Origin of the sequence: Polyangium sp. 6x1 (assembly GCF_029946515.1) — a bacterium.
Taxonomy (GTDB): Bacteria; Myxococcota_A; Polyangia; order Polyangiales; family Polyangiaceae; genus Polyangium.
The window spans coordinates 115,344-172,562 of sequence record NZ_JARZHH010000020.1 but is presented as its reverse complement, the minus strand read 5'-3'; the positions used below and the strand labels follow the sequence as shown (position 1 = coordinate 172,562).

At 69.9% G+C, this 57,219-nt stretch carries 42 protein-coding genes (1 of these 42 cut by a window edge); 24 read left to right on the top strand and 18 right to left on the bottom strand.

The genetic code is table 11. From position 1 onward, the window contains the following. The 6 genes from QHF85_RS20525 to rpsS all read left to right on the top strand — a co-directional run. Positions 1-632, top strand: a 632-nt coding sequence (locus QHF85_RS20525) for an EF-Tu/IF-2/RF-3 family GTPase (RefSeq protein ID WP_281328936.1), incomplete at its 5' end; no start/stop codon positions are given. Between the two features lie 15 nt (positions 633-647). Further along, positions 648-959: a 30S ribosomal protein S10 gene (rpsJ, locus tag QHF85_RS20520; RefSeq protein WP_012233476.1), complete on the top strand. Its 312-nt coding sequence runs from the start codon at positions 648-650 to the stop codon at positions 957-959. Positions 960-968: 9 nt separating this feature from the next. After that, entirely contained in the window at positions 969-1,592 is a 624-nt protein-coding gene (gene rplD, locus QHF85_RS20515; RefSeq protein ID WP_271917833.1) for a 50S ribosomal protein L4, read from the top strand. Between the two features lie 11 nt (positions 1,593-1,603). Beyond that, on the top strand, positions 1,604-1,903 hold the full coding sequence (locus QHF85_RS20510; protein ID WP_281328935.1) for a 50S ribosomal protein L23: 300 nt from the start codon (positions 1,604-1,606) through the stop codon (positions 1,901-1,903). 3 nt (positions 1,904-1,906) lie between these two features. Further along, positions 1,907-2,737 (top strand): 50S ribosomal protein L2, encoded by an 831-nt coding sequence (gene rplB / locus QHF85_RS20505; protein ID WP_281328934.1) that lies wholly within the window; start codon positions 1,907-1,909, stop codon positions 2,735-2,737. A 7-nt stretch (positions 2,738-2,744) separates the two neighbouring features. Then, on the top strand, positions 2,745-3,044 hold the full coding sequence (gene rpsS, locus QHF85_RS20500) for a 30S ribosomal protein S19 (RefSeq protein WP_281328933.1): 300 nt from the start codon (positions 2,745-2,747) through the stop codon (positions 3,042-3,044). Positions 3,045-3,622: 578 nt separating this feature from the next. Here the strand turns inward: rpsS and QHF85_RS20495 are convergent. The 3 genes from QHF85_RS20495 to QHF85_RS20485 all read right to left on the bottom strand — a co-directional run bounded on the left by QHF85_RS20495 (position 3,623) and on the right by QHF85_RS20485 (position 9,040). Further along, a complete protein-coding gene (locus QHF85_RS20495) occupies positions 3,623-4,393 on the bottom strand; it encodes a hypothetical protein (RefSeq protein WP_281328932.1) in 771 nt (256 codons plus the stop codon). An 85-nt stretch (positions 4,394-4,478) separates the two neighbouring features. Further along, entirely contained in the window at positions 4,479-5,510 is a 1,032-nt protein-coding gene (locus tag QHF85_RS20490; protein ID WP_281328931.1) for a tetratricopeptide repeat protein, read from the bottom strand. A gap of 5 nt (positions 5,511-5,515) precedes the next feature. Then, positions 5,516-9,040: a serine/threonine-protein kinase gene (locus QHF85_RS20485; RefSeq protein ID WP_281328930.1), complete on the bottom strand. Its 3,525-nt coding sequence runs from the start codon at positions 9,038-9,040 to the stop codon at positions 5,516-5,518. A gap of 220 nt (positions 9,041-9,260) precedes the next feature. On the opposite strand from QHF85_RS20485, the gene QHF85_RS20480 reads away from it, so the two are divergent. After that, the gene (locus QHF85_RS20480; protein WP_281328929.1) at positions 9,261-10,616 is read left to right on the top strand and encodes a YkgJ family cysteine cluster protein; all 1,356 of its coding nucleotides are present in this window, start codon (positions 9,261-9,263) and stop codon (positions 10,614-10,616) included. 62 nt (positions 10,617-10,678) lie between these two features. After that, positions 10,679-11,419, top strand: a complete 741-nt coding sequence (locus tag QHF85_RS20475; protein WP_281328928.1) for an iron-containing redox enzyme family protein — start codon at positions 10,679-10,681, stop codon at positions 11,417-11,419. A 3-nt stretch (positions 11,420-11,422) separates the two neighbouring features. On the opposite strand, the gene QHF85_RS20470 is transcribed toward QHF85_RS20475, so the two are convergent. From QHF85_RS20470 to QHF85_RS20460, 3 genes are all read right to left on the bottom strand, one after another. Next, the gene (locus QHF85_RS20470; protein ID WP_281328927.1) at positions 11,423-12,580 is read right to left on the bottom strand and encodes a serine/threonine-protein kinase; all 1,158 of its coding nucleotides are present in this window, start codon (positions 12,578-12,580) and stop codon (positions 11,423-11,425) included. 72 nt (positions 12,581-12,652) lie between these two features. Next, the gene (locus QHF85_RS20465; RefSeq protein ID WP_281328926.1) at positions 12,653-14,014 is read right to left on the bottom strand and encodes a GDSL-type esterase/lipase family protein; all 1,362 of its coding nucleotides are present in this window, start codon (positions 14,012-14,014) and stop codon (positions 12,653-12,655) included. Then, positions 13,983-15,116, bottom strand: a complete 1,134-nt coding sequence (locus QHF85_RS20460) for an SDR family oxidoreductase (protein ID WP_281328925.1) — start codon at positions 15,114-15,116, stop codon at positions 13,983-13,985. The genes QHF85_RS20465 and QHF85_RS20460 overlap by 32 nt, the downstream gene beginning before the upstream one ends. A 78-nt stretch (positions 15,117-15,194) precedes the next feature. On the opposite strand from QHF85_RS20460, the gene QHF85_RS20455 reads away from it, so the two are divergent. Continuing rightward, on the top strand, positions 15,195-17,012 hold the full coding sequence (locus tag QHF85_RS20455) for a hypothetical protein (protein ID WP_281328924.1): 1,818 nt from the start codon (positions 15,195-15,197) through the stop codon (positions 17,010-17,012). Positions 17,013-17,510: 498 nt separating this feature from the next. Here the strand turns inward: QHF85_RS20455 and QHF85_RS20450 are convergent, their stop codons facing one another. The 3 genes from QHF85_RS20450 to QHF85_RS20440 all read right to left on the bottom strand — a co-directional run bounded on the left by QHF85_RS20450 (position 17,511) and on the right by QHF85_RS20440 (position 20,958). Beyond that, positions 17,511-18,620 (bottom strand): SUMF1/EgtB/PvdO family nonheme iron enzyme, encoded by a 1,110-nt coding sequence (locus tag QHF85_RS20450; RefSeq protein WP_281328923.1) that lies wholly within the window; start codon positions 18,618-18,620, stop codon positions 17,511-17,513. Positions 18,621-18,979: 359 nt separating this feature from the next. Further along, a complete protein-coding gene (nth, locus tag QHF85_RS20445; protein WP_281328922.1) occupies positions 18,980-19,618 on the bottom strand; it encodes an endonuclease III in 639 nt (212 codons plus the stop codon). Positions 19,619-19,707: 89 nt separating this feature from the next. Continuing rightward, the gene (locus QHF85_RS20440) at positions 19,708-20,958 is read right to left on the bottom strand and encodes an exonuclease domain-containing protein (protein ID WP_281328921.1); all 1,251 of its coding nucleotides are present in this window, start codon (positions 20,956-20,958) and stop codon (positions 19,708-19,710) included. A 113-nt stretch (positions 20,959-21,071) separates the two neighbouring features. On the opposite strand from QHF85_RS20440, the gene QHF85_RS20435 reads away from it, so the two are divergent. The 4 genes from QHF85_RS20435 to QHF85_RS20420 are packed head-to-tail and all read left to right on the top strand — an operon-like array spanning position 21,072 to position 25,274. Beyond that, positions 21,072-23,114, top strand: a complete 2,043-nt coding sequence (locus QHF85_RS20435) for a c-type cytochrome (protein ID WP_281328920.1) — start codon at positions 21,072-21,074, stop codon at positions 23,112-23,114. Continuing rightward, positions 23,111-23,692, top strand: a complete 582-nt coding sequence (locus QHF85_RS20430; protein ID WP_281328919.1) for a hypothetical protein — start codon at positions 23,111-23,113, stop codon at positions 23,690-23,692. Before QHF85_RS20435 ends, QHF85_RS20430 begins: the two co-directional genes overlap by 4 nt. A gap of 8 nt (positions 23,693-23,700) precedes the next feature. Continuing rightward, a complete protein-coding gene (locus QHF85_RS20425; RefSeq protein ID WP_281328918.1) occupies positions 23,701-24,939 on the top strand; it encodes a serine hydrolase in 1,239 nt (412 codons plus the stop codon). Next, a complete protein-coding gene (locus QHF85_RS20420) occupies positions 24,936-25,274 on the top strand; it encodes a hypothetical protein (RefSeq protein WP_281328917.1) in 339 nt (112 codons plus the stop codon). The genes QHF85_RS20425 and QHF85_RS20420 overlap by 4 nt, the downstream gene beginning before the upstream one ends. 4 nt (positions 25,275-25,278) lie before the next feature. On the opposite strand, the gene QHF85_RS20415 is transcribed toward QHF85_RS20420, so the two are convergent. The 3 genes from QHF85_RS20415 to QHF85_RS20405 are packed head-to-tail and all read right to left on the bottom strand — an operon-like array spanning position 25,279 to position 29,494. Further along, entirely contained in the window at positions 25,279-26,805 is a 1,527-nt protein-coding gene (locus tag QHF85_RS20415) for a transglutaminase domain-containing protein (protein WP_281328916.1), read from the bottom strand. Beyond that, positions 26,802-28,142, bottom strand: a complete 1,341-nt coding sequence (locus QHF85_RS20410; RefSeq protein WP_281328915.1) for a hypothetical protein — start codon at positions 28,140-28,142, stop codon at positions 26,802-26,804. The genes QHF85_RS20415 and QHF85_RS20410 overlap by 4 nt, the downstream gene beginning before the upstream one ends. After that, complete coding sequence (locus QHF85_RS20405) at positions 28,139-29,494, bottom strand: M1 family aminopeptidase (RefSeq protein WP_281328914.1); 1,356 nt, start codon at positions 29,492-29,494, stop codon at positions 28,139-28,141. The genes QHF85_RS20410 and QHF85_RS20405 overlap by 4 nt, the downstream gene beginning before the upstream one ends. A 171-nt stretch (positions 29,495-29,665) precedes the next feature. Here QHF85_RS20405 and tssI point away from each other — a divergent pair, with 171 nt between their 5' ends. The 7 genes from tssI to QHF85_RS20370 are packed head-to-tail and all read left to right on the top strand — an operon-like array spanning position 29,666 to position 40,056. Further along, entirely contained in the window at positions 29,666-32,032 is a 2,367-nt protein-coding gene (gene tssI, locus QHF85_RS20400) for a type VI secretion system tip protein TssI/VgrG (protein ID WP_281328913.1), read from the top strand. Positions 32,033-32,062: 30 nt separating this feature from the next. After that, on the top strand, positions 32,063-34,711 hold the full coding sequence (locus tag QHF85_RS20395) for a DUF2169 domain-containing protein (RefSeq protein WP_281328912.1): 2,649 nt from the start codon (positions 32,063-32,065) through the stop codon (positions 34,709-34,711). Continuing rightward, positions 34,708-35,760 carry a pentapeptide repeat-containing protein gene (locus QHF85_RS20390; RefSeq protein WP_281328911.1) on the top strand — a complete coding sequence of 351 codons (1,053 nt, stop codon included), beginning with the start codon at positions 34,708-34,710 and terminating at the stop codon, positions 35,758-35,760. Before QHF85_RS20395 ends, QHF85_RS20390 begins: the two co-directional genes overlap by 4 nt. A gap of 52 nt (positions 35,761-35,812) precedes the next feature. Continuing rightward, entirely contained in the window at positions 35,813-36,466 is a 654-nt protein-coding gene (locus QHF85_RS20385; protein ID WP_281328910.1) for a DUF3540 domain-containing protein, read from the top strand. Positions 36,467-36,496: 30 nt separating this feature from the next. After that, on the top strand, positions 36,497-36,889 hold the full coding sequence (locus tag QHF85_RS20380) for a DUF4150 domain-containing protein (RefSeq protein WP_136971234.1): 393 nt from the start codon (positions 36,497-36,499) through the stop codon (positions 36,887-36,889). Between the two features lie 30 nt (positions 36,890-36,919). Continuing rightward, complete coding sequence (locus QHF85_RS20375; RefSeq protein ID WP_281328909.1) at positions 36,920-39,175, top strand: DUF2169 domain-containing protein; 2,256 nt, start codon at positions 36,920-36,922, stop codon at positions 39,173-39,175. Beyond that, the gene (locus QHF85_RS20370) at positions 39,172-40,056 is read left to right on the top strand and encodes a hypothetical protein (protein WP_281328908.1); all 885 of its coding nucleotides are present in this window, start codon (positions 39,172-39,174) and stop codon (positions 40,054-40,056) included. The genes QHF85_RS20375 and QHF85_RS20370 overlap by 4 nt, the downstream gene beginning before the upstream one ends. Positions 40,057-40,063: 7 nt before the next feature. On the opposite strand, the gene QHF85_RS20365 is transcribed toward QHF85_RS20370, so the two are convergent. Together QHF85_RS20365 and QHF85_RS20360 are read right to left on the bottom strand one after the other, a co-directional pair. Beyond that, entirely contained in the window at positions 40,064-40,969 is a 906-nt protein-coding gene (locus QHF85_RS20365) for a hypothetical protein (protein WP_281328907.1), read from the bottom strand. Positions 40,970-41,244: 275 nt separating this feature from the next. Beyond that, a complete protein-coding gene (locus tag QHF85_RS20360) occupies positions 41,245-42,306 on the bottom strand; it encodes a hypothetical protein (protein WP_281328906.1) in 1,062 nt (353 codons plus the stop codon). A 114-nt stretch (positions 42,307-42,420) separates the two neighbouring features. Here QHF85_RS20360 and QHF85_RS20355 point away from each other — a divergent pair, with 114 nt between their 5' ends. Together QHF85_RS20355 and QHF85_RS20350 are read left to right on the top strand one after the other, a co-directional pair. After that, positions 42,421-43,476, top strand: coding sequence for a hypothetical protein (locus QHF85_RS20355; protein ID WP_281328905.1), 1,056 nt, complete (start codon positions 42,421-42,423; stop codon positions 43,474-43,476). Continuing rightward, the gene (locus tag QHF85_RS20350; protein ID WP_281328904.1) at positions 43,473-45,017 is read left to right on the top strand and encodes an FGGY family carbohydrate kinase; all 1,545 of its coding nucleotides are present in this window, start codon (positions 43,473-43,475) and stop codon (positions 45,015-45,017) included. The genes QHF85_RS20355 and QHF85_RS20350 overlap by 4 nt, the downstream gene beginning before the upstream one ends. 13 nt (positions 45,018-45,030) lie before the next feature. Here QHF85_RS20350 and QHF85_RS20345 read toward each other — a convergent pair whose 3' ends face one another. The 4 genes from QHF85_RS20345 to QHF85_RS20330 form a co-directional block, all read right to left on the bottom strand. Beyond that, complete coding sequence (locus QHF85_RS20345; RefSeq protein ID WP_281328903.1) at positions 45,031-46,311, bottom strand: SUMF1/EgtB/PvdO family nonheme iron enzyme; 1,281 nt, start codon at positions 46,309-46,311, stop codon at positions 45,031-45,033. Continuing rightward, positions 46,308-47,303 carry an L-histidine N(alpha)-methyltransferase gene (gene egtD, locus QHF85_RS20340; RefSeq protein ID WP_281328902.1) on the bottom strand — a complete coding sequence of 332 codons (996 nt, stop codon included), beginning with the start codon at positions 47,301-47,303 and terminating at the stop codon, positions 46,308-46,310. Before egtD ends, QHF85_RS20345 begins: the two co-directional genes overlap by 4 nt. Positions 47,304-47,368: 65 nt before the next feature. Next, positions 47,369-51,340: a serine/threonine-protein kinase gene (locus tag QHF85_RS20335; RefSeq protein WP_281328901.1), complete on the bottom strand. Its 3,972-nt coding sequence runs from the start codon at positions 51,338-51,340 to the stop codon at positions 47,369-47,371. Then, on the bottom strand, positions 51,313-53,751 hold the full coding sequence (locus tag QHF85_RS20330) for a serine/threonine-protein kinase (RefSeq protein ID WP_281328900.1): 2,439 nt from the start codon (positions 53,749-53,751) through the stop codon (positions 51,313-51,315). Before QHF85_RS20330 ends, QHF85_RS20335 begins: the two co-directional genes overlap by 28 nt. A gap of 324 nt (positions 53,752-54,075) precedes the next feature. Between QHF85_RS20330 and QHF85_RS20325 the strand changes: the two genes are divergently transcribed. Beyond that, positions 54,076-55,503 carry a hypothetical protein gene (locus tag QHF85_RS20325; RefSeq protein WP_281328899.1) on the top strand — a complete coding sequence of 476 codons (1,428 nt, stop codon included), beginning with the start codon at positions 54,076-54,078 and terminating at the stop codon, positions 55,501-55,503. Between the two features lie 11 nt (positions 55,504-55,514). Beyond that, on the top strand, positions 55,515-57,219 hold the 5' portion of the coding sequence (locus tag QHF85_RS20320) for a LodA/GoxA family CTQ-dependent oxidase (RefSeq protein WP_281328898.1). It continues 98 nt past the right edge of the window; only the first 1,705 of its 1,803 coding nucleotides appear in the window; the start codon lies at positions 55,515-55,517; its stop codon lies beyond the right edge, outside the window.

The following is a 57,219-nucleotide window of genomic DNA, read 5'->3' as shown; positions in this document are numbered from 1 at the left end:
GGGAGGCGAAGATCGGCGAGCTCCTCGCGGCGCTCGACAGCTACATCCCGGAGCCGGAGCGCGCGATCGACAAGCCGTTCCTCATGGCGATCGAGGACGTGTTCTCGATCAAGGGCCGCGGCACGGTGGCCACGGGTCGTATCGAGCGCGGCGTGATCAAGGTCGGCGAAGAGGTCGAGATCATCGGCTTCAAGGACACGCGCAAGACCGTCGTCACGGGCGTCGAGATGTTCCGGAAGCTGCTCGATCAGGGCATCGCCGGTGACAACGTCGGCTGCCTTCTGCGTGGCGTCGAGAAGGACGACATCGAGCGTGGTCAGGTCCTGGCGAAGCCGGGCTCGATCACCCCGCACACGCACTTCCTCGGTGAGGTGTACGTGCTCAAGAAGGAAGAGGGCGGCCGTCACACGCCGTTCTTCACGAACTACCGCCCGCAGTTCTACATCCGGACGACGGACGTGACGGGCACCGTCAACCTCCCCGAGGGGGTCAAGATGGTGATGCCGGGCGACAACATCACGATGAACATCGAGCTCATCGCGCCGGTCGCGCTCGAGGAGCAGATGCGGTTCGCGATCCGTGAGGGCGGCAAGACCGTCGGCGCGGGCATCGTGACGAAGATCGTCAAGTAAGGAAGAAGCAGCGTCATGGCCGACACCACGAAGATCCGGATCCGCCTCAAGGCGTTCGATCACCAGCTTCTCGACAAGTCCACGAGCGACATCGTCGAGACCGCGAAGCGAACGGGCGCGCACGTCGCGGGCCCCATCCCCCTGCCGACGGAGATCCGTCGCTACACGGTCCTCCGCGGGCCGCACGTCGACAAGAAGTCGCGCGAGCAGTTCGAGATCCGCACGCACAAGCGGCTCCTCGACATCATCGAGCCGACGCAGCAGACCCTCGACGCCCTGATGAAGCTCGATCTTTCGGCCGGCGTCGACGTCGAGATCAAGAGCTAGGAGCGCGCCATGAAAGTCAACGTCTACAACCTCAAGCGGGAGCAGGTCGGCGAGATCGACCTTTCGGACGAGGTCTTCGGCGCCGAGGTCAAGGAGCAGCTCTTCTACGAGGTCGTCAAGGCCCAGCTCGCCTCGCGGCGCGCCGGCACGAAGGCCACGAAGGAGCGCAGCGCCGTCGCGGGCTCGACGAAGAAGCTCTACCGCCAGAAGGGCACCGGCCGCGCTCGTCAGGGCTCGATCCGCGCCCCGCACCACGCGGGCGGCGGCGCCGCACACGCGCTCGAGCCGCAGGACTGGTCCTACCGTCCGCCGCGCAAGGTGCGCATCGGCGCGCTGAAGAGCGCGCTCTCCCTGTACGCCAAGGAGGGTCGCCTCATCGTCCTCGACAGCCTCGAGCTGCCCGAGATCAAGACGAAGGCGATCGTCGACGCGCTCGGGGCCCTGCAGGCGGGCAAGAAGTCGCTCGTCGTCGACAGCGCCTCGAACGAGAAGCTGGTGAAGTCGATCCGTAACCTCGACGCGCACCAGTTCTTGCCGCCGGAGGGCGTCAATGTGTACGACCTCCTCCGCCACGACCACCTCGTCGTCTCGAAAGAGGCGGCCAAAGCGCTCGAAGCGCGCTGCCTTCGGTAGAGGAACACGCCATGCAGCCCGAGCACATCATTCGTCGGCCGATCATCCTCACCGAGAAGTCGAGCCGGCTCCGCGAGCAGAGCAACAAGGTCATCTTCGAAGTCCACCGCGACGCGAACAAGATCCAGATCAAGGACGCGATCCAGGCGCTCTTCAAGGTCGGCGTGGTCGAAGTGAACACGCTCGTCATGCGCGGCAAAGACAAGCGCATGGGGCGCGGCTACGCCAAGCTTCACAACTGGAAGAAGGCGATCGTCACCCTCAAGGCGGGCGACCAGATCCAGTTCTTCGACGAGGAGAAGTCGGAGTAAGCCATGGGTATCAAGAACTTCAAGCCGACCTCTCCGGCGCGGCGCTACTACTCGGTCAGTGATTTCAAGGAAATCACCAAGGTCGAGCCCGAGCGCTCCCTCATCGAGAAGCAGACCTCGACGGGCGGGCGCAACAACTACGGCCGCATCACCTCGCGGTTCCGCGGCGGTGGCCACAAGCAGCGCTACCGGATCATCGACTTCCGGCGCGACAAGATCGGTATCCCCGCGACCGTCGCCGCCATCGAGTACGATCCGAACCGTACCGCGCGCATCGCCCTGCTCCACTACGTCGACGGCGAGAAGCGCTACATCCTCGCCCCCGATGGCCTGGTCGTGGGCGCGAAGCTCGTCGCGAGCCGCAACGCCGACATCAAGCCCGGCAACAGCCTCACGCTGCGCCACATCCCGCCCGGCACCTCGATCCACAACATCGAGGTCAAGAAGGGCAAGGGCGGCCAGCTCGTGCGCTCCGCCGGCGTCGCCGCGCAGCTCATGGCCAAGGACGGCGACTACGCGCAGGTGCGCCTGCCGAGCGGCGAAATCCGCAAGGTGCACCTCGATTGCCGCGCCACCATCGGCCAGGTCTCGAACCCCGACCACGCGAACATCACGCTCGGCAAGGCCGGTCGTTCGCGATGGCTCGGCCGTCGTCCGCACAACCGCGGCGTCACCATGAACCCCGTCGATCACCCGATGGGCGGCGGCGAGGGCCGCTCCTCCGGCGGTCGTCACCCCTGCTCGCCGTGGGGGCAGCTCGCCAAGGGCCTGAAGACTCGGAACAACAAGCGGACCGACGGGATGATCATCCGCCGGCGCGGAACCAAGGGTTGATTGAGCCATGCCGCGTAGCATCAAGAAGGGCCCCTTCGTCGACGGCCACCTGATGGAGAAGATCCAGACGGCGCAGGCCACGGGCGGCCCCAAGAAGGTCATCAAGACCTGGTCCCGCAGGTCCACCATCGTCCCCGACGCCGTGGGCCTCACGTTCGCCGTGCACAACGGCCGCAAGTTCGTCCCCGTGTTCGTCACGGAGAACATGGTCGGCCACAAGCTCGGCGAGTTCGCCCCGACCCGCACCTTCCACGGCCACTCCGGCGACAAGAAGGCAAAGGTCGGTAAGGCCCCCGGCGCTCGCTGAGGGGTTTTTCCAAGGGAGCCCGCCTCCTCGCTTCGGCGAGGAGCGGGCTTTTTTGCTTTCGAAGGCGCCTCGCTGGGGCTTTGCCCCAGGCCCGACCAGGGGCTCTCCGCCCCTGGACCTGGACCAGCGCCCGCGCTGGACTGAGGGTCGATGAACTGCGCGATGCGCAGTTCATCGAACAGCCGGGTCAAGACCAACGACGACGCTGCCAACCAAGACGGCAAAGGTGCCCTGTAACAGCGCGGAGCCGACCTCCACGGTCTTGCCACCGGCCTGTGGGAAGAACTGCGCATCGCGCCGTTCTTCCCGCTGAGGTCCAGGGCTGGCGCTGCAAGGAGGGGGCGGACAGCTTAAAAACTTTCCCCGCATCGACTGCGCATCGCGCAGTTGTTCCCCCTGAGGTCCAGGGCTGGCGCTGCAAAGAGGGTGCGGACAGCTTAAAAACTCTCCCCGCATCGACTGCGCTTCGCGCAGTTGTTCCCCCAGAGGTCCAGGGCTGGCCCTGGTTCGGGTCGAGGGGCGAACAGCCCCCGCGGGGTCCGGGGCAGCGCCCCGGCGCTACGCTGTGAAACCCCGTCTCAGCGCGACTTGAGCGCGTCCAGCGTCTCCTTGAGCTTTGGGTCCTTGGACATCTTGCACGTCCGGCCCATCAGCATCACCCAGCCGAGCGCGCGCCCGTCGCCCTCGTCGCGCGCTCGGTCGAGCAGCGCCGCCTTGTCGGGGCAGCTCTTCGCGGCCCAGAGATCGAACGCGATCCGCGTGGCGGGCGTCGCGCGGCTCCGCACCGCATCCTGCTTCAGCAGCTCGATCGCGCGATCGGCCGCCTTCGAGCCGCCCTTGCTCGTGACGAGCGCGTAGAGCACGTCGGGCCCGCGTGTGCCCATCTTCGAACCGAAGATCTCGAAGAGCTTGTCGGCCTCGGGGCCGCCCAGGTAGGCCGCCTTCGACGCGAGCTCGAGCAGGTCCGAGCGCACGTCTGCGTCCTCGGGGGAGCGCGGATCTGCGGCCACGAGCGACTCGAGCGTTGCCGTCGCGTCCTTCACCTTGCCCGCGCGCACCTCCTTCGACAGCCGCGCGCGCAGCTCGCGCGAGTTGCCTGCTGGTGCTTGCGCTCGCGGCTCGTCCTCGTCGTCGTCCGAAGGCGCGGAGGCCGTTGCGCCTGACTCCGCTGAGGCCTTCGTGTCTTGGCGCGCCTCGTCGAGGTCCGGGAAGGGCGACGTGCGGATCGCGATGGCCAGCACGATCACGGCGACGATGCTGGCGGCGCCCGCGATCCCGAGCACGACGGGGCGGGGCAGGGGCGCGGCGGGATCCGGGGCGCGACCGGGCGGCGAACCGACGATGGTCATGACGTGGGGATGAGGATAGCGGAGCTTGGGCACGCGCGGTGCGTGGTTGAATGGAGGGCCCGCGCCGGGCGTGCCCTCCTCTGGCTCAGAACGTCCCGCGGACGCCGAGGTGGGCGGGGCCGACGACGAGCTCGGTGTGAGCGGCTTCGGGCTTCTTGTCCTTCTTCAGGCTGAGCACGAAGAGCGTCGCGCCTGCGGCCACGCCGACGGCGCCCACGATGAGGCCCACGTTGGCGACCGTCTGCTGCATCTTACCCTTGTCGACGTCGCCTTGCCGGTCTGCGGGGCACGGGCCGCCGCAGGCCGCCTTGAGGTCGTCGTACGTCCCGTTCGACATCGAGCCGAAGACCGCGAACGTCACGAAGCCTGCGACGCCGAGGCCGCCGGCTGCGAACGCGCCGATCCGCATGCCCGACATGCCTTTGCTGCCGGTCTCGGTGCCGCCGCTGCCGTCGCCGCTGCCGTCGCCGCCGCTGCCGTCGCCGCTACCGCCGCCGGTGCTCCCGCTCGTGAAGCCGATCGACACGGTCTTCGACTCGCCGGCGGTCGCGGTGATCGATTGCGACGCGGCCGGCTTCGCGCCGGATTCGAGACGGACGTCTACGCTGCCGGGCATCGCGGGGAAGGGTTTGCCCCAGCGATCCTGGGGCACCTCGACGCCGCCGATGGTCAGATGCGCGCCGCTCTCGGGCGTCGTCACGTCCACGCTCACGAGCACGATCTTCGGGTTGAGCTCGTCGCGCTCGACCCTCGCGGTTTCGCCTGTCTGCGCGTACTTCTCGCCGGCGGTCTGGGCCTCGGCCGTGACCTTTTCGAACTCGAGGTAGGCGTCGACGAGCTTGCCCATCTCTCGCAGACAGCGTGCCACGTAGAGGTGCGAGTTCGGGCTCTGCACCTTCGCGTACGAGGCGCGGAAGTCCGCGAGGGCCTCGGCGTACTTGCCGGATTTGAAGAAGGTCGAGGCGCTCTCGAACTTCTTCTTTGCTTCGGCGACGTCCGCTGCGGAGGGCGTTGCCGCTGCGGCCGGGGCTTGCGCGTGGGCGACGCTCGGCCCGAGGACCGAGAGCGCGGGGAGGGCAACGAAGAGAGCTGCGATCGCGGTAGTTCTGGTTCGCACGGCGCTCAGATTCCGGTGGGATCGAACTTGGTTGTTTTCTTGGTGGTCTTGTTCGTCTTGCTCGTCCCCGTGGACGGCGGACGAACGGTCTTCGTCGTGTTGACGGCGGGCGCCTTCCACGTGGTCGGCGCCTTGTTTCCGCCGGCGGCTGCTTGCGTCGCCTCGGGCGCGGGCTCGGTGGGCTCCTCGGGCTTCGGCGCGTCGGCTTTCGGCTCCTCGGGCTTCGGCGGCTCGGGCGTCGTCGTGGGCGGCGGCTCGGGCTGCTTCGCTTCCGTCGGCTGCGGAGGCGGCGTTGCTTGCGTCGTGGGCGCTTGCTCCGTCGTCGTCGGCGTCGGCTTTTCGGAAGGTTTGTCGCCGCCCGAGAGCACCACGACCGCGCCGATTGCGATGGCCGCGATCGCGCCGACGCCCATGATGAGCCGCTTCTTCTTCTGCGACGCTTGTGCGGCGAGCAGCGGATCGTCGTCGTCTTGCGTGGCCGGCAGCGCGGTCGTCGTGGTCGGGACCGGCGAGCTCGGCAGCGTCTCGAGCCGCGGCACGGGCGGCGCGGCCGGTACGTCGAGGCCGGTCGCGACGGCGTCGGCGATCACCGGGACGTCTGCGGCCTCGCTGCTGGCCTTCGCTGCGGCTTCCGGTTTCGAGTCGACCTTCGGCTCGTTGTGCATCGGCGGCGGGATGCTCACGCGCTCCGCGGCGATGTTCGCGTCGGCTGCGGCGATCGCGGCGCGCAGCTCTGCGGCGCGCTTCGCGTTTGCCTCGCCGATCACCTTGCGCACGAAGTCGGCGACGTCCTCGTCCGTGATCGGCGCGCCGACCTGCGAGGCGACCTGATCGAGCGCGCGCTGCATCTCCCCGGCCGTCGAGTAGCGCTTCGTCCGGTCCTTCTCGAGCGCCTTCAGGATCACCTTCTCGAAGTCCGCGTGGACGCTCGGGACGAGCTCGCGCGGCGGGATCGGATCCTTCAGCGCGATGTTCTCGACGGTCTTGAACTCCGTCTCTCCGCGGAATGGGTGCAGGCCGGTGACCATCACGTAGAGCAACACGCCGAGCGAGAAGAGATCGCTGCGACGATCGAGCGGCAGGCCGCCGAGCTGCTCGGGCGATAGATACGGCGTCTTGCCTTTGACGAGGCCCTCGGTGCGCGTGACGTAGAGGCGCCCGCGCGACTTCGCCACGCCGAAGTCGGCGATCTTCGCGAAGCCCGACGTCGAGATCAGGATGTTGCCCGGCGAGATGTCGCGGTGGACGAGATCGACCAGCGCGCCGTTGTCGTCGCGCAGCTCGTGGGCGGCGTGCAGGCCCGCGCAGATCTGCGACGCGAGGCGCAGGATGATGTTCTGCGGGATCCCGCCGAGGGGCTTCGCCGCCTTCTGCACCGTGCTGAGCGTGTCGCCCTCGACCCACTCCATCACGATGTAGAGGATGTCGTCCTGCTCCCCGAGGTCGAAGATCTCGACCACGTTCGGGTGCCGGATCCGCGCCGCGACGCGCGCCTCGTCGAGGAACATCGTCTCGAAATCCGGATCGTCGGAGACGTCCGGCAGCATCGTCTTGATCGCGACGGTCTTCTGGAAGCCGCGCGAGCCTTGCAGACGCGCGGCCCAGACGGACGCCATGCCGCCCTGCGCGACGCGCAGCAGGATCTCGTAGCGCCCGAGCGTGCTGCCGGGCTTCAGCCGATCGAGCGCGGTCGCCTTCGTGCGCGAGACGGGCGCCTCGGAGCCGTCGCTCTCGGCTGGCGAAGGCCCGGTCGTCGGCGTCTTCGTGACGACCGTCGGCATCTCGGACTTCGTCGCCACGACGTGCTCGGGTTTGTCCTCGGCCTTGGGCTCCTCGGCCTTGGGCTCCTCGGGCTTCTTCGCCTCGGCCTTGGGCTCCTCGGGCTTCTTTTCGTCCTTCGCCGCGACCTTCGGCGCTTCGACCTTCGGCGCTTCGATCTTCGGCGCTTCGATCTTCGGCGCTTCGACCTTGAAGGCGTCGGCGTCGTCGTCGATCTCGATGTCCTCGCCGGGCAGCGACTCCGCGACGGGACGGACCGGCGGCGGCGGCTTCGGCACATCGGGCTTCGCGCCGACCACGGGCGGGGCCGGGGGCTTCGGGATGCCGGGTTTCGGCGGAGGCGGCGCGGCCTTCGGCGGCGGCGGCACCACCGGCTTCTTCGCCTCGGCGGCCGGCGCGACCTCGGGTTTGTCCGCGGCCTTCGCCTCCGCGGGCTCCTTCGCCTCTGCGGCCGGCTCGGCCTTCGCGGCGGGCTTCGGCACGGCGGAGGCTGCGGGCTTCGGGGGCTCGACGCCGCCCACGAGCGTCCGCTGACGAACCATCGGCTTCGGCGCACCGAGCTTCGGCACGCTCGGGCCCGCGGCCTTGTCGTCTGCGGCGTCCTTTTTCTCGGCGGCGGGCGTGGGCGCGGGGGCCGTCACGGCGGGGGCCGCCACGGCGGGCGCCTTCACGCCGAGCGGCGCCTTGCCGTTCGTCGCGGGCGCAGCGACGCCGGAGACCGTGGCCTGCGGCGGACGCGCCGCTGCGGCGGGAGCAGGCTTCGCCGCGGCGGGAGCAGCGGGCGCGGCCGGCGACACGGCGGGCGCGGCCGGCGCCTTCGAGGCGAGCTTCTCCACGAACGCGCTCACCTCCTCGGGCTTGGCGATCTTGTCCGCGGGGACGCTGCGGAGCGCCTGGAGCAGGCCGTCGAGGGATCCCGGGCGCTTCGCGGGATCGCGCTCGAGCGCCTTCGGCAGCGCCTCCTCGAGCTCGGACGGCATGCCGTCGATCGTCACGGACGACAGCTCCGCGATCGGCCCCGAGAGGACCTTCTGCACGACGGCTGCTTCCATCTTCGAGGCGAAGAGCCGCTGCTTCGAGAGGAGCTCCCACAGGATCACGCCTGCGGCGAACACGTCGCCCTTCGGATCGATCGTGCCCGTCGGCGCGCCGGGCGTCGCGGCGCTCATGGCCTTCACGCGCTCGGGCGGCGCGTAGGCGAGCCGATCTTGCTTCATGATCCCGTGCGGGCCGAGCTTCGCGAGGGCGCGCGCCCAGCCGAATCCGCCGACGCGTGTCACGCCATCCTTGCCCACGAGCACGTGGAACGGGCTCAGCTCTCCGTGTGCGCTAGGCTCGCTCTGCGCGTGCGCTGCCGCGAGACCTTCGAGCATTTCGAGGCCGATGCGCAGCGCGATCGGGAGCGGGATACCAGCCGTCTTCGCGTTCGTGACCAGGGCGGAGAGCGTCTCGCCTTCGAAGTGCTCCGAGACGACGAAGATCTCGCCGTCCCCGACACCCGTCTCCACCATCGGCACCACGTTCGCGTGCGTGAGGAGCTTGCCGTTCTTCGCGTCGCGCAGAAACGCCTCGGCGACCTCCGGCTTTTTCGTCACGTGCTTGTGAAGGCGGAGCACGACGTAGCTCTTCGTGCTTCCTTCGGTTTGGGCGAGCCAGGTGGACGCCACGCCACTGCCGGACATCTCCCGCGTCAACTCGTATTTCCCGAGCTTCGAAGCCGATCCAGTGGCAGTCTGAGTATCGAGCGCCATTGCCGTCGCATGCTATCAGGTTCGTAGAAGCCGGATCCAGCAAGCTTTTCAGGTTGCGCGGCCGACGCACCTCGCGAGGACTCTCGCAGCGAAGATCGAGGTGCGCTGTATCGAGTAGCGAGGCACACGTTCAGCACTGGGCTCGCAAGTGACCATGTCGCCAGCGCTGTTTCCCTCGCGACCGCGCCTCTCCGATCACGCCGTCGTCAGGCGCCATCGCGTGGGTGAAGAAGACTTCTGGGTGCTGCACGATCAGCGCTCGGGCCTCGCGTATCGCCTCGGCGCGCGCGAGTGGGGTTTGCTCGCGCAGGCCGACGGATCACGTGATCTCGAAGGCATCGTGGCCGCGGCTTGGCGCGTGGGCGCGTTCGCGAAGATCGAGACGCTGCGCGCGTTCCTCGGCGCTCTCCACGAGGCCGGCCTGCTCGCCGAAGGTGTCGCGCCGCTGCCCGAGCCGAAGGCCCGCGGCGCTTCTCGACCGCTCGATCCGCTGCCCGGCTTCTCGCTCGCCTGCGACGGCCGCGGGAGCTGTTGCCGTCTCTATGCCTCCGTGATCTTTCGGCCCGTCGAGGAGGCCTATGCCCGTGCGCTCCTGCCGCGCGTGCTCGACGCCGGGGATCACCCCGAACGCGCGTTCACGCCCCTGCACGGATCTTCCGTCTGCGGAGCGACCTCCGTGCCGGTCGTCGACGGCCGCTGTGCGTACCTCGACGACGTCGGCCTCTGCCGCCTGCATGCGGCGCAGGGCGCGCATGTAAAACCGCTCGGGTGCCAGACGTTCCCGGCTCTCTTCGTCGACGATGGGGAGGCCGTGCGCGTCGCGCCCGCCGTCGAGTGCGCATGCGTGCTCGCGAGCGCGCTCGATCCACGACCGAACGGAGCGTCGCTCGTCCCCGACGGCGCGCAAAGCTCTGCGGATCTCGACGAGGGCATCCTGATCGTCGAGCTCCCGGCGTCGCTGCTCCTCGCGCCCGGCAAGCAAGGGACCCGCGCCGATCTCGTCCGCTTCATGCGCGCCGTCGTCGAAGCCCCTCCGCCGATGGACGCCGCGTGCGCGCTCGCGGCCCTCGCGATCTCCGTCGAGACCTCGGGCCTCGATCCCGCCGCCGCGACGCGCGCCCTCGCCGAGCCCGCGCCCCTCGATGTCGCGCGCTTCCGCCCCTTCTTCGCTGCGCTCGCGCATCGCGCATCCCGCCGCGCCCGCATCGACGCGACCTTCCGCGCCGAGCGTGATCTCGCGCGTCGCGCTGTCTGCTGGATCGAAGCCACGTCCCGCGCGCTCGCCGACGATCCCACCCTCGACGCGCCTGCTCCGTCCACGCGCGCTCGCGCCGAGGCCTTTTACCTTCGCGCCGGCGCGCACGCCTACCAGCTCGTCTCCAGCGACCTTCCCCTCGCGCACGCGCTCCGCGATCGCGCTGCGCGCCTGCTCGTCGCGCGCGCCTTGCCGCTCGTGATCACGCCTGACGAAACGCGCGACGAGCCTGCGCTCGCGCATCCGCTCGCCCTCGTCGAAGCGACGCTCCGGGGCCATGGCCTCGACGCGTACGCCCACGACGTGCCGGGCGCTTCGTAGCGCATCGATCGCCGTGCACGCGAACGCTTCGACGTCATAACGATTCGAGGAGGATCGAGCCCATGACGATCGCGAGGGGGGACCGCGGGGTGCTCGTCGAGCGCCTGCTTTCCATCATGGATCAGAAGAACCACTGGGCCTGGCCGAAGCTCACGAAGCCGGGCCTCTCGCGCGCCGCGCTCGCCGCGCACTTCCGCCACGAATACCGGACCTACGTGCGCGACTTCCCGGTGCTGCTCGCGCGTATCCTCGGCCAGGGCCCGCCCGACGACGTGCGCGTCGCGCTCGCCGAGAACCTCTACGAAGAGCAGACCGGAAAGCTGAGCCTCGGCGACCCGCACCCGGCCATGTTCCTGGAGATGATCGACGGCCTCGGGATCGATCGCGTTTCGATCGAAGACCCCGCGATCCCCCTCGAACCCGAGGCCCTCACCTACCGCGCGATGCTCGACCGCGTCAGCGCGAGCCCGCCCTGGCAGATCGGCGCCGCGGTCCTCACCATCTTCGTCGAGGGCAGCGTGAACGAGCGCGCCGAGCTCGAAGGCACGCGCAAGCTCCTGCCAATCGACGAGGCCATCCGCACGCACCCCATGGTCCTCCACTACGGCTGTCCCCCCGAGCGCATGCGCCTTGCGCGCGCCCACCGCGCCGTCGAGGGAGGCCATCGTCGCGACGCGTGGAACATGCTCCTCGCGCACGTCCCGCCGCAGAGCGATCTCGCCGCGTCGATCGTCGACGCGATGTCCGAAGCCCTCACGCTCTGGCGATCGTATCGCTCGGCCGTGGCGCGGCACCTCGTCTGATCGTCAGCGCGGTTTCTGGGGGCTCGCCTCGTGCCGCGCGGCCTCACGCGCGCGACTCGCGGCCGCCTTCACCGCATCCCCGACGCTTGCTTGCAGCGAGAGCTCCGCCGCCTGCCGCGCCGCTCCCAGCGGCGGGAGATGCGCCACGACGAACAGCACGAGCGTCGCCGCGATCGTGATCGCGGCCGTGCGCTCCTGGCCTCCGCGCGCGGGCGGCCGCACCGACGAGCCTCGCGTCCGCGTGAACCCCGTCGCGGACGGGTGCGCTCCCATGAAATCGGCGAGCGCCTCCTCCAGCGCGAGCCTGAGCGATCGCGCGTCCGGATGCCGCCGCCGCCGATCCTTCTCCAGGCACTTCGCCACGATCCGCCGCGCGCCCTCTGGCACCCAGCCAGGCAGCGGACCCGGCTCTTCCGTGAGCACGGCGTCGATCACCACGTCCACGTCCGTCCCGTCGAAGGCCGCCCGCCCCGCGAGCGCCTCGTACAGGACCGCCCCGAGCGCCCAGAGATCCGCGCGCTCGTCCACGTCCTCCTCGTCGCTCGCTTGCTCCGGGCTCATGTACTGCGGGGTCCCGAGGCCCGGCGGCGTCCCCCCGTGCGCTGGCTCGTTCGCCTCGCTCGGCCGGAGGGGCGCCGGGACGAACGTGTTCGGCAGGGCGCGCGCGCCCATCGCCCGCGAGCTGCACCCGAAGTCGAGCAGCTTCGGCACGCGGCCTTCGCCCCGCACGTCCGCGAGGAAGATGTTCTCCGGCTTCACGTCCCGATGCACGATCCCGTGCGCGTGGATCGCCTCGAGCCCGCGACAAACCTCGATCGCGATCGACAGGGCCTCCGCCACGGGCAGCGGCTCGCGCGGGCGGAGCCTCTCGGCGAGCGTCTCGCCGCGGAGCAGCTCCATCACCAGGAAGCGTCGTCGGGGCGCGGCCTCGCCGGCGTCGAGCACACCCACGACGTTCGGATGGGAGACCTGCGCGGCGATGTGCGCCTCGCGCACGAAGCAGGGAGCGCTGGTGCCGTCGCTCTCGGGGGGTGAGAGCTTGATCGCCACGTCACGCCCGATCCGTTCGTCGCGGGCCCACCACACGGTCCCCATCCCGCCAGCGCCGATCGCCCGGATCAGCCGGTACCGATCCCCCAACAGCTCGCCCGCTCGGGCCATGCTCCCCCTCCGAAGGGGGCCGGTGTTTGCACGAAACGCGCCTCCCCGTTTTCCCGGGGACGAGCGCGCATGTCACGGGGGCAAACCGCGGAGGACGTGCGACGCGAGCGCCTCGCCGAGCTCCCGGTAGCCCCGCTGCGTCAGGTGCACGCCGTCGTTCGCCGCGCGCGCCGGCGACTCCGAGGCCCACGCCTTGATCGAGCCCTCGCCGCCCATGACGGCGTACGTGTCCCAGAAGCTGCACCCGGCCTGCCGCGCGCCGTCGCGGATCGCGTCGCGAACGAGCGGCGTCCGTACGCGGGCGTCCGCGCGATCCGTCGGCGCGAGCGCGAGGCAGTCCGTGTCGGGCGCGAAGCGGCGGATGCGCTCCACGAGCCGCACGAGCTTCTGCGTGTATTTCGCCGGATCCACGGCGACGTCGCCCGCCTCGTTCGTCCCGTACTCCAGCACCACGAGCGAGGGCTTGCGCCGGGCGAGCTCGGCCCCGAAGCTCGCTTCATCCCAGGCGAGCGGCGTCCCGAAGCGCGCTCCGTTGATCCCCAGCGTATCGAGCACCACGCCCGCCCGCTCGGCCGGATCCGTCTCGATCACCACCCCGCATAGCTCGGGATTGCCACGCGTGGGCGTCACGTGCAGCGTCTCGCGCCCTTCGCTCACGAGCGTCAAATGCCTGAGCGCGCCCGGCGGCTCGGTCGCGGTCGCGCGGATCTTCTGCTTCGGCCCTGTTCCGAGCGAGACCTCGAGCTCGTCGTCGGGCGAGCGCAGCCGGTAGCACACGTCCCACGACAGCCGGCTGTGGAGCCCTTCGTCCGTCACGTTCACGCGCGCCTTGCCGCTGCCGGCCGGGCCCGTCGTCACGAGGCCGCCGAGCCCGAACACGCCGTCGCCCGTTCGTGACGACGTCGCCGGCGCCTTCGGCCGGATCGACCACTTCTCGTCGGTCGAGAGCCGCACGCCGTCGTGCCTGTATTGCTTCCAGCCGACGTGCACGAACCCCGGCCCGGCCTTGCCGAACCGCTTCTGGAGCACGTCGCGCATCGCCCCGGTCCAGAAGTCCGCCTGCCCGTGCGAATCGCCGAGCCAGAGGATCCGCACGTGCGCCTTGCGACCGCCCCGCGCGAGCTCCTGCAGCGCCACCTGGAACCGCGACAGCTCGGGCTCACCCGCGGGGAGCGCGGCAGCCGGGGCCGCGGACGCGTCCGCTTCCACGATCGTCGTCTCGACCGGCGCGGCTGCGCTCGCCGAGACGGCAGGCGCGGGCGCGTAGGCCGACGCAGACGCAGACGCAGACGCAGACGCGACGGGACGCGACGACGGGACCGGCCCTGCGTCCGCCGGCAGCCGATGTTCCCCGCCGCAGCCTGCGACGGCGAGCGTGATCAGGGCGCCCGCCCAGAGACCCTCACGAGAACGGATCGTACACCTCCGCTTCACCCCCCGGAGACGACGACGGCGGCCGCGGCGCTCGTCGCGCGCTCACGTGCTCCGCTACCTCGCGCACGAGCTCCTCGGCGTAGGCCTCGAACGGCGCGCACGTGATCCCCGGCCCTGCGAGCGCGCTCGTCGCGCCGCGCGCGTCGTACCGCACGTTTCGCGCAAACTGCTCCAGGAACGCCTTGGGGCTGCGCACGAAGCGCTCGATCCCCGGCGTCCGCACGAGCATCGCCGCCGCGCTCGCCGGCACCTGCCGCAGCGTGCTCCCGCGCGCGGCGCGCCCGAGCACTTCGAAGAAACGCCGCACCGAGATCGGATGCGGATCCACGAGGTGGAACGTCTTGCCGCGCGCGGCCGGAATCCGCCCGAGCGCGCACGACGCGCGGGCCACGTACTCCATCGGCACCACGTGCACCGGCGCGTCGCCTCGATGCGGCAGCGGCAGCGGGATCTCCGCCGGCGTCGTCAACCAGAGCAGCGCCGCGAGGTGCAGCGCGTCGAGCCGATCCCCGGGCGCCGACGCCCCGACCACCGCCCCGGGCCGCACGATCACGATCGGCACGCCCTTGCTCGCGCGCCGGCAGAGCGCCTCGGCCCGCATCCGCGCCCGCGCGGCCTCGTCGTGGAACTGCTGCCCGGCTTCCAGATCGTCCTCGTACACCACGCCCGTCCGGTCCCCGGACACGGCCGCTGTCGAGTGCACGACCAGGCATTCGAGCGCGCTCGACGCCCGCGCGAGCTCCAGGATCTCCGCCGTCGTCGCCACGTTCGCGCGAGCGGCCGTGGCCTCGTCCATCCCGACCCACGCAGCGTGCGCCGCGTGATGGATCCGATCGAGCTCCGACGCGAGCTGCCTGTACTCCGCGCCCGAGAGCCCGAGATCCATCGCCGCCGGATCTCCTTCGAGCACGCTCGTTCGCGCCGCCGCCTGCTCCCCGAGCGCGACGAGCGCCCGATCGGCCTCGGCCTTCTCCTCGGCCCGCACGAGCGCGTACACGAACGCGCGTGGGTTCGTGGAGAGCACGTGCTCGGTGATCCGCTGCGCGTAGAGCGAAGGGAACCCGTTGATCAGCACGACCTCGTCGTGACCGGGGCGGGGCACGCGCCGAGCTTACCGCATGCGAACCTCGTCGACCGGGGTGAAACGGGCCCGCGATTCGTACTACCTTGGCGACGTACGATGAGCGCCCACGCCCTTCCCCTCCGAGGACGTCCCCGACGTGCCGCGACCCGCCTCGCCCGCGGGCTCCTCTTCGCCCTCGCCCTCGCGCTTCCCGCGACCCTCGTGGGTTGCAAGGACGAAGCGCCCCCGCCGCCGCAGAAGGTCGCGCCCCTCGAGCCGATCCCCGCGCCGGCCGGCCTGCTCGCCGACGTCTTCGTCCCGAACCCCGACGACGCGTGGGCCAAGGCGCGCGCGGCCATCGGCGGGCCTGCGCTCTTCCTCCCTTCGAACGCGGGCAACCTCGCCGTCACGCTCCTCGGCCTGCCGCTCGCCGCCTCGGCCGAGATCGACGGCAACCTCCCGCTCGTCGGCGCGCTCGTCGAGCGAACCGGCGGCGGCCGTCCGCGCGCCGCGATGGGCGTGCACGTGCGCGACGCGGGCAAGGTCGAGGCATTGCTCGTGAAGGGCGAGAACGCGCGCTTCCAGACCCGCGTCGACGAGAAGACCTCCATCACGCTCCTCGAACCGAAGGACGGCGGCGCTCGCTCCCTCGTGATCGGCCTGCTCGGCAACTACCTGCTCTTCGCGCAGGAGACCGCGGATCTGCTCGACGTCGGCCCGTACGTCGCGCGCACCCTGCCCACGGCGAAGATGCCGAAGGGCGACGTCTCCTTCGAGCTGCCGCGCGAGGCGCTCGGCGGCCCGATCGAAAAGGGCCTGCGATCGAGCTGGGAGAGCCTCCGTCCGCGCCCGCGCCCCGGCGCGACCGCAGCCGGCGACAAGGCGCCCACAGCCGTCCCGAGCCCCCTGAACGGGCTCATGGATGCCTTGCTCGGCATCCTCGTCGAGCTCGACCACGCGCGCATCACCCTCGACTTCGACGACCGCGCGGCGCACCTGCGCCTCGTCGGCACGCCGCGCGAAGGCTCTGCCGGCGCCGCGAACATCGCCGCGATGACCGTCGGCGATCCGCGCCGCCTGCTCGAGCTGCCGGCCGACGCCGACATCGCGATCTACATGCAAGACAGCGCGAAATCGCGCGCGACCGACGCCAAGAAATACGCCGACGCCCTCGCCGCCGCGATCGGCAAGGACGTCCCCGACGCGGATCGCGAAGCCCTCTCGGCCGCGCTCGTCGCCCTCGCCGAGGGCCGCGGCGACTCCTTCACGGCCGGCGCCTCGCTCCTCTCGACCGGCCCAGCCATTTACGCGCGCAGCGACATCGCCGACGAAGGCAAGCTCGACGAGGCGCTCGGCAACCTGCTCGGCCTCGCCAAGCGCAAGAGCTTCGCCGCATGGCTCGGCCAGAACGAGATCGACGTCACCACCGGCAAGACCGTCCTCGAGAACCTCCCGGGCGACATTCGCCGCATCCGCCTCACGCGCGCCGAAGGCAAGGACGACAAGGGCAAGAAGGACGCAAAGGCAGACAAGGACCGGAAGGACAAACCCGCCGCAGCGCCGGAGGGCGTGCCGAGCACGATCGACGTCCTCTACACGCTCGGCAAGGAGGGCCTCATCCTCGCAGCCGGCTACGACGCCAAGGCCTCATTCCGCGCCATCCTCGACGCGCCGGGCAAGGAGAACCTCTCCGGCCGCGCCGAGGCGAAAACCGCCCTCGCGGCCATCGGCGACAAGACGGCCTTCGTCGCCTTCGTGGACCCCTTGCGCCTCTTGAACCGCCGCGCAGGCAAGCCCGAGCTCGGTCCAAGCGCGCCCGTCGTCTTCGCCCTCGGAAAGGGCGGGGAAGGGATCGGGGCAAACGATCCATGGATGCGCCTCGACGTCGCGAACCTCGCCATTCAAGAGCTCGTCAAGCGCCGCGGGGCGCTCTAGTCCGGGGGGCGCCTCGCTGGGGCTTTGCCCCAGGCCCCACCGGGGCTATCCGCCCCTGGACCTGGACCAGCGCAAGCGCTGGACCCGGGGTCGATGAACTGCGCGATGCGCAGTTCATCGAACGGGCCGAGTCAAGACCAGCGACGACCTTGCCAGCCAAGACCGCCGCGCTGACGGTTCAGCTGGCAATGGGGTACCAACGGCCTGTTGGACGAACTCCGCATAGCGCAGTTCGTCCACGCAAGGTCCAGGGCTGGCCCAGCAAAGAGGGGGCGGACAGCTTGAAACCATTTCCCCGCATCGACTGCGCATCGCGCAGTCGATGCCCAGAGGTCCAGGGCTTGCCCAGCAAAGAGGGGGCGGACAGCTTAAATATTTTCCCCGCATCGACTGCGCTTCGCGCAGTCGATGCCCAGAGGTCCAGGGCTGGCCCTGGTTCGGGTCGAGGGGCGAACAGCCCCCGCGGGGCCCGGGGCAGCGCCCCGGCGCGGCGGCTCCTCAGCGCGCCTCCCGCTCCTTCGCGTTCCTGACGCATCGAAAACCCAGCCCCGGCACCTTGTACGACACGATTGCGCCGCCTCGGAATGCTGCGAGGCAGCCACGACCGCTTCGGTTCCAGCCTCCGCCGCGCACCACGTAGTTGCCGATGTTCGACCGCACGTGCACGGGGTCGACCTCGTCCTTGCCTGAATAAGGCACGTAGCTGTCGAGCACCCATTCCCACACGTTCCCGGCTAGATCGTGGATTGGGCCATCGGGCCAGATTTTATCCCCCTTGCGGTGCGTCCCCACCTTCGAGGGCCCGCCTCCGTGGCAGCCGCTGTCGCCGCCTGGCGAGATCAGGATTGCCTGCGTGAAATCGGTGTGCTCGCACGTCGGCTCCTCGTCGCCCCAGGGCCACGAACGCCCGTCGCCTCCCGTCGCCGCCCACTCCCATTGCGCCTCGGTCGGCAGGCTCTTCCCGTACTGCTCGCAATAATACTTCGACATCGGATAGTCGACGAGGTTCACCGGGTAATCCGGTTTGTCGGGGTAGGTCACCCACCGATCGGTCCGCTGTGGCGCCTTGCAGCCCTTCTCCGCGACGCATTTCTTCATCGCGCCGGCGGTGACCTCGGTCTCGTCCATGCAAAACGGCTTCGTCAGCACCACGTTGTGCGGCAGGTCCGCGCGCCCTTTGCCGTGATTGCCCGATTTGCGGTTGCCGAACCCGAACGCCGACAGGTTCTTGCCCATCTTGAAGCCCGCGGGCCCCGTCGCGGGCACGTACACCTCGCCCTCGGGGCACGCCGGCGCGCATGCGCCTGCCTCGCACCGCTCGATGTCGAGGCACGTCTTCACCGTCTCCGGCGCGCCTCCCGCCCCGGCGCAACGCACCACGCGCTCGCCGTCGCACGCGAGGGCGCCCTCCGCTTTCCCCGCGCACGGCCCCTTCTCTTCGGGGGCCGCGGCCGTCGTTGTCGCGGCTGCGTTCGCGACGTTGCTTCCGCTGATTGCCGGGGGCGCCGCGCCTGCGTCGTCCGTACCACTTCCGCCGCTCGTTTGCTTGGCGCAACCGGCGAGGACGGCGAGGGCGGGGAGCCAGAGGGCGACGCGCGGGCGAATCACGCGGCGGAAGGTACCCCCTCGCCTGGCGCTGGCAAAGGTTCCGCGTGCCTCCGCCGCGCTCCGGTGACGACGGAATGCCCGCCGTCCTGACTCCCCTGCTCCCCGAGGTGATTCCCCCCCTCCGGAAGGTGGATCCCCGTATCCGACTTCACATTCCCCCCCTCCCCGGAGGTGATCCCCCTGCTCCGGGACCTGATCCCCCTGCTCCGGGACGTGATCCCCCGTGTCCGGACATACATCCCCCTGCTCCCCGACGTCATCCCCCACGGGGGATCGTCTCGGGGGGGCAGGGGAGGGGTCTCGCGGAGCTGGGGAGCCGGATCGTGGAGCCGAGGGACCTCGCCCACGAGCTCAGGGGATCAGACGTTTCGCTTGGGGCATACGTCGGCGAACATGCAATCACCGCATTGCGGCGCCTTGGCCGTGCACGTGTACCTCCCGTGCAGGACCATCGCCGGGCCGAACTTCGTCCAGCGCTCCTCGGGCACCATGTTCATCAGATCCCGCTCGATGGCCTCGGGCTTCTCCTGCGTGGTCAGGCCCATTCGCTGGCTCACGCGCGCGACGTGCGTGTCCACGATGATGCCCGAGGGGATGTCCCATGCATTGTTGAGCACCACGTTCGCCGTCTTCCGCGCGACCCCGCGCAGCGCCGTGAGCTCCTGCATCGTCCGCGGCACCTCGCCCCCGTGCCGCTCGCAGAGCGCGCGGCACGTCTCCTGAACGGCCTTCGCCTTTTGCCGAAAAGCGCCCGTCGGCTGCAAGATCTGCTCGAGCTCCTCCGTGTTCGCCTCGGCGTACTCCTTGGCGTTGCGGTATTTCGGGAAGAGCGTCTTCGTCACCTTGTTGACCCGCACGTCGGTGCATTGCGCGGCGAGGATGGTGGCGATCAAGAGCTCCAGCGGCGTCGTCCAGTCGAGCTCGTAACGAGCGTCCGGGTACTTGTTCTGGAGCCGCTCGAGCACCGTCGAGATCGAGACCTCGCCAGACCTTGCCATGCGAATGACCTCCTGCGTTCTTTCGTGAGGACGAACCCGAGCCTACCCGAATCGAATGCGCCTGGCGAGACCCGAATCTCGCGGCTCGGTCATTGCTTGTCCGGCGTTCGTGCGAGCGTGAGGAACACCGGCACCGTGAGCACGCGGATCCCATAAGCCCGCGCCTTCTGGCTCTTCGCCGTCATCGAATGCGGATCGTCGATCACCAGCACGTCGAGCTTCTTCGTCACGGAGGCCTGCACGCGCAGGCCCGCCGCCACCGCCCGCGCTTCGAGCGCGGCCTTCGTCGGCTCGCCGTCCCCGGAAAAACATATCGACGTCCCCGGCACGAGCGGCCGCGTCGAGCCTGGCCGAGGCGCCGCCGCGCCGCTCTGCGCCGCCGCGAGCGCCTGCTCCGCCGAATCCGCGGGCAAACCGAGGAGCCGCGCGACCCGCGCGAGATCGGAGGCGCCGAGACCCCCGCCGAGATCCCCCGCGAGCGCCGCCCGCGCGACGCCCGTCAAATAGGCCCGATGCGCGGCCGTCACGTCCCCGCGCAAGAGCCCCGCGCCAAGGGCGTGCTTCCGCGCCGCGTCCGCCTTTTCCTCGGTGACGCGCCGATCTTCGAGGATCTCGTCGAGCACCGAGAAATACCCCTCCACGCTCCCGTTCGACGTCCCCTCGGGCAAACCTTCCACCATCGCGCCGAGCAGCGACGGCTCCGCCGAGGCCTGCGCCTCGCCCCGCGCGACGATCCGCGACGGACCTTCGATCACCGGCCACGCGACGCTCGACGCGACCGTGAGCTCCGTGTCGTACGACGTGCGCCAGAAGCCCGTCTTATTGAGCCGCGCGAACACCCCCGCGGCCGCGCGCGCGTCGTCGAGCGCGCGGTGCTCGTTCCCGCCGTCCACGCCGAGGGCCTTGCAGCACGACGAGAGCCGATATTCCCCGAGCCCCGGCAAGACCCGCATCGCGAGCTCGCGCGTGCAGAGCCGCGGCGCGTCGGGCCACGCGTACCCGAGCCGCCCGAGCTCCTCGGCGAGGAACGCGAGATCGAATTTCACGTTGTGCCCCACGAGCACCGCGCCTTCGAGGAACCGCACGAGCTCGGAGAGCACGTCCGAAAACCGCGGCGCGCCCGCGAGATCCTCCGCGCCGAGCCCGTGGATGTGCGTCGCGCCGGGGTTCCGCTCGGGGTTCACCAGCGTCGTGAGCTCCGCGAGCACCCGACCTTCCGCGTCCGTGCGCACGACGGCGAGCTCGACGATCCGATCCGTCTTCCATCGCAGCCCGGTCGTCTCGACGTCCAGAACCGCGAATCCACGGGGAAAAGAGGCTCGTCTTTCGGCGCTATCCATCGCGATCGGCGCCACCCTAGCACCTCCGGGCGTGCGAGGACAACGCTTGGAATGGCTCACCTTTCCGGGTTCCGTCCCGCGGACCTCCATGATATTCGCTTCCAATCAGGGACATGCGGACCTCGCCCCTCCTCGTCGCCGCCCTCCTCGTCGCGCCGCTCGCCGCTGCTGGGTGCTCTTCCTGCGGGAAAAGCTCCACAGACCCCGCGCCCGGGGCCGCGTCCTCCGCGGCGCCCGGCCCGGCCGATTCCGCCGCCGCGCCGCCCCCGAAGGCGAAGACGCCCGCGGCGAGCCGGCAAGGCAACGTCGTCGCGCGGAGCCCCGCGGAGGACCTCCTCTACGTCGCCGACGAGGATGGAAGCGCGCTCCACGTCGTGCCGCTCCCGTTCGACAAGGAAAAACCCGCGCTGACCGTGCCGCTCCCGGGCCGGCCCGCGCAGGTCGTGGCGCGGGACGGCGAGGTGCTCGTCACGATTCGCGATCCCGGCCTGCTCCTCGTGATACGGCCCGATCCCACGGTCGTATACGGGGAAGCCGCGCGTATCGCCCTGCCCGCCGACGCCTGGGGGCTCGCGATCACGAAAGACGAGAAGACCGCGCTCGTCTCGTCTGCGTGGACGCACAAGGTCTCCGCCGTCGACCTCGAAACGAACAAGGTCCGCTTCACGGTCGACGTCGCGCGCGAGCCGCGCGGCATCGCCATTGCCGCGGACGGCTCGCGCGCGTACGTGAGCCACCTCGTCGGCGCCGCGCTCACGCGCATCGACGGAATCGGCAGCGACAAACCGACGGTCAAGCGCGTGAACCTCCCCGCCGCGCCGCTCCGGCTGCCGTACGACACCACGCGTGCGGACGACGCCTCCCTCGGCTATGCCCTCACGTTTTCGCCCGACGAACGCAGGCTTTTCGTCGCGCGCCATGCCTTCGGCGCCATGGGGGTCGAGCCCTGGTACGGCGCGCCGACCGTCGACGTCTTGCTCCCGCGCGACGATTCCCCGCTCGCGCCCCGGCGCAAGCAGCCCCCGCTCACCGGGACGCATATCAACTCGATCCCGCCCGACGACCCGACCCTCGACCTCCGCCCTGGCGACCTCGTGCAGCCGCGCGCCATGGTGTATCGCGCGACGACGCGCACCTTGCTCGTCCTCGGCGAGGGCAACCTCGCCTTGCCCGAGCTCGACGCGACCTCGATCGACCCCTCGGCGATGGTCCGGAAAAACCACCCCCTGCACGACGAGGGCGCGAGCGGCGGCGGCCCAGCGTGCGCCGCTCCGAGTGGCCTCGCGCTCTCCTCCGACGAGCGCAAAGCCTACGTGTTTTGCCGCTCCACGAACGTGCTCGCCGTCCTCACGTTCCCCGAACCCAAGGCCGGCGCGAAATCCAGCGTCGTCCGCATTCCGCTCGGCCAGGGCCCGAAGGACGCCCTCGTCGCCGAGGGACGCCGCCTCTTTTACGACGCCCAGGATACCCTCGTGAGCGGCGGCCTCGGCTGCGCGGGGTGTCACCCCGAGGGCCGCGACGACGGTTTTACCTGGACCGAGTTCGTCTCGGAGGAGGAGGGCACGAACCACACGTTCGTCTCGAATGGCCGCGTCGCAGGTTTGGCCCGCCAGACACCCATGCTCGCCGGCCGCGTCACCGCAGAGGGACCTTATGGCTGGCACGGCGAGAGCGAGACCCTCGTCGAGCGCATCCTCGCGGGCTTCGCCCTCCACCGCTGGGACGAGCGGCACGTCGTGGACAAGCAAGCGACCCGCCCGCGGGCGCTCGCGATCGCCGCCTTCCTCCGCGGCGGCCTCGTCCCTCCGCCGCGCGAAAAGGCCGAGCTCTCGGAGGTCGAGAAGCGCGGCAAGGCCGTCTTCGAGGGCGCCGAGACCGGCTGCAAATCGTGCCATGCGGGCGCCGAGCACACCGATCGTGTCCCGATGCCGCTGCCCCGCATGACGATTCGTGCGGGCTACACCGACGAGAAGGACAACAACAAATACAAGACGCCTTCGCTCCTCTTCGTCGGCGGCACGCCCCCGTATTTCCACGACGGCAGCTACGCCACGCTCGAAGAGCTCATCGACAAGAACGACGACCGCATGGGCAAGACGAACCAGCTCTCCGCCGAGGACAAGGCCGCCCTCGTCGCCTACCTGAGGACGTTATGAAGCTTCGCTCGCTCCTCCCTGCCTTCGCCGCGCTCTCGCTCCTGTCGAGCGTCGCGTCGCCCGAGGACGTGCCCGACGCCTCCCCGGGCGACGCGGGTGCGGACGCGGAGGCGGCGCCGCCCGCGGAATCGCTCCCCTTCCTCGGCCCCGTCCCCGCCGAGAAATCGAAGCCGCCCACGTTCGCCGAATGGAGCGCCGCCAAGGATCTCGACGCCGCGAGCCGCTCGTACTTCTGCTCGGTTCGCCGGGTGCGGGAATGGCTCCGTTTCCGCTGCGAGGTCCTCAATTCGAACAGCATCGACCTCGTCGCGGGCAACACGAACGACGTCTTCTTCTCCGTGAAGCAGGGCGGCGGCGAGTGCACCAGCGATCCCGACCAGGGCCAGATTTGCTGGGACGCCGTCGAAGTCGTCTTCCCGCTTCGCCGCGGCGATCGGCGCTTCTTCCAGATCACGCAGCGGACCGGGGGAGCGTATTACATGCCGGGCAGCGGACCGATGTTCCAGCCGGTCGTCGGCCTCTCCGAGATGTGGGCCGAGGACGAACCCGGCCCGATCGTCACACTCGCCCCCTTGTGAGCACGTTCATGGGCTCCTTCCGCGCCACGCTTTTCCTCGCGCTCTCGGCCCTCGCCGGCTGCTCGTCCCCGGGCGCCGGCGATTCCACGCCCGTCGAGCTCACGGGCCCGCCCCCGTTCGCCGTGAAATCGCGGACCGAATGGCCCACGCGGGCCTGGCCCACGGCGGATCCCGCCTCCGTGGGCATTGATCCGGCCGCGCTGAAGAAGCTCGACGCGTACCTCTTCGCGCGCCATGGCGACGATGTGGACCGCAAGGGACAACGCACGAACGCGTTCGTCCTGGTGAAAGACGGAAAGCTCGTCTTCGAGCATTATGCGCGCGGCACCACGGCCGAGACGTCGCTGCTCACGTGGTCGGTGTCGAAGAGCTTCGTGAACACCCTCATCGGCATCGCGGCCCAGGAGGGGCGCTTCAAGATCGACGACCCCGCGGGGAAGTATTACGCGGCGCTCGGCCCGGACAAACAGAACGTCCGGATGACCGATCTGCTCCGCATGAGCTCGGGGATCGACTGGAACGAGACCTACGAGGCTTCACCGGTCTTCTCCTCGGTCATGGCCATGCTCTACACGCGCGGCCAGGACGACATGCCTCGTTTCGTCGCCGGGCACGGCCTCGCCCATGCCCCGGGCACGCGCTGGAGTTATTCGAGCGGCGACACGAACCTCCTCCTCGCGGCCCTGCGCGCCACGATGTCGGACGCCGAATACGCCTCGTACCCGTGGAAAGCGCTCTTCGAGCCGCTCGGCATGACGAGCGCCCGCTTCGAGCGCGACGGCGCGGGCAATTTCGTCGGCTCCTCGTACCTCTACGCCACGGCCCGCGACCTCGCGAAATGGGGATTGCTCTACCTCGCCGACGGCGTCTGGGACGGCAAGCGCCTCTTGCCGGAGGGATGGGTCGCCTACACGCTCACGATGGCCCCCGCCTACTACACGACCGAGGTTCCGCCGCCGTTATGGGAGGACAACCCCGGCGCCCAGGTCTACCTGAACGTCGGCGACCCCAAGCGAAACATCCCGCGCCCCTGGCCCGCCGCGCCGCCCGACACGTTCGCGGCCCTCGGCCACTGGGGCAAATCGATCTTCGTGATCCCCTCGCTCGACCTCGTCGCCGTGCGCATGGGCGACGACCGCGAGTACGGCTGCTCCGCGCACGTGCAAAAGAACTGCGTGCCCGACCGCGAAAAGGCCTTCACGAAGGGGTATTACCTCGAGCTCCTCTCCGGGCTGGTGAAGCGATGAAGCGGGGCAAGCGCGTCCTCAAGATCGTCGGCATCGTCCTCGGCGTGATCCTCGGCCTCGTCGCGATCTTCGTCGCCTGGAACTGGAAGGCCCTCTCCGCGTTCCCGTCGCTGCCGGCGGGCTACGAGGCGAAAGAACTCTGCTCCTGCCTCTTCGTCGAGGGCCGCCCGCAGCCGGATTGCGAGGGGTTCATCCGCCAGACCGTCGTCCCGATCGACGGCCGCTCCTTCGACATGGAGGGCAAGGCGGTCACGGTCACGGCGCTCTGGAACACGCGCCGCGCGCATTACGTCGCGGAGCGGTTCGGCTGCGTGATCGACGGGGCGGGGAAGTGAAGGCTCACTTCCGTCGGTTCACCTCGAATTGCCCCACGAACGAATGGCTCCCGACCGGCGCCTCGTTCGCGAACAGCCGTACGTGATACGTCCCTTCCGCGGGTAGATCACACCGCACGAGCGTCGTCTCGCCCGGCGTCACCCGGCAGCGCGACGTCTGCGCCGCGCCCTTCGCCTCGAAGTCGGCCAGGATCGACATACCGGCCGGGTTCTTCAAGGTCACGACCGCCTCGCCGTCGACCGTCACCTGCGAGCGCTTCGGATCCACGAGCACGAGCCCCTTCGCGTGAAAGCCCGGCCGGAGGTTCGGCTGCCGGACGAAATCGCCGCGGGAGATCGGCGACGACGAGAGCTGCCAGCGCGGCTCGTCGGGCAAATGGTTTGCCCCGAACACCTCGGGCGGGGCCATCAGGTAATCGGTCGAGTATTCCTTGACGAACGCGGGCCCCTTCAGATACCCGGCGTCCCACGTCGCGTCGATGAGGTACCATTTCCCATCGACGAGCGCGGCGTTCCAGGCGTGCCCCTCGCCGGCCACGTCGCCGCCCATGTCGCGCGACACGCCGACCACGTAGGCGATCGAAACGCCTGCCGCCTCGCCCATCGCCACGAGCAGCTTTGCGTATCCGGCGCAGACGCCTTTCCGCGTGGAGAACACGGTCTCTGCGTCCTGCGGCGGATACCGCTTCGCCAGGTAATTCTCGCCGTCGTAGGCGACCCGATCGGCCACGTAATCGTGCAGCGCCTTCACCCGCAGCACCGGGTCCGGCTCCTTCGCCGCGAGGTATTTTCCCACGGCCGCCGGGCTCGTCTCCACCTCGGGGGGAATCGATGCCACCGCCGGATGCAATTCCTCGCGGAACGGCCAGCGCTTCGCGCCGGACTCCGGCTGCGGCGCCGGCGTGGGCGTCGGGTCGGGGATCGGTTTGTCCTGACCGTCGGGCTGTTCAGCTTGCCGCGGCTTGTCCGTGGGAACGGGCGGCGGCACGGGCGCGGCCGAGGAGCTCGACGAGCCCGTGGGCTTCGGTGGATCGTCGCGGTAGGGGTTCTCGTTCGTGGCGAGATAGAGCCATTCGAGCCGATCGGCCGTGGCAAAGAGCGCGCGTCGCGCCGTGTCCGCCCACGTGCCCTTCGCGCCTTCGAGGAACCAGTCGCCGCGCGCCGAGAGCGCCGTGAACAGCACCTTGGGCGCCGCGAGCAGCAATGCGCCCAGAAAAACCAGGTTGAGCCCCAACGTTCGGAGCAGGATCCGATCGCCGTACGTCAGGATCCGCGGCTTCGGGTTCTTCTCCCGCGAGCGCCGGAACGCCGCGAACGCCTCCCACGCGAGCGGCAGGATCGGAAAGAAGCAGAGCCCCGCGAGCAGCGCCGCCCAGCGCGGACCGTTCGAGTACGCGGCGAGCGACGAGGCCGCCCAGACCCCGGCGAGCGGCAGCGCGACGACGAACAGGACCCACAGGATCCGCAGCAGGAAGACGGTCACGGCGAGCGCGGGGCTCGTCTTCCTGGGCTTCGCGCCGCCCGGCTTCATTTGCCCTTGGGCGCGGGCGGGGCCGTGGTCTTCGCCCCGCACCCGAGCCGCATGGCGAACGACTTCGTCCCCGCCGTGTACACCACCCACACCGTATTCGCGTCCGCCGCGGCCGCGTGCAATTCGAGCACCTGCCCCGGATAGGCGGCCACTTCCTGCGCCTCGATCGCCCCGCTCCCGCCGAGCGTCGCGACCTCCAGCACTTGCGGCGAGCCCGGCTCCTTCGCCTCCGGCCGCGCGTACACCACGATCGTCTCGCCGCACGCCGTCGCCGCCGCCACGGGCGCCGTATCCATCCCGTTCGGGTAATCGAGCGTCTTGATCTTCGCCTTGCCGCTCCAGTCGACGAGAATGTCATGGAGGGCGAAACCTTTCTCCGTGGCGAGCGGCAAGAGCCCGGCCGCGGAGTTCCCCGCGCGCGCGCCCACGAGCTCCGGATACCCCTCGGGCGGCCCGCCCACGAAGACCACCTCGTCGGCCGCGAGCGCCGTCGTCTTCTCGCGGATCTCGAAGCGCCGCGCGTGCACCGGCGTCATCGCCGAGCGCGCGTCGAGCCACATCGCGATCACTTGCCCCTCGCCGACCGGCACGAGCGAAATCGACGTCGCCCCCGATCCCTCGGGCGAAAGATCCAGCACGCCGCCGCCCTCGACCCACAATCGCCCGTGCCGCTCCGCATTCCGCGCGTTCGGCGCCGCCAGATACGCCACCGCGTCGCGCCCGCCCGTGCGCAATGCCGAAGGGCTCGTCCCTGGCACCGCGTCGTTCGCCACGACCTCGGGCGCGCCGAGTTTTCCCTCGGCGTCGAGCGCGCTCCGCACGAGCCCCGATCCTTCGACCCAGTACGTGTGCGTCACGCCCGAGGCGTCCTCGGCGACGGCCACCTTTCCGCGCGGCCATTTCCGCGCCCGCTCCGGCTCGCTCGGCCCGGGCGCGGGCCCGTCGGCCCCGAACAGGCTCACCTGCGCCGCATTGCCCGCGAGCCGCCAGATCACGCCTTTCGAATACACCGTCGCGGCCCCGCCCACCGCGATCGGCTGCTCCGGACCGTCGATGAGAAAGCGCGCGCCGGTCCTCGGCTTGCGTTTTTTCGTGGTGCCCCCGCCCGCGCCCGCGAGCGCATTCCCCGGCGTGGCCGATCCCGCGGGCGCGGCCGATCCCGCGGGCGCCTCGTCCTCGTCCGGCGCCGCGCTCGGGGTCGTCAGCGTCTCGGCGCTCGTCGACGGGGGCGCCTGCGGCAAGGGTTTGTCCTTTTTCGGCGCAGGTCGCCGGCAGCCCGCGCCCGAGAGCGCGAGCGCGAGCGACGCGATTCCCACGAGCGCTCTCTTCGCGTTCAAGGACAAACCTGCTCGGACGGCACCGTCTCGCTGCGGAGCCAGGCCGCCGCGCAGGCCGCGGCGTCGTACCCGGCCACCGATTTCAAGATATCGAGCAGATCCTGGAAATGAGCGGCCTTGCCCTTATTTTTCAGGAAAAACGCCTTGAGCGACGGATCGAGCTTCTGCTTGCCGATCTTCGCCTCCAGCGCGCGGAAGAAAAACGCGCCTTTCATGTAGGCGATGTCCCCGAAGAGGTTGTCCTTCAGGATGTCGACCGCGCCGCAGCCCTCGGGCCAGGCGATCTTCGACGCCGATCCGGCCATCGCCGTGTTCAGGCGGGTCTGGTAATGGCTCCAGACCTTCGTGCCCTCGGCCGCGCCCATCACCTCCGTGATCGCTCGCGCTTCGAGGTAACTCACGGTGCCCTCGGAGAGCACGAAATCCTCCCAGCACGCCACGCGCACGCCGTCGCCGAACCAGGCGTGCGCCGCCTCGTGCGCCTGGATCCACGGGTCGCCCATGGCGATCGTCGAGACGTGCCAGTACGGATGGTGTTCCATGCCCCCGTACGCGGTCGGACCCCAGTCCGCCGCAATGGGGCCCGCCTCGCCGCCGAACGGATACCCGGCGAGCATCGTCTCGTAGAAATTCATGATGTCGACGAGCTTCTCCGTCCCTTTTTGCGCGTCCGTCCCGCCGCCCGGCAGGTAATGGGCCACGAGGCGCGTCCCCTGGAACGTCGTCCCGATGTCGAGCTTCGTGTAGCTCCCCGTCGCCCAGGCGATCTGGTAGGACGGCGCGTCGATACCGATCGCGGACGGATATACCGTCATCATGCCCGCGGGCGTGCCCGTGACGGTGAGGTCGAACGTCGTCCCGTCCGCGGGATCCGAATGGCACGGGAAGAGGTTGCCGCAGAAGTAAGGCCAGACGAGCGTCGAGCCCTTCGCCATGAGGCCTTCGAACTGCGCCTGCTCCTTGAACTTGTAATCGATCGTGATCTGCGCCGACTCCAGGGACTTCGGCACGCCGACGTCGAGCTGGCCCTGCGTGAGCGTCCATTTCAGCGGACCCTCGGCGCGCGAGACGCTCTCGATCTCGAGCCCCCCGGCCTCGAACGACGCGCCCGTGCTGGTCAGCGAGCCTGCGAGATCGATCACCGCCGTCGCGGTCATCGTCGCGAGATCCACGGTGAGCCCCGTCTTCTGGATGTTACGGCCGAAGTCGGCCGACGGCTCGGGCGGAGGCTCGACGGGTGTCCCCGAGCTGCTCGACGCGCTCTCGCCCTGGTTCTCGTTCTGGGCACAGCCGAGGGCCGTGAGGATGACGATTCCCATCCCGACGTGCCTCGCGAGTCGACCGATCTGCATGTGCTACCTCCGTGCGAGCGCGTGATCATCCACGCCGCGACGAGATCGTGTCAAGGCCGCGCGAGTCAGGAATTTTCCGCTGCCTCTGCGAGCGTTCTTTCCGGGTGGTGCCTCTTTACGACCGGCACGGGCCCGTGCTCTACTCTCGCACCACGTGCCGGAGCGTGAGCGATGAGCGAGATCTTCACCTTCTTGTCCACCGCCTTCCCCCCGACGGCGCAGGTCACGGCTTTCAAGGGGCGGGAGGCCATTTCACGGACCTATGAATTCGACATCGCGTTGAAGCTCGCAGGGCTCGACGTCGACGTCGCCGCTGCCGTGGGCGCCCGCGGCACGCTGAACATCGATCGGGGCCTCGGCGCGCCGCCGTACGTCTTTCACGGCATCCTCGCGTCCGTCGAGCTCGTGAACGATTACGGCACGTACGGACTCTACCTCGCGCGGCTCGTCCCGACGTACTGGCAGCTCACGCTCACGCGCCACAGCCGCATCTTCACGGACGCGAGCATCCCGGACATCATCGAGGCCCTCCTGAAAGAGGGCGGGCTTGGGGCGACCGATTACCGGATCTCGCTCTGGCACGACTACCCGAAGCTCGAGCACGTCTGCCAGTATCGCGAGAGCAACTACGATTTCATCGCCCGACTCGCCGAGCGCGAGGGCATCTATTTCTACTTCGAGCAGGGCGAGGACCGCGAGGTCCTGGTCTTCACGGACACGCGCTCGGGGCACAAGAAGCTCGCGCCGAAGCCGGTGAAGTATTTCCCGGCGCCGCCCGGCGACGTCTCGGCGGGCGAGTCACTCCGCTCGTTCCGGTGCCGCTCGAACGCGCTGCCCGGCCGCGTGAAGGTGACGGACTACAACTACCTGAAGCCGAGCCTGGAGGTCAAAGGCAGCGCCGAGCTCTCGGGCAAGGGCGACATCGTGCTTTACGGCGAGAACGTGAGGACGCCGGGCGAGAGCACGCGGTACGCCTCGATCCGCGCCGAGGAGATCGCCGCGCGGCAGACGGTGTACACGGCCACGGGCCCGCAGTTCTATCTGCGCCCTGGCTACGTGTTCGTGCTCGAGGATCACCCGCGGCTCCCGTTCAACAGCGATTACCTCACGATCGAGCTCGAGCACCTCGGCAATCAATCGGCGAGCGCCGAGGATCTGGCGTTGCTCTTCGGCGAAGACGCGCCGACGAAGGAGACGTACCTCGCCACGCTGCACGCGATCCCGCACGCGACGCAGTTCCGGGCCGAGCGCAAGACGCCCTGGCCGCGTATCGACGGCGTGGTCGACGGCGTGGTCGACGGCGTGGCGGCGAGCCCGTACGCGCAGATCGACGCGCACGGCCGCTACAAGGTGAACATCTTCTTCGACGAGGGCGACGCGATCGACGGCTCGCGATCGACGTGGGTGCGCATGCTCCAGCCGCACAGCGGCGCTGTCGAGGGGCATCATTTCCCGCTGCGCAAGGGCACGGAGGTGCACCTCGTCTTCCTCGGCGGCGATCCGGATCGCCCCGTGATCGCGGGCGCCGCGCACAACGCCGAGACGCCGAGCGTGGTGACGCAGAACAATTACACGAAGAACTTGATCCGCACGGGGTCGAACAACTTCATCGAGATGGAGGATCTCCTCGGCTCGACGCACGTGCACATCTACGCGCCGAAGCTCAACTCCTCGCTCCACCTCGGCGCCGGCCCCTACAACTTCGACCTCCGCACCGACGGCAGCGGCCACATTTACACGGGGGTGAACCTCGACGTCGACGTGATGGCGAACAAGACCGAGGACGTCCACGGGACCATCACCGAGACGTACGAGGGTCCGTTCACGACGACGGTCACGAACCCCGTCACGCAGACGTACAATGCGACGCTCGACGAGACGGTCGAGGGCGCGGTCACGGTCCGTTACAACAACATCCTCGACCTCCAGGTCACGAGCAATACGACGCAGGTCTACAAGGCTGTCGTCGATTTGAACGTGCACGGGACGAACACCGAGCGATTCCACAGCACCTACGACGAGACAGTGCACGGGAAGATGACCGGGATCTACCTCGGCACGCGGTTCCAGGGCGTGACGGGAGAGGACAAACTCTTCGTCGACGGCGTGCAGGACATCCACGTCACGGGCAATTCGACCGAGAAGATCGACGGCATCTACGACCTCACGGTCAAGGGTGACATGAAGACGTCGATCAACGGCAACCAGAAGATCTCGACGCAGGGCCCGGTCGAGTGGTTCAAGGCGGCGGAGTTCCAGGGCTTCACGGCCGGGGCCAAGTACGACGGCCACGCCGGATTCGCGCTCGACTGGTTCGCGGGCGCCAAGATCTCGCTCTTCGGCGGCATCAAGCTGGACCTCACGGCGGCCGTCTCGCTCGCGATCACGCTCGGGCCCACGATCTCGATCGCGCCGGTCGGGATGGATATGAAGGCGACGAACTTGAACGCGCTCGGCCTCAAGCTCCAGGCGATCGGCAACAAGCTCGAAGCCAAGGGCCTGAGCCTCGGCGTCGCCGGCCTGCACGTCAACACCTGATTCCCGCGTTTTCCTGCGAGAGCCTCGCGCGTGAAGATCCTGAAGCCTCTCCGGCTCTCCTTCGTGCACCGCACCTTCGAGCACAAGCGGCGGTGTCTCTTCGTGCCCACGGTCATGGCGCTCTTCCCGTTCGATTCGCCGAAATCGATCGGGACCGAGGTCGACCTCTGGAAGATGGCGGGCAAGGAGCTCGGCCGGTTTGGCGTGCTCGACCATTGCATGTGGAAGCCCCGAGGCGAGCTGCTCGTCACGGGGCATTGCTATCCGCCCGGCAAGAAAGAGGCGCCTTACGCGCACGTGAAGGTCGGGCTCGGGCCGATCGACAAGACGCTCTACATCATCGGCGACCGCACCTGGGGCCTCATGGGGCCGAGTGATCCCGTCCCGTTCACGCGGATGCCCATCGACTGGGCGCACGCGTTCGGCGGAGAGAAATACCCGCAGAACCCGGTCGGCAAGGGCCTGTCGCCGATCAAGACCGAGTCCGGACAGACCGTCCACCCGCTGCCGAACGTCGAGGATCCGCGGCACGTCGTCAAATCGAAGGGCGATCGCCCCGAGCCGGCGGGCCTCGGGCCGCTCGATCTCACCTGGCCCCATCATTTCGCGAAGATGGGGACGTACGACAAGAAATGGCTGGAGGAGCAGTTCCCCGGCTTCGCGCTCGACATCGATTTCGGGGTCTTCAACGTCGCGCCGCCCGATCAGCGCCTCGAAGGGTTTTTCCGGGGCGACGAGGCGTTCCGGATCGAGAACATGCACCCGGACAAGGGCGTGATCGAGTCGCGGCTCCCCGGCGTCGTGGCGCGCTGCTTCTTGCAGCTCTCCCCGGAGAAAGGCGACGATCTCGTCGAGGTCCCGCTGCACCTCGAGACGGTGCAGCTCTTCCCGCACCTCGAGCGCGGCATCGTGATGTTCCGGGGCCTGCACGAGATCGAGGAGCCCGACGCGTCCGACGTGCGGGTCGCCATGGCGGCGCTCGAAGACCTCGGCGACGAGCCGAAATCGCGCGCCCATTACGAGCAGGTCTTCGCGCAGCGGATGGATCGCAAGAACGCGCACCTGCACATCCTGCGCGACCCCGATCTCATGCCACGCAGCCTCGCCACGGCCCCGAAGGCAGCGCCGGTCCTCGCGGACGAATACGACCAGGCCATCGAGCAGGAAATGCTCGTCCTGAAGAACGCGCGGCGCAAGACCCAGATCGAGCTCGATCGCGGCCGCGATCGCGCGATCGCGATGGGCGCGGACCCGGACACGCTGCCGCGACAAACCGTGCCGCCCGAGGAAGAGGTGCCGAGCCTCGACGATCTCCCGGCGTACGTCGATCGGATGAACACCGAGGCGGACAAGCAAAAGGCCGAGGCCGAAAAGAAGCAGGCGGAGGCCGAGCAGAAGATCCGCGCGATGTGCTCGGCGCAGGGCCTCGATTACGACGAGATCATCCGCAAGGCGCGGCGCGAGAAGACGGGCCCGCCGAAGTTTTCCGCGGAGAAGGAGATCGAGAGGCTCCGGGACATGGCGGAGCTGTCGAAGAACGCGGGGGTCGCGCTGCCGGGCGTGGCCGAGAAGCTCGCCGATCCCGAGCTCTTCGACAAACTGCGCAAGGCCGAGGAGCAGGTCCACGCGGCCTACCGGATCGCGGCGCACGAGGCCGAGGCGCCGGCGCCGATGGAGCCGGAGGAGAGCGAGCGGGCGCGGGCCGACATCCGGCGCGCGTATGCGACGGGCGAGAAGCTCGCGCGGCGTGATTTCTCGGGCGCGGATCTCTCGGGCATCGATCTCTCGGGCGCGGATCTCGAAGAGGTGTACTTCGAAGGCGCGAACCTGACGGGCGCGAATTTGACGGGCGCGAAGCTCGATCGCGCGGTGCTCGCGCGGGCGAACCTCACGAATGCGCGTCTCGCGCTCTCCTCGCTGCGCGAGGCGAACCTCGGGCGCGCGCGGCTCGAGGGCGCCGATTTCGAGGGCGCGGATTTCTCGGGCGCGACGCTGCACGAGACGGACGCGGCGGGCGCGAAGCTCCTCGGCGTCCTCTTCGACGGCGCGCTCTTGATCGAAATGCGGCTCGAAGGCGCGGATCTGTCGGGCGCGCGTGGCGAAAAGCTCTTTTTCGTCAAGTGCCATCTCCAGGGCGTCCGCTGGGCGGGCGCGAAGCTCGGGAAATCGAGCTTCATCGAATCGAACCTGGTCGACGCCGATTTCACGGGCGCCGATCTCACGTCGTGCACGTTCGTCGGCGTGACCGCGGACGGGGCGCGCTTCGACGGCGCGACGCTCGAAAACGTGCGCGTCGTGCACGGCTCGACGATGGAGCGGACGAGCTTCAAGGGTGCAAAGCTCCCCGGATCGAACCTGCGCGGGGCGCGGCTTCAATCGTCCGATTTCACGGAGGCCACGATCTCGAAGAGCGACCTCTCCGAGGCGGATCTGCGCGGGGCGAGCCTCGCGCGCGTGATCGCGGTGGATTCGCGGTTCGTCGGGACGGACCTCCGCAACGCGCGGTGCGTCTCGGCAAACCTCATGCTCGGCATCCTGCACAAGGCGCGCGTCGCGGGCGCGGATTTCACGGGCGCGAACCTCTTCGCGGCGGATCTGCTCCGCGCCGTCGGCGACGACGAGACCCGCTTCGATCAAGCGAACTTGAAGCGCGTCGTGCACCAGAGGTCGGCCCGATGAACCGCGAAGAGCTCGTCACGCTCGTGAAGAACGGGGAGGTCGTCAGCGAGATCGATCTCTCCGGGCTCGATCTCTCGGGCGCGGATCTCTCGGGCGGCATCTTCGAGAAGGTCGTCCTCAAGGGCACGAACCTCGCGGGCGCGCGGCTCAAGGAGAGCGTGCTTTGCGGCTGCGACCTCTCCGAGGCGAACCTCGAAGAGGCGAACCTGCACCACGCCTCCGTCCTCGAATCGAAGCTCTCCGGCGCGAATTTGAAAAAGGTTTACGCGCCGATCGCGCGGTTCGTCGAGTCGAACCTCGCGGGCGCGGATCTCTCGGGCTCGAACCTGCTCACGGTTTTCTTCGTCGAATGTGATCTCTCGGGCGCCTCGCTCGCCGAGGTCACCTTCGATCGCGGCGCGCTCGTCGACGCGAAGGTCGACGGGCTCGATCTGCGCGGGAGCCTCGTCAAGCAATCGGTCATCGCGAAGACGGACCTGCGCAAGACGCTGATCACGAAGACCCGCTTCGAGATCGCGGTGCTGCACGAATCGGTGCTCGCGGGCATGGATCTCGCGGGGATGGATCTCGGCTGCACGCAGTTCGTGGACGCGGACCTCTCGGGCGCGGATCTTTCGGGGGCGAACCTCGAACAATGCAATTTCAAGGGCGCCGATCTGCGGGGCGCGAAGCTCGAAAAGGCGCGGGCGCCGAAGGCCATGTTCGCCGCGGCGAAGCTCGAAGGGGCGATCCTCGCGGGCGCGATGCTGCGCGAGACGCTCTTCGTGGAGGCGCTCGCCGCGGGCGCGAATTTCGAGAAGGCGGACCTCGAGCTTTCGGTGTTCGCCCGCGCCTCGTGCGTGGGCGCGCGCTTCGGCGGGGCCACGCTCTCGTACGCGGATTTCTCGAATGCGGACATCTCGCGCGCCGATTTCGCGGGCGCGAACATGCTGCGGACGCGGCTGCATCGCGTGAAGGACGACGACGCGACGTTCGGGCTCGCCCGGAAGATCGCGCTCGGCGACGACGCGGAGCTCGCCGAGGCGGAAGGATTCTTGCCCGCCTCGTGATCGAGGCGGGTGTTCGAGGCGCAGGGCTTACGGAGAGGGCACGGAGGACGATATGAACGGCAATCTCGCGAGGAAGCTCGATGAGCTCGAGGCATACCAGGTGATGGGCACGGTGGTGCACGCCGAGCCCGGCCTCTTCATCGTCCGCACGGGCCGCGGCGACATGCGGGCGCGCCGCGCGACGAGCTGCCTCGTCGAGCCGCGCGTCGACGATTTCGTCCTCGTCGCCGGCGCGCCGAGCGGCGCAGCGTGGGTCCTCGCCGTGCTGGAGCGCGAAGAGGGCGCGGGCGCGTCGCTCGTGTGCGACGGCGACCTCGAGATCAAGGTGCCCGAGGGCCGCGTGCGCGTGGCCTCGAAGGAGGGCATCGACCTCGTCTCGCAAAAGGACGTCTCGGTCCTCGCCGACGGCGTGCGCGTGCACGCGGCGACGGGCAGCGTGGTGATGGACAGCCTCTCGTACCTCGGCGGGCTCGTGCGGAGCGAGATTGGCAAATTGCGCCACGAGGGCGGCATCGTCGAGCGCGTCGTCGAGCGCGTGAGCGAGCGCGTGAAGCGCTCGTTCCGCAAGGTGGAAGAGGTCGATCAGGTCAAGGCCGAGCGGATCGACTATTCTGCCAAGCAGGTCATGAGCCTTCGCGCGGAGAACGCCATCGTCACCGCCGAGGAGCTCGTGAAGATGGACGGCGAGCAAATTCATCTCGGCTGAGCGAAAACCGGGGCAGGGAGGAGGCGCGTCATGTTCGGGAATTCGCAATTGGGCGGTGTGAACCTCGGGTTTCCGGACGTGTGCCTCACGCCCATGCCGGTCCCGGTGCCGATTCCGTATCCGAATGTCTCCTTCGGCCCGCTCGGCTTTCCGCCCTCGTTCAACGTCCTCTGGATGTGCACGCCGGCGCATCATCTGCTGACGACGCCGCTCATTTCGATCGGTGACACGCCGGGCATCGCGATGGGCGTGGCGTCGGGCATGATCATGTCACCGACGCGGCCGATCACCGGGGCCTTCACCGTGCTCGTCAATGGGATTCCCGCGACGCGCATGACGAGCTTCAACATCCAGAACAACACGAACTGTCCGGGCCTCGCGATCGTGCCCGCGCAGGTCAAGGTGCTCCTGCTCGCGCCCTAGGGCCGCGAGCTTTTCATCACCCGGTTCGTCTTGGAGATCCGCTCGTTCTGTCCATTCCCCGCGGCGGCCTTCGTCTGGGAGGCCGCGCCGGGAGTGCATTCGCTCACGATCCTCGTCAAAGCCACATTTCTGCTCGTCCACGGGGCCGAGGCGACGGTCGCGCCGGCGCAGGACGAGCCCTCGGGGGACGTCACCTGGGACAACGAGCCGGGCGCGTCGCTCCGCTTCGCCACCGATTTCGCGCCGCTGAAGCCGCGCACGGACGTGCTCGTCGTCGGCCACGCCTTCGCCCCGAAAGGCGCGCCCGTCAAGGAGCTATCGTGCCGCGTTGAAATGGGCGATTTCGCAAAGGGGCTGAATCTCGTCGGAGATCGGCGATTCACGCCCGGGCCGGAGGGCCTGTCCGCGGGGCCGCCGGCCGTCTTCACGCGGATGCCGCTGCGCTACGAGCGCGCGGCGCGCGGAGAGGGGAACCCGGTCGGGATCGATCTCGCGGCGCCGCCTTCGCCCGGCGCGAGGGCCATGGCGAACGTCACGGTATCCACGGGACAAACCCCAGGGCTCGGCCCGCTCGCGCCGGGATGGCCGCAGCGAAGGCGGCTCGTGACCGACGAGGGACACAGGTGGGCGACGGCCACGCGCGGCGAGGAATCGGGCCCGGCGCCCGAGGGGTTTGATTTTGGGTTTTTCCAGGCCGCGCCGTCGGATCAGCAGATTCCGCTGCTGCGCCCCGGCGCGACGCTCGTGCTCGAACATCTGCATCCGACCCTGGAGCGGGTCGAGACACGTTTGCCCGCGGCGCGGCCGCAGGCCTTCCGGATCGATCCCAAGACGGGCCGGGTCAGCGAGATCGCGCTGCGCTGCGATACGCTCACGATCGACACGGATCGGAGCCGTTTGTCGCTCGTGTTTCGCGGCCTCACGGACGTGCCCGCGAAGGCGCCGATCGCCGTGGGGACGCTCGTCGTGGCGAGCCATCCGCAAGGCTTGCGGGTCCGACCTGCCGATATCGAGAAGGTCGTGAAGCAAGGCGGCTCGCTGGAGGACGTCGCGGGCGCGCCGGAGAAACATCCGCTCGAAATGAGGCACGATACGCGGCCGATCGGGCAGGTGCGCTCGGGCGGCACGACGAGCGGCTCGGCGTCCGCGAAGGCCCCGGCCTTGCCGTTCCGCCCCACGGCGCCGGGCGCGCCTGCGTCCGCCGCGCCGGAGGCGCCTGCTGCGCCGCCGCGCCCCGCGTTGCCGTTCGGCAGCGGCACGGTGCACGTGGGGGCGCCGGCGGTGGTCATTCGTCCCGCCACACCCTTCGAGCGGACATCCGTGCCGCCCCCGCCGCCGGCGCCTGTCCCTGCCAAACCCGAGGAGGAGCTCGACATCGAGCCGGATCCGCCGACGCCGGCGCGGCCCTCCGCGCCGCCGCCGTCCGCGCGGGTCCTGCCGTTCGGCAGCGTGACGCTCGGGCCCTCGTCCGGGGTGCCGAAGGTTTCTCCTGCCACACCTTTTCAAGCGACGGCGCCGCGCCAGCATCCCGAGGGGCCGCCGCGGGTCTTGCCGAATGCGGGATTGCCTTTCGTGCCGGCGGAGGCCGCGCCGCCGTCCTCGCCTGCGCCTGCGTCCGTGCCTGCGTCCGTGCCTGCGCCCGCGCTCGTGCCTGCGCCTGCGCCCGAGTCCGCGAGCGCGGTGCCCATTCCATTCTCGCCGAAGGACGCCGTCAAACCCGCGCTCGTCACGCTGCCGACGATTCCCCTCGAGCCCAAGCCGCCCGAGCCGGAGCAGGGGGAGCCCGCATTGCCCGGCTCCGCGTTGCTCCTGCCGCTCCCGCTCGAGAAATATGCCTCGATCGCGGCGGAAATCGCGGGGCCCACGGTCGACGTGGGCGTGACGCTGCGCAGGCACGGGCTCGACGAGGAGAAATGGGCTGGCATCGAGGCCGAGAGCACGGCCATCATCGCGGAAGACGCGGTGCGCGCCGAGGGAGCGCTGCTCGAAGCCTTCGATCGGATCTACGTCGCGCGCATGGAAGCGCTCGGCCGGAAGGTCGACGTGCAGGGGCACGCGCGGCTCTCGGTCGCGGCGGCGCACGGAAAACTGTCGCGTTGCCTGGAAGAGCTCGGCCTCGGGCGGGCCGATCTCCTGCCGCTGCGGCGCTCGATCGGGCGGAGGACAGCGAAGGATCCGGCATTCGCGACGGAGCTACGCGCCGCGACGGAGGCCGAGCGCGTGGCCTCGCCGCCGCCCGAGGTGGGGCTTTTCAAGCCTCCGCGGCGGCGGGCGCGGCCTTCGTGAGCGTCGACGAACCGCGTCTCGCGTCGCCGCTTTTCTGGGGCGAGGCCGGGCTCGTCGCGCGGATCGCGCCGGATCGCGTGCTCGTGCGCGAGCCCGGCGGGAAGCTTCACGAGCATGGCATTGCGCCGTCGTGGATCGCGGCGGCGCTGGATCCGACGGGGGATCTCGTGCTCGCGGATGCAGAGCGGGTGCTCCATGCCGATGGGCGAATGGCCGTGCTCGACGGGCGCGCGCATCTCGGCTCGCCGGACGTGATCGTGTTCGATCGCCGCGCGATGCGGCTCGCGGCGGCGCTCGACGACGTGATCGCGTTCGCGGCGTGGGAGACGCTCCGGGGGCAGAGGATCCGCGACGACCTGTGGCTCCCGGAGGAGCACCTTCATCATACGGTCGCGCTTGCCGACGCGGCGTACGCCGTCGCTTATCGCACGCGGCCGTATGGGTCGGAGTATGGCTCCGCGGGGTGGCATCAGCGCGGGTTCGAGATTCGACCGTTCGACGAGGCGAACGAGGCGCTCGCTCGAGGCGAGTGCTGGCCGACCGATTTCGACGATCGGGGGACCGTGTCGATTGCGATCGACGCCGCGGCTAGGTTTTACGTGGTCGTGCGGCCGGACGGCGAGGGCGAATGCCTCACGATCGCGACGGACGCGGCTCGCAGCTTCAGTGGCGGGCTCTGCCTCGGGCCCGGGAGCGTGGACGTGGCGCGTGACGGGACGTTCGCGTGGCTGACGGGCGAGGCCGTCATGGTGCGCTGGGGCGACGAGGAAGCCGTGGAGCTCGAAGGGACGAACCCGCAGGCGGTCGCGTTATCGCCGGATGGCGGCGAGGTGGCGTGGATCGACGCTGCGGGGGCGTTTTACGTGAGGCGGGTGCGGTAGGCGCGCATCATGGCGCGAACACGTAATACTCGCCCTCGTTGTCGTCCGTGAACGAGCCGAGGCTCGATTCCACCACGAAATAGTAGCTGACCTTCGTGACATCCGGGAGCGAGAACGTGTGGACCGTCGTGCCGTCGGCGGCAGGGTTTATGCCGTAACGATAGGCCGTGTTCCCCACGAAGCCCGTGGCGCTCACGATGGCGGGGTGCTTCGTCGCCGTGGTCCAATCGTCCCTCGAATACACGACGGTGACCGTTGCGTCCGGCGGGAGGCTCTCCAGCACGACCGCGCCCTGCATTGTGGTGCCAGAAGAGCGGGGTACGCCGTGGTGGAACACGCCGCCTGCGGGCATCGTGGGGCCCGCGGCGTACGAGATGGCGTGGCCGAGCCCGTCGTTGTCGTCCCAGTGCGTCTGTCCCACGACGTCGTCGTGGCGAATCGAGACGCGCGTGCTCCCGCCTTGATAACAGTACGCGGTGTACAATGCGCGCCCGTCGCCGCGGACGGTCGCGTATTTTGCAGCGCAACTGACGAGCCCGTTCAGGGTCTGGATCTCCACGGTCACGGTCCCCGCGTAGACCGGGTCCGAGACGGCGATCTCGTAGTAATGCCTGTACTTGGGAGGGAAGCCCATGTCCTGGATGGGAGGGAACGCGCTCACGAGCGGCCCGCCCATGGACGCGAACGCGAATGCGTCGAGGTCGAGCTCCGCGAGCATGGGATCGGCGTCGAGCTCGTCGGCGCCGGCGAACCCGGACGCGGATCCACGCGCGGCGACCAGGGGCGGATACTGAAACCAGGTGTTGACCTCCGCATACACGAGCTCAACCTCGCCGGAGGCGAGCGCGGGCTCCGCGCCGAGCACAATCATCGAAGCGGTCGCAAGCGCGAGGAACGATCCAATTTTCAACATGAGGACCTCCAAGCTGGGACGCGGGCGAAAGAACGCACGAGACCCGGGCAAGGGATCGACCTGCGGGCGTGTGCGAATCGAACCAGCTCGAAACGCGACATGCCCCATCACGGGGTATCTCGCCGCAGGACGGGATGAAACTTCGTAACATGGGCGCCAGCCGCGGCGCTAGTAAAATCCGATGGATATCGGAGGGATGTCGCGGGGCCGGATTGCTGAAATGGTGCGGGCCTCGAGGCCCAAGCCTGCAGCGTGCCGCCCCGTGGGGCCGGTCGTCAGGGTTTTGACGACGTGGCTTTCGTTTCGATTCGGCTGCGGACGATTCGCGGGGGCGTGGCCTCGACGTCGAGCCGCGAGAGGACGAGGTTTCGCAAGGAGGGGCGGCCCGCGCGCGCGAGGAGGAGCTTTCCGAGGAAGTCGCGCAAGGCGGGCTTCGCGCCGAGATCGAGGGCCTCGACGGATTTCCACGCGGCCACCGCGCCCTTCACGCACGGCTCTTTCGCGCCCGCGGCGTCCGGCTCGCAGACGAGCACGACGCAGTTCATGGTGAGCTCGAGGCACGTCCTGTGGATCGCGGCGTCGTCGGTCTTTTCGCCGGTCGACGAGACGAGCGAAATCGTGCTCTTCGTATTGACCTTGCCGCGCGACGCATAGAGCAGCCCGACAGGGTTCTGCGCGGTGTGGCTCGCGAGCCAGGCAAACGGCTCCGACTCGTTCGCGATCGTTTTCGGGGCCCCGGGGGCGAGGCCGAGCAGCATTGGGCTCGATGCGACGCTCCGCATCCGGAGCAAATCGGCGGGGTTGTTCTGCGCGCTCGTCACGCTCGCCGGGCGAGGAATGCGGACGCCGTCCACGACGGGCGCGTCGCCCTCGTCCTCGTCGTCCCCATCGCTCGGGCCCACGTTCGACAGGATTTCCATCGAGACGTCGACGCCGAGCTCCGCGAGGTCGCCCGCGTGGCTTTCGGCCTTGGCGCCCGCGCTCATCGCCTCCTCGACGAGGCCGCCGCCGCCCTCGGGCGTCGGGCCGTGCATGCCGGGCAGCGGCCCTTTCGCGCCCGCCCGCATGCCGTCGTCGGCGAGCGGGCCGAGCTTTCCGCCGCCGCGCAGGCCATCGTCGGCGAGCGAGCCGAGCTTTCCGCCGCCGCGCAGGCCGTCGTCGGCGAGGGATCCCGCGCGGCCGAGGCCTCGCGCGGCGTCGTCGCCGAGCATCGCGCCTTTGGCGCCGATCCTCGCGCAATCGTCGCCGGCGCGGGCCATGAACATCCCGATCGCGGCGATCACGGCCGCGATCGGCCCCATCTTCTTGCCGCTGCTGCCCTCGTCCTCTCCGCTCACGAAGACCTCCGCGCCATGTGTTCGGCCGCGATGATACCGAGGGGCATGCCCGTGGCAATCCCCTCGGGCAACTCCTTGCAAACGCGACGGTTCTGGGTACCCTCCGCCGCCACCATGGCCGTCATCACCGTCCTCGGCGCCGGCATGATGGGCAGCGCGTTTTGCGTGCCGCTCGTCGATCGCGGGCACGACGTGCGCCTCGTCGGCACCCACCTCGACGTCGCGATCATCGAGAGCTTGCGTGAGCGCGGGTTCCACCCGACGCTCAAGCTCGATCTTTCCCCTTCCATCCGGCCGTTTTTCGCGTCCGAGCTCGAAGAGGCCACGCGCGGCGCGGACATCCTCGCGTTTGGCGTGAGCTCGGCGGGCATTCGATGGGCCACGGAGACGATCGCGCGCCACGCGCGGCCGGGCGTGCCGCTCGTGATGATCACGAAGGGGCTCGAGCTCGACGGCGAGAGTGGCCGGCTCCACGTGTTGCCGGACGTCGTGCGCCGAGGTTTGCCCGAGGAGGTGCGGGCGAGCGTGTTCCCGGCGGCCGTCGCGGGGCCGTGCATCGCGGGGGAGCTCGCGCGGCGCGTGCCGACGTCGGTCGTGGTGACGGGCAGGGACGGCGCGGCGCTCGATACACTGGCGAATGCGCTGCGCGGACCGTATTACCACGTTTTCCCGTGCGCCGATGTGATCGGCGCCGAGGTGTGCGCGGCGCTCAAGAATGCGTACGCGATGGGCGTCGCGCTCGGCGCGGGCCTGCACGAGAAAAACGGCGGCGCGGCCGGGAGCGTGGCGATGCACAACTGGGAGAGCGCCGTGTTCGCGCAGGCCATTCGCGAGATGATGCGGGTCATCACGATGCTCGGCGGCGATCCGATGACGGCCACGGGTTTGCCCGGCGTGGGCGATCTCGACGTCACCATGAACGGCGGTCGCACGGGGCGCTTCGGGCGGCTGCTCGGGCTCGGGCTCGGCGCGCGCGAGGCCGTGGCCCGGATGGATGGCGCGACGCTCGAATGCCTGGAGATCCTCGACGTGATGCGCCGGGCCTTGCCCGCGTACGAGGCCCGGGGCGAGCTCGGCCCGCGGGAATTGCCGCTCCTCCGGACGTTGATCGCCGTCGCGCTGGAAGACGCGCCGGTGGAGATGCCCTTCGATTCGTTTTTCGGGGCATGACGATGCAAGCGGGGGACGACGCGCTTTTCCTGGGGATCGATTGCAGCACGACGGCGTGCAAGGCCATCGCGTGGGACCGGCAGGGCCGCGCCGTCGCGGAGGGCCGCGCGCCGATTCCGCTGTCGAATCCGGCGCCGGACGCGTGGGAGCAAGACGCGCGGACCTGGTGGGAGGCGCTCGGCACGGCGACACGCGAGGCGGCCCGCGCGCTCGGGGATGAGGGCGCGCGGCGCATCCGGGCGATCACGATCACGCACCAGCGGGAGACGTTCGTCCTGACAGACGAGCGCGGCGAGCCTTTGCATCCCGCGCTCGTGTGGATGGACGCGCGCTGCCGGGCGGAGGTCGCGGCGCTCGCGGAGAAGGTGGGGGAGGCGCGCCTGCACGAGATTTCGGGGAAGTTTCCGTGCACCACGCCCTCGCTTTACAAGCTCCTCCACCTGCGCAATCGGATCGCGCCGCACCTCGCCGCGCGTCCGGTGCGGATGCTCGATGTGCACGCCTTTCTCGCCCACAAGCTCACGGGCCGCCTGGTCACGTCCGTGGCGAGCGCGGATCCGACGGGCCTCGTGGACATGGCGGCGCGAAGTTTTTCCGCGGAGATCCTCGAATGGGCAGGTTTGTCCGCGTCGGAGGTGCCCGCGCTGGCCGAGCCGGGCGAGCGGATCGGCGAAGTGGAGCGCGAGGCGGCCGCGGCGCTGGGGATCGAGGCGGGGATCCCTGTGTTCGCGGGCGCCGGAGATGGGCAGGCCGCAGCGCTCGGGGCCGGCGTCGTGGGGCCGGGCGTGATGTATTTGAACCTCGGCACGGCCATCGTGTCGGGGGTCATTTCGCGGGACTACCGCACGGATCGGGCCTTCCGGACGATGATGGCGGCGACGCCGGGCGCGTTCTTGTACGAGACCGATCTGAAAGGCGGGACGTTCACGCTCACGTGGCTCGCGCGCTTGTTCGGCGCGGACGCGGAGGCGTCGTCGGCGACGCTCGCCGCGCTCGAACGGGAAGCGGAGGGCATTGCGCCGGGCGCGGAGGGGCTCGTGCTCGTGCCGTATTTCCACGGGGTGATGAATCCGTACTGGGACGACGCGGCGACGGGCGTCCTGCTCGGGCTCTCCGGCGGGCACGGACAAGCGCATCTGTATCGAGCGATCCTCGAAGGAATCGCGCTCGAACAACGATTGCACACGGACGGCGTGGAGCGGGCGTCGGGGCCGATCGCGGAGCTCCGGGTGATGGGCGGCGGATCGCGGAGCGCGCTCTGGTGCCAGATCCTGGCGGATGTCCTCGACAAACCCATCGTGCGGGCGGGGACGAGCGAGGCGACGTCGCTCGGGGCGGGGATCCTGGCGGCAGCCGGCGTGGGAGCCTTCGCGGGGATCGAGGAGGCGGCCGCGGCGATGACGTCGCGGGGCGAGGTGTTCGTCCCCGGGGAGCGGAGAGGGTTTTACGAGCGGCTCTACCGCGAGGTGTACGTGGGGCTGTATCCGGCGCTTTCGGGGGCGATGGGGAAGCTCGCGCAGCTCCGGGAGAGCGCGCGGTAGGCGAGGGGGCGGCTCAATCGTCCCACGCGACGCGGAAGCTCGTGAAGGCGTAGGGATACGTTCGCCGGTACCAGTTGCGGAAGCTCGGACGGACGAGCTTCGGGTCGGTGGCCCACGAGGCGCCGAAGACGACGTCGTGCTCGCCGTCGAAAAAGTCCGCCGAATAGCCGGGGTAGGTCCGGGCGCACGGGGCGAACCCGGGCAGGGGTGAGAAAGGCGTGCTCGTCCATTCCCAGCCGTTGCCGATGAGCTCCTCCACGCCCCACGCGCTCGCCCCGCTTGGGTGCATGCCCGTGGGCAACGGGAAGAATCGCGCGAAACCGAAATTGGCGTGCTCCGGCGCAGGCGCCGTGTCGTCCCAGGGGAAAGGCCAGCGGGAGCCGTCCGGGGCCATGTGGGCGGCGAGGCGGAGCTCCGCCTCCGTGGGCAATCGTCCGCCATGGTGGGCACAATAATGCCGCGCCTGCTCGCCCGTGACCTGGACGGGCCAGCCCTCCGCGACCTCGAAAGGCACGGGGCCGAACACCGTCTTGACGAGCAGCCGAGCGCCACTAGGAATCCAGGAGCGGGGCCGGAGCGACGGGGGATCGCCCTTCGCTCGAAGGAACGCGCGCCAGTCGATGTTGCGGACGGGGAGCGAGCCGAGGGAGAAGGAATCGACGGGAAGGGTCGTCCTGCCAAACTCGTTGTCCCAGCCGAACGGGATCTCGTCCCAGGCGGCCCCGATCACGGCGTCACCCCCGGAAATGCGGACGCGCTCGGCGGCGTGGCCAGCGCCGGATGCGGGCGGGCCGATGCTCGCGGGCCGCGGGACGAGGCCCGGGCGGCACTCCGCGAACATGTAGAGCAGCGTCTCCTGGTGCATGAGCTCGTGCTCGAGGACGAGGTGCAGGATGCGCGCGTTCTCGCAGAGCGGATCGTCTGCGCGGCCGAGGACCTCGCCGATCCGCGCGCGGACGGCGCGGCGCGCCTCGTCGCGATAGGCGAGCACGGCGGCGATGGAGGGCCAATTCGAATGGGTCGCCCGGCGGGCGCTCGGCGCGTCCTTGGGATCGATGCCCCGTTCGAAGAGGACGTCGAACGTCTCGTCGAGGTGCCCCGCCCCGAGCACGCCCCGGCCTATCTGGTTCCAGGCGAACGCGGGGAGGTGGCCGAGGTAGAAGAGGAAAGGGTGGCGCAGGGCGATCGGCCGTTCGAGCATCGCCTCCCGAGGGAGCAGGCTGAACAGGAAGTCCGTGCGCTGGTAGGTCGTGTCGAGTTTTTCTTTCCAGAACGATTCGAGCGGCAGGGTCACGGACGGCGCCTCCGGAGCAATGCGAGGGCGAAGAGGTCGTCCGGGTCGGTGTACCAGCGGTCGATCGTGAGGTTGGCCGCGGCGGCGGAGGCCTCGAGCGAGGCGCGCGTGAACTTGCAAGAGAGCTCGGTGCGAATCTCGGCGCCCGCGTCGAGGGCGAGCTCGAGGTCGATCGCGCCGAGGCGGACGTCTTGCTTGCGCTTCGCGACGAGGCGCATCTCGATCCAGGCGTTTTCCGGGTCGTAGAAGGCACGGTGCCGGAAGGCCGACGGATCGAAATCACCGGCGAAGCGCCGGTTGAGGACCGAGAGGATGTTCAGGTTGAAGGCCGCCGTGACGCCCTCGGGATCGTCGTACGCGGCTTCGAGCCGGGCCGGATCCTTGACGAGATCGACGCCGAGGAGCAGCGCATCCGAGTCATCCATGCGCTGCGAGAGCTCGCCGAAGAACGAGCGGCGCTCGTCCGGGTGGAGGTTGCCCACGGTGCCGGCGAAGAACACGACGAGGCGGCCGCCCGCGGGGCCGAGGCGACCGAGGTCGGTCATGAAATTGCCGACGACGCCACGAAATGCGAATTCGGGGTAGTCGACGGAGAGGCGATCGATCGACTGGAGCAAGAAGAGTTCGTTGATGTCGAGCATGGTGCAGGTGACGCCACGGCCGTCCGCCCGCAGGGAATCGAGGAGGATCCTGATTTTCCGGCCCGCGCCGCTGCCGAGCTCGACGAGCTGGCGCGGGTGTGCGTGCGCGACGATGTCCGCGGCGCGGCTCTCCAGGATCGATATCTCCGTGCGGGTCTGGTAATACACGGAGAGCCCGGTGATGCGCTCGAAGAGCTCGCTCCCGGTGTCGTCGTAGAGGTAACGAGCCGGGATCTCCGGGAGCTCCTGGAGGAGGCTCGCGCGGAGCGCCGCGCCCTCGTCGATCGGGCGCGTGGAGGAGCGAGGCGCGAGGTCTTCGGGCGCGTCCTTCCTGAGCGGAGATCCGTCCATTCGCGAAAACCCTCCAGCGCCCGCGGGCGGGGATGCCGGAGCGACGGGCGCGATGCGCCGTGTGCTCAGGACACCAACGTCGAAGCGGGCGCAGCGGGGGGATGCGAAAGCCATTCCTCGGCACGCGCGAGGAGGGCCGCGTGGGTCGGAATTCGTTCGAGGAAGGTTTGGCGAAGGAGCGGATCCGGGATTCGCGCCGCCCGCGCGAAAAGATCGGAGCGCACTGCAAGGACGGCCGCGCGCGCCTCCTCCGCCCGGCCGAGGGCGCGGAGGGCATCCACGCGCGACAGGACGAGCTGGTCGTGACCAAAATGGTACATGCCGCGCCGAGCGCTCTCGGCGAGCGCAGGCTCGGCGAGCGCGAGGGCCTCGGCGGGGCGGCCCTCGGCGAGCGCGAGGCCGGCGAGGAGGGCCGTGAGGGTCGCGCGCGCGAAGGGTAATGTTTGCACGAGCGGTCCGAGGGCGAGCGCGTGGGTTCGAGCCGTCGCGAGGGAGCCCGCGGCGAGCGCTGCCTCCGCGAGGACGAGCGCGGCATTGATGGCGACGGTCCGTTCGCCGCGCGCCTCGGCCTCCTTTTGGACGGCCGTGCAGGGCTCGATCGCGTCGGCCGGGCGGCCCCGGAGCACGAGGACGCGGCCGAGGTAGGTGCGCGACGCGAGCGCCATCATGCTGCCGGGTTCGGCGCCCTGCATGGCGCGCGCGAGGGCGGCCTCGGCCTGCTCGAAGGCGCCGAGGTAGGTCCAGTCGAGGCCGACGTGCATCTGCACGTAAGGGCCATAGCGCCGATCGCTCGCGGCCTCGAAATGGGCGAGCGCCTCGCGATCGAGGGCGAGCGCGGCCGCGAAATCGCGGGGGACGTAGCGGTGCCAGAAGGCGCGGGTCATTTTCACCCAGCCGGCCGAGGAGGGCTCGCGGTCGAGGAACGGCGCCGTGACCTCTTCGAGGCGCGCGAGGTGCGCCTCGGCGAGCTCGCGCTCGGCGCCGAGCAGGTACGGCATGATCGCCACGCTGTAGGCCCAGGCGAACGCGGGGATCGCGAGAGGATCGGGGGTCACGCGGGCGAGGTCGCGGGCGAAGGCGGCGCGGACCTCGGGTTTGTCGGCAATGACGGGGCTCGTGATGGCGCTGCCGAGCGCGCGGCAATGGCTCGTCGTGCCCGGCGTGGCCAGGGCGAGCGTGGCCTTGGCCGAGGCGAACGCCCGAACCCAATCGCCATTCCACGCCCAGGCGTCGGTCTGGATCGCCCGGAGCGCGGCCGCCCGGTCGCCTGCGGCGCCGAGGGCGAGGCCACGCTCGGCGAGGGCGAGCGCCGCCTCGTCGTCGCCCGCCCCGAGCGCATGCTCCGCGGCGCGCTCGTAATGCGGGATCGCCCGGGCCGCGTCGCCGCCGCGATCGAAATGCGCAGCGAGGATCCTGGCGTCCCATTCGCCGTGGGCCTCGAGCCATTCGCCGGCGAGCCTGTGGCCGAGGGCGCGATCCCGATCGGTGAGCATCGCATACGCGCCCTCGCGCAGGAGCACGTGCCGGAAGGCGAGCTGCTCCTCGCCGGCGAGGCGGCTGTCGCGCCGCGTGACGAGGATCTCGCGCTCGACGAGCGAGGCGAGCACGGCCGAGAGCTCGTCCTCGTCCGGCGCGTCGTCGCCGAGCAGGGCCGGAATGCCGCCGCGAAAGAAGGATTCGCCGAAGACGCTCGCTGCGCGGAGGACGCGGCGCGCCGGCGGATCGAGGGCGCCGAGGCGAGCCTCGATCATGCCGAGCACGGTCTCCGGCAGCACGCCCCCGCGCCCCTCGGCGATGGCCCGCACGAGCTCTTCCAGATAAAAGGGATTGCCCGCGGCGCGCTCGACGAGGGCGTCGACGAGCTCCGCCGGCGCCGCGTCGCCGAGGGCGTGGCGGGTGATGCGCGCGCTCGCCTTGCGCGGCAGCTCCGCGAGTCGCACCTCGTGCAATCGATCCCCGAAGAGGCGCGGGAACAGCGTGAGCGCTTCGGGGCGCGCGGCCGCGAGGACGATGAAGGGGCGATCGCCGAGCTCACGCATGGCCGCGTCGAGCAGGCGCAAGGAGGCGGCGTCGCCCCATTGCACGTCCTCGAGCGCGAGGAGGACGGGGTGGCGACGCGTCATCGCCGCGAAGAGATCCACGACGGCCTCGCGGACGTGATCCTTCATGAGCGCAGGGCTCTGGCGCGCGGCGCGCAGGCGCCCACTCGCTTCGTCGTGGCACGGGAGGCCGACGAGCTCGGCGACGAGCTCCGTGACCCGCTCGGCGCTCGTTTCGGGGAGGTAGGTCCGGACGAACGCGGCGAGCCGCGCGCGGCCCTCGAAGGGCGCGTCCGAGAGCGCGCCGAGCAGCGTGGAGCCGAGGAGCGCGTGCGGAGAGCCCTGGCCGAGGAGATCGCCGTGGCCGCGGGCCACGAGGACCTCGGGGCGGTCTTGCCGGATGCGCGTGACGAGCTCCGAGAGCAGGCGCGATTTGCCAGCGCCCGCCGCGCCGACGAGGAGCACGGCGGAGGGGCGCGCTTCCTCGATCGCCGCGTCGACGAGATCACGCACGACGCGGAGCTCGCGGTCGCGGCCGACGAAGGGGCTCGGTTTGCCGAGGAGCGTGCGCGCAGCCTCGCCGGAGGCGCGCTCCGCGACGAGGCGGTGGCCATCGGCCGCGCTCGTGACGTCGAAGCGCGCGTCGAGCAGGGCGCGTGTGACGTCGTCGATGCGGATGCCGAGGACCTCACCCGAGAGCCTTCTCTCGCCACCGTGGAGAGGCACGGTTTCACCGTCGAGCAGCCTCGCGACCCGATCGACGACCTCGCCGACGGGCAGGCGCGCGGAGGCCTCGGCGCGGCCCGTCGCGAGCGCGAGGGCCGCGTCGGGGAGGATCGCGCGAAGGCGCAAGGCCGCGCGGGCCGCGCGCGCGGCGCGATCCGTGGGTTCGCCCGCGCCGAGCAGCGTGACCACGAGCGCGCCGTTGCGCAGCTCGTCGACACGCGCGCCGAGCGGGGCGACCTCGTGCCGGACCGCCGCGACGACGTCGGCCTGCGAGCGGTGCGTGGAGCCCTTCGGATCGAGCGCGCCGCTCACGGTCTCGTGATGGAGGGCCAGGATCGAGACGAAGCGCGCCTCGACGTCGGTCAGGCCCATCGCCGCGGGTTCGTCCGCGATCGTCGGGACCTCGCCCGTCTCCTCGTTGCCGAGCGCGTCGATCGCGTCGAGCTCGGCTTCGAGGGCGGCGCCGTCCGCCGGGCGCGACGCGGGGTCCTTCGCGAGCAGGCGCGCCATGAGCGCGTCGAGCCGCGGGGGAAGATCGGGCCGCGCTTCGGCGAGGCGCGGGGCCTCTTCGAGCAGGAGCTTGGCGAAGAGGGCCATGAGGTTCTCCGCCTGGAAAGGCGGGCGGCCCGTGAGGCACTCGTAGAAGACGGCGCCGAGCGAGAAGACATCCGCGCCCGCGCCGTGCGGCCTGCCGTCGCCGCTCGCCTGCTCGGGAGCCATGTACCCCGGCGTGCCCAGGATGACGCCCGTTCGCGTGAGCTTGCGCGACGTGTTGCCGAGCTGCGCGAGGCCAAAATCGACGAGCTTGACGCCCTCGATCACGCCGCCCACGAGCATGAGGTTCGTGGGCTTGACGTCGCGATGCACGATGCCCCGCGCGTGCGCCGCGCCGAGGCCCGCGGCCACGCGGCGCACGAGGAGCAGGCTCTCCTCCGGCGTGAGTGGCCCACGCGCGAGCCGCGCGGAGAGATCCTCGCCCTCGAGCCACTCCATCACGAGGTAGGGAAAACCCGCCTCGGAGAGGCCGTGCGTCACGTAGCGGACGACGTGCGGATGCGAGAGTTCGGCGAGCGCGCGCGCCTCGACGTCGAAGCGGCGCGTCGCCTCGGACGCGGGTTGGTGGATGACCTTGAGCGCGACGGGCAGGCCGGTCGCGCGGTCGTGCGCGCGGTAGACCGCGCCCATCCCGCCGGAGCCTGCGCGGCGCTCGATCTCGAAGCGGCCGGCGATGACGTCGCCGCGGTTCACGAGCGCGTGCCGCCTTGCTTCCACGCGAGGGCCGGCGAGGCGTCTCCCGCGTGCGCGGTGGCGCGCACACCCGAGCCCGCGAGCCAGCGCTCGGCGAGCGCCTGACCTCGGCGGATGTCGGCCTCCATCGACGTCGCCAGGAACGCCTCGCGCAGCATCGACTGGCTGAACGCGTACTCCGTGTCGTTCGGCGCGCTGCTCGTCCGCTTCCGCGTGATGACTTCGCGCTTCGCGAGATCCCCGAGCGTCGATCGCACCTGCGTGACGTCCGCATCGCCGCCGAGCAGCGTGAGGACCGCGCCTTCCCAGAACGTGACGCCGACGAGGCTCGCCGCGCGCAGGAGCCGCCGCGCGGGGGACGCGAGCTCGGCGATCGCGGGCCCGTGCACGGCGAGCAGCGCCTCCGGTGTCACGTCCGGCGCGCCGCGCGCGAGCTCCTGCAGGAAGAGCGGATGCCCCTCGGATCGCTGCGCGAGCGCCGCGAGGTTCGTCTCGTCCACGTCGGGCCCGAGCGCGTGGCGCAAGAGCTCGCGCGAGGCCCGCTGCGAGAGCGTCCCCAGGCGGATCTCCTGCACGCTCCGGCGCGCGAAGAGCCCCGGCGCGCGGTCACGCACCTCGGGCCGCGCGAGCGCGAGCACGCCGAACGGGCGATCGGCGAGCTCCCCGAGCGCCTGATCCACGAGCGCGAGCGAAGGCCCGTCCGCCCACTGCACGTCGTCGAGCACGAGCAAGAACGGCCCCGCGTCCGCGCGCGCCCGGAGGACGTCGAGCGCCCGCTCCTCGAAGCCGTCGGCAGGGCCCGCGTCGGGCGAGGGCGAGAGGGTGCGGAGCATGCGCGCGATCACGCCGAAATCGGCGCCGGCGACGCCGGGTCGTCCAAAGCCGACCACGAGGTCCGGGCGGCTCGCCCGGAGCGCGCGGACGACCTCCTGCGCGAGGTGCGTCTTGCCGAGCCCCGCCGGCGCGACCACGAGCGCGGCCGACGCGCGCGGCTCGTCGAGCCCTTCTTCGAGCAGATCGAGGACCACCGCGAGCTCGCCCTTGCGGCCCATGAACTGGCACGGAGGCCCGAACAGGGGACACGGTTCGCCGAGATCGTCTCGCTCGCTGCGCAGACGCGCGTCGTCGGAGGCGCCTTCGACCTCGAACCGCGCGGGCAAGAGCGCCCGCGTCCGATCGTCGATCCGCACCCCGAACGAGGGCGCGCGGCATGCGCGCTTCAGCAGATCGAGCGCGCGCTCGACGACGTCGGGCGCCGGCAGATCCCGCCCCGCATCGGAGCGACCCGTGACGAGCGCGACCCGAAACCCGAGCAGAATCTCGGCCATCTCCAGGGCACAACGCGCCGCGCGCACGGGGCCGTCGGCGGTCCCATCGAGCGAGAGCAAGAGCGTGCCCGAGGCGAGCTCCGTCGGCGAGGCGCCGTGCCGCCGCGCGATCACACGCACCTCGTCCCAGGACGAACGGGGCAGCTGCGTGCGCAGCGTGGGGCTCGAAGGCCGGATCGCCGTCTCCACGGCGGGCGCGGCGACGATCGCGTAGACGAGGCGACGCTCGCGATCGCTGATCCCCTCGGGCAAGGCCGGCACGACGGAGATCCTCTCGCCTTCGACGGTGTCGATCCCCTCGAGGGCGCGCAGCACCTCGGCCCCGTCCATGGGCCGCGCCTCGGCCACGCGCGAGAGCATGCGCGCGACGAGCGTGTCGAGCGCGCGAGGCACGTCGGGCCGGATCGTACGCACGCGCGGCGCATCTTCGAGGAGGAGCCGCGCGAGGATGGCCATGACGCCCTCGCCCTCGAACGCGGGTTTGCCCGTCAAGCACTCGAAGAGCAGCGCCCCGAGGGAAAACACGTCCGCCCGCGCATTGACGCGTCCACGCGAGCCCTGGGCCTGTTCGGGGGCCATGTACCCGGGCGTGCCGAGGACGCTCCCGGTGCGGGTGAGGCGCGCGCCGCCGGAAGCAGCCTGGGCAAGGCCGAAATCGAGGACCTTCGCGGTCTCGGGGACACCCCCGACGAGGAAGACGTTGCTCGGCTTGACATCGCGATGAACGATCCCGCGCGCGTGCGCCGCGGCGAGGGCGGATGCGATGCGGATGCCGAGGCCGACGGCTTCCGCCTGCGTGAGGTGGCCTTCGACGAGGCGCGACGCGAGGCTCCGGCCCTCCAGCCATTCCATGACGAGCCAAGGCGCCCCCGAGGGCGCGGCCCCGTGAGCGACGTAACGGACGATATGGGGATGGCCGAGCTCGGCGAGGATCTTGGCCTCGTGATCGAAGCGGCGGATGGCCTCGGCGTCGTGCTGCGCGAGGACCTTGATGGCCACAGGCTGGCGCGTGACGTGATCGTGGCCGCGGAAGACCGAGCCCATGCCCCCCGTGCCGGCGATACGCTCGAGGACGAAACGACCGCCGACGACGTCTCCAGGCTGCACGGCGGGGAAGAATGCCGACGCAGGCGAAGATAGGCAAGCGGGACGGAGAGGGAGGCGGCGGAAGCGGACGCGGGAGCGGAAGCGGAGGCGGGAGCGCAGGCGGAGGCGGAGGCGCAGGCGGAGGCGGAGGCGCAGGCGCAGACGCAGGCGCAGGCGTGAGAGGGAACGGGTTGCAGGGGATCCCGCTCGGGGACGGCGACCCGTCGTGCTCGGTCTCTGCAAGACCAAGCCGCGACGTCTGCATTCACAGACAGGCGGTCCAGCGGGGCGCGATGAGCAACTCGACGGGTGGGTTGCCCCGCACCATGCGGGAATGGGGGAACCATGTCGAGAATCACTGTGCTCGCGAGAGCCGTGCAGGTGCTGGCCGTTTGCGCGGCGCTCCTACCCGGGACAGGCCTCGCGGCGGGCGTCACCCTACCCAATGGCAGCCCGGAGAAGGCCACCGAGTACTACAAGAAGCTGTCGAAGACGCTCGGTATCCGCACGCCCGACACCGTCCTGAGCACCAACCTGGACGAGGTGCTCGCGTGGCTCGGTTACAGGGGTCTGGCGACCGTCGACCTCGAGAACCTGAGCCCCGAGGCGCTGATGTGCCTCGGAGCGCCCACGTGCGGTGACGTGAAGCTTTCGAGTCCCACGGGGCTCTCGCAGCTCCTCCAGCAGGGCCCGCTGCGCCCCGGCGACATCCTCGTGTCGCGGTTCTTCGCACCGAAAATCACCAATGTCGCCGAGGCGCCGGAGAAGCGGAGCGTGGGCTTTCGCAAGCTGATCCGCCTCAAGGCGCGCGAGGGCTCGGAGGCCGACAAGCATTTCATCGAGAGCGCCACCCTCATCTTCAACTACGTGACGAAGCCGAACGAGGCGCCCTTCGCTCCGGGCGTGCGCTCCTTCAACACGCAGCTCGCCCTCGTCTCGTCCGGCTATCCGCGGCCGGACCCCTCGTGCAGGGGGGAGGATTGCAGGCCGCTGCTCGACTCCATCTACTGGATGGACTTCGGCGCCTCGGGGCAGGGCGCGAAGCTCTCCCTGCAGCTCGACGCAAGCTTCGATGCCCGGGGCCTGCAGCCGCTCCAGGCCGGCAAGCCCGCGGGAATCGTTTCCTATTACGTGCCCGACGGCTGCGATAGCTGCCATGGGGACCCTCCGCCCCGGCTCGGCAGGGGCGTGCTCAATGAGCTCGACACCGACCACTGGTTCGACCGGGTCGCGCCCACGGACGACTTCCCCCAGCTGGCGAAGAACGGCATTCCCGTGCTCACGGACGGCGGCAACGACCAGACCTCGGCCCAGTTCGCCCGCGCCTTCGACGTCATCCGCCAGCTCAACAAGGAGTACGCCGAGATGCAGGCGCGCGTGAACCCGAAGAGCTTCCACGCGGCCGCCACCACCACCTGGCTCCGGCTCCACGAGCAGACGCGCCAGCACCGTCCCCCCATCGAGCGAGCCATCGCCCCCGCGCTCCAGGGGCCGGGCCCCGGCCTGCAGTGGGTACGGAGCTCCAGCGAGGACGTGGAGCTGCTCGGGCTGCTCAACCGCTATTGCTTCCGCTGCCACGGATCCATCCGCTTCAGCGTCTTCAACAAGACCGAGGTCGCCCGCAGGCGGCTCGATATCAGGATGCGGCTCAGGCCCAAGCCGGCGCAGGCGGAAATCGAGGGCTACCAGATGCCGCCCGACCGGGAGATTCCCCCGGCGGACCTGGAGCGCCTGGTGACGCTCGTCAACAACCTTCCCCGTGTTCCCGAGTGAGGAGGCGAGAGATGTCCCAAACGCCGCGCGTGTTACGGATCCATCCTGCGGTGGGAATCGCCCGCGTAGGCAATTCCCCGAGCGAGTTCTTCATCGGCCCCGAGCAGCCCGGGGTGTCCCCCAATGCCGACCCGGCCACGGGGCGCTTTCTGCCCTTCAAGGACCCCCAGGCCCGCGTGAAGCGGCAGGCGGCGCGCTTCCGCATCTTCGAATACGAGGGGTGCCAGGGCCGCCTCCACCCGACGCGGGAAATCACCCTCGGCACGCGAGACGTCGTCGACATCCGCTGGACCGTGCACCTGGCCAACCGCAAAGCCGCCTTCTTCGAGTTCGACGGGCAGGACGGCGCGAGCGGCAAATGGTCCAAGCTGCGCAACGCCGACATCCAGGGCGCGGAGCGCGAGCGCAGGCTGGTCATCGATCCCGGCCTACGCACCATCTCCGGCAGAAACCAATCCCCCGTCCGGTTCGACAACCCGAACCGGAACATTCCCATCAAGTGCCTCGGGGAGCTGCGCACGGACGAAGCGGGCCGCCTTTTGGTGCTGGGCGGGTATGGCGAGTCGGGCACCATCGCGACGCCCGGCAGCTACAGGTCGCGCATCATGGACTACGTCAACAACGACACGTGGTTCGATGACATGGCCGACGGGCCGGTGACGGCCACCGTCTTGTTCACCAGCGGGCCCATGGAAAGCGCAGAGGTCGAGGTGGATCCCGCGTGGTGTCTGGTGGGCCCGCCGGACTTCGCGCCAGCGGCCGCCAATATCGTCCGGCTCTCCGATTTGATGTGGGACCTTGCCGTCCGCAAGCTCCCCCTCTCGCCGGACAACGGCATGTTTTTCCGGGGACGGCTGGCCGAGCTCAAGGCCCAGAAGGAGGACTGGAACGAGGCGACGAAGTCCTTCAAGAGCTACAAGCCCTCCTTCAAGCGGGACATCTACCCCCTCCTCGAGCGCGCGCTTTTGGTGCGCCAGGTCCATGACCCCGAGTCGACGAAGAGCTTTCACGTGTCCTTCCTCGGGTGGGAGCAGGAGCTCGCGACGGTGCGCTCCGCAGATGGTCAGGAGCTGCGCGAGGCCATCTTCGCGAAAATGAGGGATCCCTCGGGTACGAAGGTCGACCCCAAGCAGATGCCCAAGGCGCTGGGCGACGACCACCTCACGGACAACCCCACGAAGTTCATGAGCCTCACACACGTCCAGTACGCCCTGCTGCGGCAGTGGAAGGACGGGAGGTTCCGCGAGGACTGGGATGGCAAGCCGGAGGCGCCCCCGCTCGCCGGCGACTTCACGCCCGAGGGGCTCGATTTCGCGGCGCTCGACAACAGCGTCGGCGGGCCCTTCTTCCCCGGCATCGACGTGAGCTGGCTCATTCGCCACCCGAATGCGTACGCGGAGCCATTCCGCATCGCGCACGGCGCGCGCATCTTCCCGGACCTCATGCCCGTCGGCCCGGGCTTCTTCTCGCAGCAAATGGCGCTGCCCTGGCAGGCGGACTTCTACGACTGCCAGAAGGAGCTCTACAAGGCAGGCGACGAGGGCATGTACCACATGTGGTGGTGCACCCACCGCCCCGACGACGTGCGCGTGAAGCGGGGCGACAAGCAGATGCAGCCGTGGGCGCGCAAGTTGAACGCCCTCGCCAAGCAGGCGCCGCCCGGGCCCGAGGTGGTCAATCCGGACGGTGACCACCTCACCCCGGAGGACCTCGAGC

What these genes read in the sequence shown, in the direction of transcription:
- rpsJ (WP_012233476.1), top strand. Translation starts at nt 648, where the DNA reads ATGGCCGACACCACGAAGATCCGGATCCGCCTCAAGGCGTTCGATCAC.
- rplD (WP_271917833.1), top strand. Translation starts at nt 969, where the DNA reads ATGAAAGTCAACGTCTACAACCTCAAGCGGGAGCAGGTCGGCGAGATC.
- QHF85_RS20510 (WP_281328935.1), top strand. Translation starts at nt 1,604, where the DNA reads ATGCAGCCCGAGCACATCATTCGTCGGCCGATCATCCTCACCGAGAAG.
- rplB (WP_281328934.1), top strand. Translation starts at nt 1,907, where the DNA reads ATGGGTATCAAGAACTTCAAGCCGACCTCTCCGGCGCGGCGCTACTAC.
- rpsS (WP_281328933.1), top strand. Translation starts at nt 2,745, where the DNA reads ATGCCGCGTAGCATCAAGAAGGGCCCCTTCGTCGACGGCCACCTGATG.
- QHF85_RS20495 (WP_281328932.1), bottom strand. Translation starts at nt 4,393, where the DNA reads ATGACCATCGTCGGTTCGCCGCCCGGTCGCGCCCCGGATCCCGCCGCG.
- QHF85_RS20485 (WP_281328930.1), bottom strand. Translation starts at nt 9,040, where the DNA reads ATGGCGCTCGATACTCAGACTGCCACTGGATCGGCTTCGAAGCTCGGG.
- QHF85_RS20475 (WP_281328928.1), top strand. Translation starts at nt 10,679, where the DNA reads ATGACGATCGCGAGGGGGGACCGCGGGGTGCTCGTCGAGCGCCTGCTT.
- QHF85_RS20470 (WP_281328927.1), bottom strand. Translation starts at nt 12,580, where the DNA reads ATGGCCCGAGCGGGCGAGCTGTTGGGGGATCGGTACCGGCTGATCCGG.
- QHF85_RS20455 (WP_281328924.1), top strand. Translation starts at nt 15,195, where the DNA reads ATGAGCGCCCACGCCCTTCCCCTCCGAGGACGTCCCCGACGTGCCGCG.
- nth (WP_281328922.1), bottom strand. Translation starts at nt 19,618, where the DNA reads ATGGCAAGGTCTGGCGAGGTCTCGATCTCGACGGTGCTCGAGCGGCTC.
- QHF85_RS20440 (WP_281328921.1), bottom strand. Translation starts at nt 20,958, where the DNA reads ATGGATAGCGCCGAAAGACGAGCCTCTTTTCCCCGTGGATTCGCGGTT.
- QHF85_RS20435 (WP_281328920.1), top strand. Translation starts at nt 21,072, where the DNA reads ATGCGGACCTCGCCCCTCCTCGTCGCCGCCCTCCTCGTCGCGCCGCTC.
- QHF85_RS20430 (WP_281328919.1), top strand. Translation starts at nt 23,111, where the DNA reads ATGAAGCTTCGCTCGCTCCTCCCTGCCTTCGCCGCGCTCTCGCTCCTG.
- QHF85_RS20425 (WP_281328918.1), top strand. Translation starts at nt 23,701, where the DNA reads ATGGGCTCCTTCCGCGCCACGCTTTTCCTCGCGCTCTCGGCCCTCGCC.
- QHF85_RS20420 (WP_281328917.1), top strand. Translation starts at nt 24,936, where the DNA reads ATGAAGCGGGGCAAGCGCGTCCTCAAGATCGTCGGCATCGTCCTCGGC.
- QHF85_RS20415 (WP_281328916.1), bottom strand. Translation starts at nt 26,805, where the DNA reads ATGAAGCCGGGCGGCGCGAAGCCCAGGAAGACGAGCCCCGCGCTCGCC.
- QHF85_RS20405 (WP_281328914.1), bottom strand. Translation starts at nt 29,494, where the DNA reads ATGCAGATCGGTCGACTCGCGAGGCACGTCGGGATGGGAATCGTCATC.
- tssI (WP_281328913.1), top strand. Translation starts at nt 29,666, where the DNA reads ATGAGCGAGATCTTCACCTTCTTGTCCACCGCCTTCCCCCCGACGGCG.
- QHF85_RS20390 (WP_281328911.1), top strand. Translation starts at nt 34,708, where the DNA reads ATGAACCGCGAAGAGCTCGTCACGCTCGTGAAGAACGGGGAGGTCGTC.
- QHF85_RS20385 (WP_281328910.1), top strand. Translation starts at nt 35,813, where the DNA reads ATGAACGGCAATCTCGCGAGGAAGCTCGATGAGCTCGAGGCATACCAG.
- QHF85_RS20380 (WP_136971234.1), top strand. Translation starts at nt 36,497, where the DNA reads ATGTTCGGGAATTCGCAATTGGGCGGTGTGAACCTCGGGTTTCCGGAC.
- QHF85_RS20365 (WP_281328907.1), bottom strand. Translation starts at nt 40,969, where the DNA reads ATGTTGAAAATTGGATCGTTCCTCGCGCTTGCGACCGCTTCGATGATT.
- QHF85_RS20355 (WP_281328905.1), top strand. Translation starts at nt 42,421, where the DNA reads ATGGCCGTCATCACCGTCCTCGGCGCCGGCATGATGGGCAGCGCGTTT.
- QHF85_RS20350 (WP_281328904.1), top strand. Translation starts at nt 43,473, where the DNA reads ATGACGATGCAAGCGGGGGACGACGCGCTTTTCCTGGGGATCGATTGC.
- egtD (WP_281328902.1), bottom strand. Translation starts at nt 47,303, where the DNA reads ATGGACGGATCTCCGCTCAGGAAGGACGCGCCCGAAGACCTCGCGCCT.
- QHF85_RS20325 (WP_281328899.1), top strand. Translation starts at nt 54,076, where the DNA reads ATGTCGAGAATCACTGTGCTCGCGAGAGCCGTGCAGGTGCTGGCCGTT.